We start from the raw sequence: 51,578 nt of genomic DNA, 5'->3' as shown, positions 1-51,578 counted from the left end.
ACCTCAGGATACACGCCGCTTTTCTCTTTTTCCACACTTTTTGAGGGTACCTCCGATCTGGAAGATCAGGAATACAGTGAGACAGTCCATGATTGCGAATGTGATTTTAAGGAGGCCGATCTTATCAGGATGACAAAAGGTCACCAAAGCGATATATGCCGGGAGGAGCGGGGCTCGAAAGAATGGGAGGTTTCCATGTTCCGGGTATGCATGATCCGTGCACAAGTGTGAGGCAGTATTGAGATAGTCCTGTGCATCTCCGAATGATATTTTGTCGTAGCCAAATAAAAAAATTGCCAGGATCCGCAGGATGAAAGCAAATAGAAGGATGGCCAACAGGTTTCTGTTTTTCGTCATAGGACACCTTTACTATAACACTCCGATACATGTGAAAGCCTGGTGAAGAAATCCATCGCAGGGAGACATGGAAAGTAGCCTGTCCATGCACGGCTTTCGTAAGAGGATAGACCCAACGAAACGGGCGCTACCATCCTGTAACCACACTTACTTTTACATGACGCAGGAGAAACCTGGCGCCATCGGCATCGGATCCGCTTTTATTAACTGTGACTTTTCGGTCTGCCTGACCTCCTTGTCTGGATACTTTTAATCCATCTGCCGGGCAACGTCATCCGAAAAGGGTAGAGAGCCTCCTTTACTCTTTGGTTTTCCAAGAAGGATTAGCGGGGACTGCTTCATGCCCTTCAGTTAGATCAGAAACGATTGCCATTATCATCGCTAATAACTGAACACAAAAATACCCGAGGGTGGTAATGGTACGAGAAATAATCCCGTGAAAGAAAAATATTATCATTACCGACATAAATAGATTAGGAACTTCCCTGAATGTATTCGACGAATAAGGAGTTCTATGTCACAGGATGGACAACGCAACCTGTTTTTCTTTTTCAACCGTTGATTATGCTTTGGGGTCACCGCTCCGCAGTTTCCGCAATTCAATTTTTACCTCCCGTTCAGGTTCCAGGTATGCAGCGTATGATACATACAGTGGGAGCATCATTCCGGGGACAGTATACTAAATTATTCACAGCGGCACGAGTAAATTTGAGATAAACAACCCTTCATTTCAGACATCTGGCGAGTGCATCTCCCTGAAGAGTCTCTTATTATCAGCTCGTTTTTCGGATTTCGATAGTGTGGGAATTTAAAAATATGGGTCCAGATAAAGAGTCTGCTGTCCTTCGGGTCCCTTTCGCCGGGAAGTACTATTCGCTCAGAAGCAGAAAGTGGTTTGTTCGCCTTAATTTGTCGCAGAGGTCGTGAAGAAGGTTATGGAGAAGCTTCAGGGAGAGCGTATCGGTCCGATTGATTAACTCCTGAAAACGTTCCCGATTGATGGTCAGGAGTTCCAGATCGCTTTCCGCTTCTACCGATGCGGATCGGCTTCCCCGGTCGATAAGGGAGACTTCTCCGAAGGAATCACCGGGCTGGAAGCGACCCAGGAGTTTTTTCTGGCCATCCTCTTTCACCAGAAACACGATAGCCGTGCCCGTTTTTAAAACGTAGAAAGCTCCTCCCGTTTCCCCCTGCCTGATTACCGTATCTCCAGCAGAAAACTTCTTGGTATGAACGGCCTTGGCAACCTCTACGAGTTCCATATTCTCAAGGTTGTGGAAAAGAGGGAGTTTTTTAAGGACTTTAATGTCTTCCATGCGTGAAGTATACCACACAAACAGGGTGAAAGAATGGAGAAACCGTAACGGTTTCTTGATTATTCAATGGATATCCCGGCGGTTTCGAGACGTCGTTTGAGTTCCGTTCGGGTCTGTAATTTTCTTTGCAACCAGAGAGGGCCAACCATGTCATCAGAGAACCGTTCCCCGGTAAAACGGTAGATTACAGTGTCCCGCGGAAGAGGGAGGAGGGCTTCGATTAGACAGGCGGCGTAGCTTTCCGGAGTCAGGATCTTGAATGCTGGAATCCCTTCCGCACAAAGAGACTCTCCTCCCATGAGCTTGTCGCCCCGCTTGAATCCCAGCATTCGTGCGAGGGGACTCGAAGCCATCAGGTGGAAAGCATGGTATTTCACACCATGAAGGGGCAGACCCGCCAGAAGGGCGCCCAGTTTTCCCGCCGCGCCTGTTTCTTCTCCCGGGAGACCGAGAATGGCATGAGCAATGACGGGAATGCCTCTTTGTCGAACCAGGTCTGCGGCCCGGGTAAAGTCAGAAACGGAGTGTCCCCGATTCAGGAACGAAAGGGTGGCATCGGAGGCACTTTCAAGTCCCAGTTCCAGCTCAACATAGGTTTGACGGCCCAGTTCTTCAAGAAAATCGAGCCACGTATTCGACAGGCAGTCGGGACGTGTGGCCAGGCTGACTCCACGGACCCGTTCGTCCTTCAACACCTTTCGCAGAAAGGTCTCGAGATTGTCACGATCTCCGTAGGTGGTTGAAAAGGGCTGAAAATAGAGGAGAATCGAGGATCCATTATATCGATTCTCTATCTCCCTGACACCCGATTCAAATTGCCGGGTCAGGGTTGCCGTGAAGTCCAGATGGTCAGCGGCCGAACCCCGGCTGTCGCAGTACAGGCATCCTCCTGTTCCTTTTGTGCCGTCGCGGTTCGGGCAGGTGGCGCCTCCATAGAGGGGAAGGCGCTGAACCCTTTGACCAAAACGCTCACGATACCAACGGTTTACGGATCGGAATCGTATCACTATGGTATTATAATCCGCTCAATGCACAGACCCAAGGAGGTTTGGAGATGATCGAAGCACGTGACCTGACCAAGGTCTATGTGGATTCGCCCGCCGTGGATCATGTGAGTTTTTCCGTGGGTGAAGGGGACATTGTCGGGTTTTTAGGACCCAACGGTGCGGGCAAAACAACCACATTACGAATGCTAACCGGGTTTTTGCCTCCCACAGGAGGGACTGCAATCATCGGGACCCATGATGTCTGGCGCAATGGAAAGGATGCACGGCGTATCCTGGGATATCTGCCAGAGAATGTGGCTCTCTACAACGAGATGCGGGTTCATGAGTATCTTCATTTCCGATCCGATCTCGAAGGGGTCTCCGGGAAATCCTATGCGAACAATCTTGAATACGTAGTGGAGAAATGCCTGATTCAGGACGTTGTGACCAGTCCCATCGGCAGTCTTTCCAAGGGGTTCCGGCAGAGAGTCGCCCTTGCGGGCACCCTGATCCATCGGCCACAGGTTCTGATTCTGGATGAACCCACGGTGGGTCTCGATCCGGTCCAGATCATCAAGATCCGCAGCCTTATCAAAGAGTTGGGAAAAGACCACACCATCCTGCTTTCCACCCATATCCTGCCTGAAGTGGAGCTGGTTTGTAACCGCGTCATGATCATCGATCGAGGCAGGATCCTGGCGCAGGATACCCCCGAGAAGCTGAAGCGTCACCTGATCGGGAACCCGGTCCTTGGGATCACTCTGAAGAAACCGGCAGAGAAGGCGGAAGCGGTCCTCAGAGATCTTCCCAACGTAACGAAGATGACCCCGGGAATAGAGGGGGAGGAAGAGATTTCCTTCACGATTGAAGCCGCTCCCGGTCATGATCTGAGAGAAATACTCTTCTCCACCGCAGTCGATCGGGGATGGACCCTTCTCGGGCTCCGCGAGGAGTCTGTAAGCATGGAAGACATCTTCCTCCGTCTGACCACGCAGGAACCGGTCGGGGAGGAAAGGGAGGTGGAACCATGAAGGCAATGCTGGCAGTCATGCGAAAGGAGCTGTTGACCTATTTTTCCTCTCCACTCGCATACGTGATTCTTACGGCGTTTCTCTTTGTGAACGGCTACTTTTTTTCCATCATTGTGGCCTATCTTTCTCAACCCGGTGTTCCGCCTGGGGCTCCCCTGAAGGCCTTTTTTGGAGGGTCCTTCTTTTACTGGCTCTTCATTCTGCTGGTTGTATCCGCCCTGACGATGCGACTGGTTTCCGAAGAGCGAAGATCGGGCACGATTGAGTTTCTGATGACCACACCCATTTCCGACATGGAAGTTATTCTGGGAAAATATTTTGCCTCACTGCTCTATTACATCTTTCTGTGGAGTTTCACCCTGATCTACGTCATCATTATCCATACGCACACCCCCGTCGAGCTGGGGCCTGTCTTCACCGGATATCTCGGGATCATTCTTCACGGAGCCCTCTTTCTCTCTGCAGGAATCTTCGCCTCTACCTTTTCAAAAAATCAGGTGGTATCGGCCATCTGGTCCTTCGTGATTCTGATCTTTCTATTCTCGGTGGGTCTTCTGGTCAACCTGGTTCCCACACAGGCATGGCGGGATGCTGTGGAATACGTGACCCTATGGCAGCAGATGGATGATTTCAGCAAGGGAATTGTGGATTCCCGAGCCCTGGTCTACAGCATCTCTCTCACGGTGCTCTTTCTCTTTCTGTCCGCCCAGACGCTGTCGGTGAGAAAGTGGAGGTGATCCAGTGAAATCCTCAATCAAAAAAACCGGCACTTTCACGCTCACCCTTCTCTTTTCCCTTCTCCTCGTCATGATGGTCAACTATCTCTCCATACGTCATTACAAACGGTGGGACCTGACACGGGAAAAGGTCTACAGCCTCACGGACCAGAGTACAACGATCCTGAAGGAACTTTCCAGCGATGTCACCATTTATGTCCTCTTCGATCCGTTGGACCCTCTTTACGATCAGTTGAATGAGTTAATGACACGATATCGTGCAGCCTCCGACCGCATCTCTGTGGACATGCTGGATCCGGAAAAGGATCTCATTAAGGTCAAAGATGTAGCTGAAAAATATGGCATCAATCAGCAGAACCTCCTGGTTATCACTTCAGGAGACCGGAAAAAATTTGTTTATAAAAACGACCTGGCTGAGATGGATTACAGCGGTATGCAATATGGGCAGCCACCGACCGTGAAGGCGTTTCAGGGTGAGGAAGCCGTCACATCCGCGATCCTGTCAGTAACCGATGTGAATCAAGTCACGGTTGCCTTCCTTGCTGGACATGGAGAGAAGGGTATTGAAGATTATACGGGTGCGGGACTCTCTTCCCTCAAGGACCAGTTGGAAAAGGAAAATTACCTCACAAAAACGATCGCCTTGCTGGGACAGGACAAAGTCGAGGACGACGTGGATGTCCTGGTCATCGCGGGCCCGCGAACACGAATGCTGGATCCCGAGATGGAATTGATCCGTTCTTTCCTCGCGAGGGGAGGACGTCTTCTTGTCCTTGCCGATCCCGTTTTTCCCCAGAGAGGGGACGATCTGGTTCCCCTGGGTCTCGAGCCCTTGCTTCTCGAGTACGGAGTAAAGCTTCTTTCCAGTGTTGTTCTCGATACCGGCCGCATGTTGCCCTTCGTCGGGCCGGAAGCGATTTATGTGGACTCGTACCGATCTCATCCGATAACGGATAAGATGCAGAAAATTCCTTGCATCTTTCCTGTCATGCGTGCCATTCAGACGGTCACGCCATCTCAGAACGTAGACGTTTCTGTTCTTATGACGACGACAGACCAGGGGTGGGGTGAAACCAATATCGGTGACCTGTTAAAGACTGGGCAGGCCGAACAGGATAAAAATGACGATCCAGGTCCCATCACCCTGGGGGTCGCCATATCGCCCACGAAGAATACGGAACAGACGCCAGGCATGGAAGAAGAATCGAAGGACGTGGCTGAAGCTCCGGAATCTCCGGATGTCCGTATTGTGGTGATCGGGGACTCTGACTTTATGTCGAACGATCAGGTTCCCAACCTTGGAAACATCAACTTTGCCGTCAACACGATTCACTGGTTGTCGGAGCGGGAATCCCTGATATCCATTCCTTCCAAACGACCGGAGCAGGCGCACATCCAGATCAGCCGGTCCCAGATCCGTACCATCGTACTGATCGTGGTACTGGCGCTTCCTCTTCTGGGGATCATTATCGGTGTCGTTGTCTGGCGATCCAGGAGGAAGTAAATGCGAATCCGAACCCTGTTGATTCTGGGATTCCTTACCGTCGCACTCTTTCTCTTTATCATGCTGTATGAGAGTAAAACACAGACTACGGATGAACGCAGGGAAGCGGAAAAGAAGGTTTTTACCCTGGATGTCGAATCGATCACGGGTCTGGAAGTGACCCGAGGCACAGGATCATACGCTCTGGAGAAGAAAGATGGCGAATGGAGGATTACGACACCGATCGAAGCTCCCGCAGATCCTTCTGCAGTGCAGGGCATTCTTTCGAGTCTTCAAAATCTTTCCAAAAAGCGGGATCTTCCGGATGCGGCTGACTCGGATTATGGTCTGGAGAATCCTGCGCTCAGCCTGAAAATCAGGATGGGGGATCGCTCCCTCGTTGTAGATGTTGGTGCTCGAATCCCCGCTTCCATCAACTACGCGATCAAGATCCAGGATCAAAAAGGCGTCACGATCGTTCCTAACAGCCTTTACCTGGCTCTGGAAAAATCCGTTAATGATTTTCGGAGAAGAACCGTCTTTGCCTTTGATGCTGCACGCGTTGCCGGTTTGAATGTCAAACGGAAAAATGACGTATTGAGATTTGAGAAGAAAAATTCCGCCTGGTATTTGAAGGCACCTTTTGAAGATCGTGCGGCACGGACAAAGGTCAATGATCTGATCTACGCGATTCTCGGCCTGAAAGCGGAAGAATTCATCGATGCTCCGGATGAATCCAGGCTCCATGAACTGGGGCTTGATTCTCCCCGGTATCAGATCGATATGGTCAATGAGGACGGGAGTCCGGTCGTCTCCTTTTCTGTTGATCGGGCCAGGGAAGACCTGAATCAGAGGTTCTGTATCCTGTACGGCAGAAACGCATATTACTGCAATGATAAGGTCTGGGAAACCTTTGCAGCAGACGCAAAGGACTTCGTCGATCCAAAACTCCTTGTTTTTGAACGCTGGTCCCTTACAGGCATGACATTCCACTCCCCGGAAGAGACCCTTGCGCTGAGTAAGGATCCTGAAACCTACACCTGGATGATAAAGGGGAAACCAATTGAACCCCAGAATTCCGTGGATTCCATTGTGGATGCACTTGCCGGCCTGGAGGACGGGGGCAGGGCAGGGGAGGACGCAGGGCGGGAGATGGCTTCGACACTGATTTTGGATTGGAATGGCGGTTCCACTTCAGTCAGCCGGGTGAAGGCAGACGGAAGGAGTGATGCCGTTCTTATGAAGGTGGATGATCGCCCGGGTCTCCGGAAAGTGAATCGATCAGATTGGAAGGGAATAGAGGATTCACTCCGCGGGTTGAAAATGTCGGAAGCGTCTTCCGAATCACCTCCGAAGTAAGGAGCTTATCGTGCCGTCCGTTAAAGATTACTTTATCGCCACACGACCATGGTCCTTTCCCATGTCAGTCATTTCCGTCACGGTGGGAACGCTTGTTGCTGCCTCTCACGGCCCCATGCACTGGGTGGCTTTCGGCCTCGTCGTTCTGGGGATTGTGGCTTTTCACGCGGCCACCAATGTCCTCAACGACTACTTTGATACATGCTACGCGGTAGATCAACCGGATTCACCGACCGCACGCTATCGACCCCATCCAATTCTTGCAAAACTGCTCACGCCCGGGCAACTGCTGACTGAGGCCATGGTCCTGTACGGTGTCACGATTGCGATCGGAGTATTCCTTGCGGTGACCTTTTCCATCCTGGTTCTGTGGGTGGGGCTTATCGGTTTTCTTGCCAGCGTTTTTTATACTGCGGGGCCCGTGAAGTACAAATACAAAGCCTTTGGCGAATTGTCCGTTGCCTTCATGTGGGGCCCCCTCATGGTGGAGGGCGCCTACGCTGTTCAGAGAAATGTATTTTCACTGGAGGCTTTCTACCTTTCGATTCCCTTCGGAGCCCTCGTCGCTCTGGTTCTCCTCGCCAACAATACGCGGGACATTGCCTATGATGCCCGCCAGGGAATTACGACAATCAGCATCCTTCTGGGAGAAAAGGGGAGCCTGGTTCTCTATACGGGACTCATTGCGGCCGCCTATCTTTCCATGGTTCTTATGGTTCTTCTAAACCTTGTTTCCCCCTGGAGCCTTCTTGTCCTCTTATCCCTTCCCAAAGCTGTAAGCCTTCTGAGATCATTTGCCAGGAAGGTTCCGGAGGCTGCCGATGCGATCACTGCACAACTTGATACTGCATTTGGAGTCCTGCTCATCGGAGGCTTAATCCTCCAGACAGTCGTTCCCATATGATAACGGGAGGAGTTATCCTGGCGGCTCTGGCCTGGTTCTTTTCCTTTGCATTGGAGTGGGGGAACTTCTGGTACAAAATCTGCGGTTCTGTTTGTCTGGTTGTTGCGTACTCCTTAATATTTCAGAGGCCACGTTTCAGATTTCGATGGAAATCTCTATGGCTGGGGCTTGGTTCAGCTGCACTCCTCTACGGAATCTTCTGGCTTGGCCATCAGATCGCTCCTCTTCTTATTCCGGGTGCAAAGGGGCATGTCGGGGGAATCTATGACATGGGAACGGGGACGCCACCCTACCTCATCTTTATGCTCCTTCTTCTGATTACCGGACCCGGGGAGGAAATTTTCTGGAGAAGCTTTCTCCAGGATCGCCTTATGGATCGATGGGGTAAGCCTGCCGGATTTATCGCCGCCACTCTTTTATACGGCAGTGTTCACATTGTCGCACTGAATCCCATGCTCTTTCTTGCAGCACTGGTGGCAGGAGCCTTCTGGGGGGCCATCTATGCCTGGAACCGTGATCTCATGCTTGTGACCGTATCCCACGCGATCTGGTCCGCCGTCATTTTTGGTATCTTTCCCATTCGATAACACTCTGAACCATCTCCCCTTGACAAGAAAGCGGGAGACCCCCATTGTAAAAGCAGAGGTTTCCTGTCATGATTTCCCTGCAATGGGGGTGGCTCTCCATGGATTATGATGCTGTCGTCAGCCGTGCTCGAATATCGGGAATCAGGGTTGAACCCGGAGTCTCCAAGGGTGATCTGATCCGGTATATTCAGCTGAAGGACGGGCACGAGCCGTGTTTCGGACATCCGGAAGGGCCTGAATGCAGCCGTGATTCGTGCGTATGGTACAGTGACTGCATGCATGAATCAGAAAGGACGATATGGGAAAAATCCTTCTTGTAGAAGACGAAATGTGGCAGGGAAAACTATGTTCCCAGGAACTTCGGGAATCCGGATACGAGGTGGACTGGGTAACATCCGGCGAGGACGCTCTGGCTACTTCCGCAGACAATACCTATGACCTTGTCATCCTTGATATCTATCTACCGGGAATGGATGGTCTGGAAACGATGGGACGAATTCTCTCCAAGGACCGCACGGTACCTGTGATTCTTTATACCGCTTATTCGACATATCAGGATAATTTTCTCAGCTGGGCCGCGGATGCTTATGTGGTGAAGTCCGCCGATCTCACGGAGCTTAAGGATACGATTCGTCGGGTTCTTGGAGACGGCCGAGATCGACCCCGCGCTTCAAAACCTTCACACCCTTCGCCGTAACGTAAAAGTGGGGTGGTCCAGAAGAAGGATCCGGACCGATCGATGTCCCATCGGGGACGCGGCTGTATTTGTCCGCTATCACGCCCATTACATGACAGTTGGATCCTATCTCGACACCATCAAAGAGAATGGAATTTTCAACGACGGTATTTTTCCCGATTGTAACGCCGGGACTCAGGATCGAACGGGAAAGAGTGCATCCGGTTAACGTGCATCCCGGTGAGACAAGGGAGCGATCAATCCGTGCGTCATTCATGTGAGCCGGTGCGGAGGGTTGAAAATAGGTGTGAGCGGGCCATTCGGAGTTATGCAGTCGAAAACCTGTACCATCCAGCATGTCCATGCTGACATCGTAGTAACTGTCCACCGTTCCCACATCCATCCAGAAGGGGGGATCATCGGGACATCCTTCCGGAAAGGGAAACGAATAGATGGCATGGTGCTTCACAGCGTTGGGAAAAATGTTTTTTCCAAAATCGTGAGAAGAATCTTTGTTTCTTGCATCTTCGGAAACGAGATGGGCTAATACCGACGTGTCCGCCAGGTACACCCCCATATTTACCATGGCTTTTGTCGGATCCCCCGGGATGGGAGGCGGATTGGAGGGTTTTTCATGAAAGGCTATGATTCTTCCATCGTCATCGATTTCCACACATCCAAATCGTTTGGCCTCCTCGATAGCAACGGGGAAGGTGACGATGGATATTTCTGCAACGCGAAGAAGGTGAAAGGTCATGAGCTTTCGGTAGTCCATGCGGTAGATATGATCCCCGGACAGGATCAACACCCGAGCGGGTTTGTCACGCTGGAGACCGTATAGATTTTGAAAGATCGCATCGGCTGTTCCCTGGTACCATTGCTCACCAAAACGCATCTGGGGAGGAAGAGGAAGGATGAACTCACCCATCTGTGTGTTGAAAAAATTCCATCCTGAACTCAAATGACGCTGGAGAGATTCGGACCGGTATTGCGTCAGAAGGTATATCCTTCTGAGATCCGAGCGTGTGCAGTTGGTCAAGGTGAAATCGATCAGGCGATAGATTCCGCCAAAGGGAACGGAGGGCTTGCTTCTCGACAGGGTCAGCGGGGAGAGCCGTTCCCCAACGCCACCGGAGAGGATATATGTGACCGTATCCATGCTCATTGTTCCCCCCTTGGTATTTCTAGAATAAAGGTCGTTCCTTCCTGTTCCACATCGTCAAGCCAGATCTGGCCTCCATGGTCCGTGACCACCCGGGCTGACAGGGCAAGACCAATTCCTGTCCCTGTCGTCTTGGTTGTGAAATAGGGTTGAAAAACCCGGTCCCTCACATGGGAAGGTATCCCTGACCCGGAATCACTAAATGTAATCCGGACCCGATCTCCTTCCACTGCATGGGTTGAAATGGTAATGGTTCCACCCTCAGGCATGGCTGCATAGGCATTCGCGAAGAGGTTCAAAAAGACCTCCTGGATCTGCACAGCGTCCCACATCACCGTAATGGGTTCAGAATCGGGATAAAAGGCTACCGACACCTTCCTGGATTCACTTTCCGGACTCATGAGACGGATAATGCTCGAAAGAAATTGTGTGAGATCCAGCTTTTCACGGCTAATCTCGGGCTTATAGGAAAGGAGAAGGTAATTTTTCAGCAACCTTTCCAGGCCCAGAAGGGTCTGCTGCATTGCATCGATATCGGAAGTGTCCTCCCTGCCGCATACCCGCTTATGGTTTTTCAGAATCAGGCCAAGCGTGACGATGGGGTTCCGGATTTCATGGGCGACGGCTGCCGTAACTTCACCCAGGGCTGACATGCGTTCGGCGGCGACAAGTTTTTGCTGACTGGTCTGAAGTTCCGTCAGGGCCCGTTCACGTTCCTGGTAGAGAGTACTGTTGGACATGGCTGCCCCGGCCTCAAGAGAGATTACCTCCAAAAATTCAAGGGTGTCCGCTGTGAAATTGGACCCGGTAAATCGATTGTCGGCAAAGAAGACCCCATGGGAAATGCCATGGAAGTGGAGGGCGCCCGCGACCGCCCTGGGGGATTCAAACAGACTCAGGACGGGATTGGGTGGCTGGATGATTTCCAGAGCCGATCCTTCACGGTAGATTCGTACAAGAGGATTCTCCATGTCGTTCAGATCGAATACTTGATTCCGTATCCATTGAATCAGAATGTCATTGTCTTCATGGGCACGAGGAAATCGTTCCAGGATAGCTTCAAGGGAAAGGTTCATGGCTGTAACTTCTCCCCAGATTCTTCCGGCTTCCTGCGCGTCGCGGGGGCCTACGGCCAGGTGCCCGCGGAGAAATTTTTCTTCGGGATCAGGCAAAAAGAGAAAGGCCCGGTTGAAACCGAGGCCTTCTCCAGCCGTGATTCCAAGGAGAACAATCGAGAGTATCTCGTCCAGGGTGAGAGTCGAATGAATATACCGGTTGATAGTCAGCAGGGTCTTAAAATATTCAATCCGCCTGAAAAGTTCCGTTTCTTCAGTCATGGTGTAGAGGTAATAGTCGCTGTTAATGGGGGATGCCTGGACCCTTGGTACGACCCCGGCCACACCGTGTCTCAGGTCATGAAAGGAGGTCCCGTGATGATGGATGGGACAGAGAAAATCAGGGCAGGGTGCTTCATGTTGAAGGAAAAATTCGTGACACCGTCGTCCAACCGGTTCGCCTCTCTCCAGAAAGAGTTCCCGTAGTCTTGACGAGACCCATATGATTTCACGGTCCGATTTTCGAATGATCGCCAGCCCGATGGGGATCGCCTCGAGGATTTCAAGGGCAAGTTCCCTGTTCACACTGGGATTATCCCATGGGATGAACAGTCGGTCAATGGAACCAGGGGTCAGACAGCAATGATGACGGGGGTTCCTTCGGACACGCGATCGAACAGATCGATGATGTCTTTATTTTTCATGCGAATACAGCCGTGGGAACAGGGTTGCCCTACGAGAATTTCCTGCGGCGTTCCGTGAATGTAAATATATCGCTTCATCGTGTCAATGTCGGGTCCGCGGTTGATTCCTGGCTCCAGACCTTCCAGCCATAGAATCCTTGAAGTTATGCGGTCTTCCTCAATATCCGCCTTATCCGGATCCGTTACCGGGGGTGCACATTCCCCCGTTGGAATCCTCCCCTTGAAAACGGTTCCTGAAGGGGCATCGTGGCCAATCTTTTTGCAAATCCGGTGGAGTCCCAGGGGAGTCTGAAATGAATCGACTTTGCTTCCGGTACCTTTTCGAGCGGTAGATACGGGATAGGAAACTTCCGCCTGCCTGGATGAATCAAGCAGCCAGAGTCTCTGCTCTGTCACACTTACGGCCACAAGGAGACCTTCGAGAAGATAAGGATGAAGGCGGCTCAGGCGATCCATTGAATCCAGAATCGATACCGCTAACGTGAAAGCCACAACGGTATGGTACTCTCGCACAGCACAGGGGTCAACCACATTTGGCTCCATGGCACCACAGGTTCGATTCTGATATGATGCCTCCATGGCCAGGAAGAAATATGAATTAAAACGTTCAGATCTTGCATGGAAATGCTCGAAAGACACCTTTCCGCACAAGACAACAGAAGAAATTGAATCTACCCTGAATATTGTCGGGCAGGAGCGGGCCGTGCGTGCGATCACGCTGGGGCTGGGAATCGACCATGATGGGTACAACATATTCGTTACGGGCCTGTCGGGCACCGGACGGATGACAACCATCCGTTCCATGGTATCCACCATCGCTTCCAAGGAACCCAATCCCGGGGACTGGGTGTATGTCTTCAACTTTGAAGATCAGGATCAGCCCCTGGCCCTCCATCTCGATCAGGGAAAGGGAAAACGTCTTCAGGATGAGATGTCTTCTCTGATTCGTTCCCTGAGAAGCGCGTTGCCGAGCCTGTTCACTTCTGAACCCTATCAACAGGCCAAAGCAAGGCTTGCAGAACGGTATCGCAAAATGGAAAAAGATGCCGTTACTGAGTACGAAAAACGAATATCCGAAAAGGGTTTTTCACTGGTTCAGATTCAGATGGGACCGGTTTCCAAACCCGACCTCCTTCCGGTAATCGATGGGAAGCCAGTCCCCGCGGGGGAATTGGATGACCTTCTCAAACAGGGAGCGATTACCAGAGAAAAGATGGAGGAATTGCAAAAGGAATATTCCGAGCTGATCGAAGAGATGGGAGGAGTGTACCAGCATATCAAAACAATCCAGGCGGAATTTCAGGATAAGCTTATCAAGCTGCAGCAGAATTTTGTTCTTCCCACAATCAAAGAACTTCTCTCAGAGATGAGAGCCGTTTTTGAGGGGGAGAGGGTCAGCAAATATCTGAATGATGTCCAGGAAGACATACTCTCGAATCTGGATCTTTTTGTTGAGGAAGAGAAAGAAAAAGAAAAGGAATTGATCAATTCGATTAAGGACCCCTTTCTTCGCTACCGGGTCAATGTGGTGGTGGACAATTCGAAGTCCAGGGGACGTCCGATCGTGATGGAGACTCACCCCTCTTACCAGAACCTCTTTGGTACGATTGAACGGGTTGCACTGGGGAAAAATCAGTACCATACCGATTTTACCCATATCAGTGCAGGTTCACTTCTCCAGGCCAATGGTGGATACCTGGTCCTCAATTTCATGGATTTGATTTCAGAGCCTGGAGGAGTCTGGACCACTCTCATGAGGATGCTCAGGCATGCCACCCTGACCATTTCTCCCGTGGACACCTTTTCCCTGATCAATCCCATTGCCATGAAGCCTGAACCGATTCCCCTCAAAGTGAAGGTGATCCTTATTGGTGAGAAATGGGCTTACACCATGGCTTACCAATGGGATGAAGATTTTAAAAAGATTTTCAAAATTCTTGCTGAATTTGACCGCGAAATGACGATGAATTCGGAAAATACCGCCGGCTTCATTCACCTGATGCGAAAAATTATTGACGAAGAGGAGCTTCTTCACTTTTCCCAGAGCGGCGTCTTTGCTCTGATGGAGTACGCCTCAAGGGAAGCGGGACGAAGAGACAGGCTTTCTACGAGATTCGATCATCTTGCCGATATCATGCGAGAAGCCAATTACTGGGCCAGGCAGAGTCGATCCAAGAATATTACGGATCGGCATGTTCGGCAGGCTGTATCTTCGCGTGATGACCGTCATCGTCACGTGGAAGATAAGATCCATGAGAATTTTATGGACGAGATCCTCATGGTGTCCGTCACGGGAAAAGCTACGGGCCAGATCAATGGTCTCACCGTCTATGATCTGGGCTACCACCGTTTCGGAGCGCCTGCCAAACTGACGGCACAGGTGTCGCTGGGACAGGAGGGGATTGTCAATATCGAGCGGGAATCCGATATGGCGGGAAATGTTTTTACCAAAGGCACCATGATTATTACCGGGTATCTCCGGGGTGTCTTTACCCGACATAAACCCCTGTCCATGCATGCATCCCTCTGTTTTGAGCAGTCTTATGGCGGTATTGATGGAGACAGTGCTTCCATGGCCGAAACCTGCGTTCTCCTCTCTGCCATTGCCGATATTCCCCTGCGCCAGGATCTTGCCATCACCGGCTCGATGAACCAGATGGGAGTTGCCCAGCCGATCGGCGGTGTGAACGAAAAGATCGAGGGCTTCTTTCGGGTCTGCAAGCAAAAGGGACTTTCCGGGACCCAGGGTGTGATCATTCCGGAGTCCAATGTCCGGGACCTTGTACTGTCCCAGGAGGTTCTGGAAAGCCTGGATGAGGGAACCTTTCACATCTATGCCGTAGATCACGTGACGCAGGCCGCGGAGATCCTTACCGGTATGCGGGTGGGTACTCCAGACCGGGACGGACGTTACCCCCGCTCCACTCTCTATGCCCGGGTGAACGATGCCCTTCAGAAGATGGCCCGGGAATACAAAGATTTCAAATAAGCTTGCACCATGACCTTTCTTAATGATCTTCGGACCCTTATTCTTCTGAAAACCCCCGTCATTGCGATTGAGACAACAGAAGAAGAGCGCTTTCTCTCCATACTGGAACAGATGCTTCGACAGTGGCCTCTTTTCACCTGGAGTGCCTCCCGGGGACTGGTCATCGAGGGTAAGGCTATCGATGGAACGGAAGATCCGCTGGCGGCCATGAATCACATCCGAGAGCAGAAAGCGCCCCTTGCCTTAGTGATGTATGACGTCGATCCCTACCTCTCGGACAGGAACCCGGCCTTTTTACGGGCTGTCAAGGAATTTTCAATGATGAGGCGCGGAAAGGATTCATTTCTTTTTCTGGTATCCAGTTACCTTTCCCTGCCTGAAGTCCTGAAGAGAGATGTTCAGTCTCTGATTCTTCCTCCACCTGACGCCTCCTTTCTCCGCAAAAAGCTGGAACCCTTCCTGAATGAGATTCAGCTGCCTTCCGACCCGGATTTGCTTGACCATGGCGCGGCGCTGCTACAGGGACTGACCGAACGTGAAGTTGATTTTGCCCTATCCCATGCTCGCCGAACTCTGACAAAGGTGACACCGGGAGACCTGCTCGATGTGTTGATGATGGAAAAGATCACACTGGTGCGTGCAGGCGGAGTCGTGGAACCGATCCCCGTAAAGGCCGGTGTTGCACAAATCGGAGGGCTGGATAACCTCAAGGAATGGCTCAGAATGAGGGAACGATTCATCCGTTCCTACCTGAGGGGCGAATCTACCATTATGCCCAGGGGTCTGCTTCTGATGGGAATTTCGGGATGCGGAAAGAGCCTCAGCGTGAAAGCCATTGCTGACATCTGGAAATTGCCTCTCTTTAAACTTGACATGAATCTTGTCTTTTCCGAAAGACACGGGAATGCCGAGCGAGTTTTCCATGAGGCGCTACGGTTCATGGAGTCCGTGGCCCCCGCCGTTCTCTGGCTGGACGAAATCGAAATGGGAATTTCCGCCCAGGCCGATACCTCTACCTCTGCACGGGTGTTCGCTCACTTTCTGACATGGATGCAGGAGAGAAAGGAACTGGTTTTTGTAGCAGCGACGGCAAATCGGATCGATCTGCTCCCCGCGGAACTTATCCGCCGCGGCCGTTTTGACCAGGTCTTTTTTGTGGATCTTCCTTCCGACGAAGAGCGCAAGGAAATCTTTCAGGTCCATCTCCTGAGACGCGGGCTCGATATTGCCAAATTTGATTTTATAACGTTGTCCCAGGCGACGAAAAACTTTTCCGGCGCCGAGGTTGAACAGTGCGTGGTTTCAGCCCTTGCCGCATCCATCGCGGAAGGAAGGGAAATGACTCAGGATGATCTGTACTGGGAAATCCATCACATCATCCCCCTGGCCACCACGATGGATGATCAGATTAAATCTATACGGTCCTGGGCCCGGAAACGAGCCGTCAACGCATCCAGGGGGAGCTGAGAGGAAAGGACCACACCTGGTCCTTTGCGTGTACAATATTACTGTGATGGAATTCCATTCAGGAGGCGGCCATGTTTAATAAGATCCGTTTTATCCTTTGCACAGGTTTCATGATCTCATTGTTGTCTGTCCCGGTTCAGGCTGAAACCCAGGATTGCTTTTCTTCCTGGACACGCCCGGTCGTATGCGGGGTGAAAATGGCCTATTCCGTTGAGGGAGGGGAATGGAAGTCCGTCTATCCGGGATCGAGAATCGAAGTCTCCATGGGGAAGGAAGTTGCCATAGAATTTCGAGCGATCGATCAGCGCGGATATGACTTTCCGGAAGATCGTTTTACTGTTCAGATCGAACGAGGATGGTCCTTTGATGATTACTTTCAGCTTGTGGAGATTGCCACGAACCGGGTGACCCTGCAATCCAAAGGACGAAAAGGAAAGGTGTCCGTTACCTTCTGGATGCCCGGCAACCTGAATTTTGAGTGGGACTTAGATTTTGACATCCGGGGTTTGCAGGAGTTTTCGGCCAAACAATCTGAATATATCGTCACATGCCTTTACCGGGCCATATTGGAGCGGGACCCCGATTCCTCCGGTTTTACACCGGCGGTAATGGAGGTCCAGCGAGGCAGGCTGGAGGAACAGGTGAAATCGATGTTTAAGAGTGGCGAATTCAATTCTCGAATCAGGGGAAAGAGTGCAACAAAGCTGCTTGATACCATTTATGTGGGGCTGTTGAACCGGAAGCCGGATTCGGCCGGCGTCCGTGATTACCTGTCGAAAATTGAAAAGAGAAAATATGCCGATGTCGTAATAAAGATCATCCAGTCGGAGGAATTCCAGACCCGGCTGCTAAAAATTCATTGACGGAATCCCCCGGGTCGTCTCAAGCGTGAATTTGAATCGGGAGCAAATTCCTGCAGAGGCAGGATCATCGGACTCGTTTTCACCGCCCTTGCTTCGAGACCCCAACCTGCACATCGTATTTGGAATTACCCTGATGGCCGTCCTGGGCGTGTCCAGCATTACTCCAGCATTCCCCAGAATGGCGGAAACGCTTGGTATTTCAACCGCCAGGATCGGCCTTCTGATCAGCTTCTTTTCGCTTCCCGGCATTATCCTTACGCCTATTTTCGGGATCCTGGCCGACCGGATTGGGAGAAAACCCATACTCGTACCTTCTCTCTTCCTCTTTTCCATCGCAGGCGGAGCCTGCTACTTTGCTCAAACCTTTCCCGGCCTGCTTGCCCTGCGGTTTTTTCAGGGGGTCGGAGCTGCGTCGCTGGGTTCGCTCAATGCCACATTGATAGGGGATCTCTTTGAGGGAAAGCGCAGAGCCATCGCCATGGGCTATAACGCAGGTGTGCTGAGTGCAGGTACGGCGAGCTATCCCGCCATTGGAGGAGCAATGGCCATGTTTGGATGGCATTATCCCTTTCTCCTTCCCCTGCTGGCTTTTCCGGTAGGAATTGCCGTGATCTTTCGATTGAAGAACCCGGAACCCGGGGGGGGGATGTCGATGGGGAATTACCTGAAAGGAGCCTTCGCGACGTTTCGTAGAAAGGAGGTCATCGGTCTCTTTTCTGCAGCTCTGGTTACCTTCATCATCCTCTTTGGTTCCTATCTTACCTATTTCCCGATTCTGATGTCAGAGCGTTTTTCTGCCACTCCTCTGCTTATAGGGATTCTCATGTCTTCCATGTCCGTGGTGACCATCTTTTCATCTACAAGAATCGGGTGGCTGATTCACCATTTTCGGGGTAGAACACTGATTATCACTGCCTACATCCACTATGCAGCCGCTCTTCTTTTGATCCCCCTCATGCCTTCACCCTCATGGCTCATTGTTCCCGTGATCATTGCAGGACTGGGACATGGAATTAACCTCCCCGTGATCATGACGCTGCTTACCGGGATGGCGCCCCTTGAATACAGGGGTGCCTTTATGTCTGTGAATGGAATGGTGATCCGGATCGGACAGACCATAGGCCCGGTACTCATGGGCATGGTTGCCATCGTAATGGGAACCGATGGAGTCTTCGTCACGGGCGCCATTCTTGCCCTTTCGGCCCTGGTGGTGATTTTTCTTACCATTCCGAAGTCGATGGAGTGAGTGACAAAATGTTCCGGATCGTGCGTCGTATAGGTTGTGAAGAGCATGACCCGAAACTCCGCCATTGCCCATGAAGAAGAACCTGATGTCATGAATTCCAGGAACGATCTGCATCTGCAGGAATTGTGCATCCGGGCTTCCGAAGGACGTATGGAGGCAATCGGGGAGATCTACGACCTGGCGGCCGGGGACATTTTCGGGTTGGCTCTGTGGAGAACAGGGAATGAACATGATGCTGAAGATGTCGTGCAGGAAACCTTCATTCGGATGACCATGGCATTCCGTAGAAAGGTTTTCCCTGCATCACCGCGTGCCTGGATCATGACCATTGCCCACAGGGTCGCCATCGATATCACGAGAAGGCGCCGGACGCGCCGGGAGACATCCCTGGACCATGCCCTGCTTCTCCCCGTTGCAGAACACAGGCTGGAAGCCGCAGGGGAGACGGCAGGACTTTCCCGTCTCCTTTCGGAACTTTCTCCAAAGGTGCGGGAGGCCTTTTTTCTCCGGTACCTGACAGGATTTACCTTTGCGGAAATTGGTCGCATCACGGGGATTCCGACTTTCTCTGCAGCGAGCCGCTGCCGGCTTGCGATGAAGCGTGTGCGACAACTCTTGGAGGTGACATCATGAATACCGATCGTGATCGTGAAAACCTTTTTCCAGGATTGAAATTACCGGAACCTCCGCCCGATCTGAAACAGAGGGTCATGAAATCGGTAATTCAAACCTGGGAAAACACAGCTGCGGAAACGGTCTGGGATCGCATTTTCTTCAGCCGTCCCCTTCGTGTTGCGTGGGTGTCGACGTTCCTTCTTCTCGTGGCCGGTCATCTCTTCATGACGTATGGACCATCCCAACGTACGGCGCGTACAGAGCCCTCCCAACGCGCCAGTTTTATCAACCAGGATCTCCTTGAGATCGCTTCCCTTCCGGCGATCGATCTCAGGCACCTTCCCTCTCTGAATGAATTTCAAAGCCCCGGGGAGGAGCGATCCATGACCGGCGGACCTACCATGACCGCCATTCCTAAAGAGGAGCCACGTTCATGAATACAGAATCGAGTCGAATCCATAAAATCATTGTTCTCTGTGCTATTTTTGTCGTCGTAGCCCTGGGGTCCCTTCTGGCAGCCCGTTTCATTGGGGGATCTGAGAAAACTTCGGAGCCGGATGTATATGCAGGCCTTATGCTGCCCGTTCCTTCCCCGGGTCAGCCCGCTATCCCGGAACCCCGGGTCGTTGATTCTCTCTCGTTGGAGATACCCTGCTGGTCCTGTCAGGAAAGTCAGGGATGGCCGGTACGGTTTCAAACTGATCTCGATGTTCTTGCGCCGCTGGGAACAGGTACGGTGAATGCAGCCCTGTGGCTGAAGGAATTCACCAAGGACGATGGGCGCAGGTATGGTGAAATGAAAGAAATGACCAAACGCTTGATTCTTCGCAAAGATCATTGGGGAAAAGTTCTGCCTCCCGATGATCCCCTTCTTAAGGAGGCTGAAGTATGGTGCGATCAGGCGGAAATGCGTTTCTATCCGGATATCTTCCCGATGGAGGGACTCGACTCACGCCTTCCCAATCTTCTTTTCCCCCTCACCCTGGCCCGCTCCTGGTGCGCACGGGGAGCAGATTCGTCCGATGATTCCTCGGCACTTGAGGATTTCCGCCGGGCGATTCGGATAGGCCGGCTCCTGCGCCAGGATGATCTTTTCATCATCAACGATCTTGTCGGCCTGGCCTGCATCCATCTGGGAGCACGGGGAATCTATGAGCGGGCGCAAAAGATGGGGGACAGTGACCTGGCTCTGTTGGCATCTGTCGTACTCGGGGAAGTCGCACCTCAGCGCCTGATGACCTCGGACCGCATCACCATCCTGGACCTCTCTCAATACCTCGACCCGGATTCGAATAAGAAGAAGATGGTAAGAATGACGGAAGGCAAGGTGGACGATATTATTCGTACTGCCAAAACCTCTCCCGATCGAAGGTTTCGGGGAGAAGCCATCCTGGCCCTGCACACCCTGGCGGAGAGAGGGTCCGGAGATGCGAGGACACGGGCACGGGATACCCTTAAGGAACTCACTTCAGTCAGCGATCCCCTTCTTGCTTCGTATGCAGCGCAGTGCCTCAAAACTCCGATTACGGATGATATGTTTGAGGATATGCTGTACGCCCGATAAACACAGCACTGGTTCTGATCCATAAAAGGGCGGGACAACTGTCCCGCCCGATTTATTAATAATCTGGTGAAAAAACACTTTATTCCAGCGTGAACTCCCATATACAGTATGCGTCATCAGGTGTGGGGTCGGGAGGGCAGGTGACGCACCGGACCTGGATGCGCGGATCGATTGTCTGAGCAAAGGTTGTGTATTCAACGATTCCCACCGGTTTACAGGGGAAGTCCGGGAGATTCTTTCGCCGGCGTGCTTCCTGAACCCGGCAGCGTTTCATTCGGTAAACCAGGGATTTGGAGGTGAGGGTCATATCATCTTCATTCAGCAGGCTGTACAGCCTGGCCCGAAGTGCACGGGCAAGGCCCTCCAACCCGCATCTTTCCTCAAGACCGAGCCGCTCACGGATCCTCCTGGCCTCGATGGGGGAGAACCTCCGCCAGGCCTCCGTGTCCGCAGTGATGGCTTCTTCCATGCTGCTTTGCTGCTCCACGGCCTGAAACCATAAACCATCATGGGCCAGCCACAGCCTGGCAGCATCAAGGAGCCACGCTGACAGTTCTTCCGGGGTGAGATCTTTCAATGCATCAGGTATGTGTTCCATGACCAAGAGTGTAGCGTACGGATCCCTCGTGTACAATAGGCCCGTGATTGTAGCATTTGACACCTGTACGAAAACGATCAGCGTCTCGTCCGCAGATCGCGTGTGGACCCGGGAAGGCCCGTTGAAGGGTAACCGATCCCTCTATGAGGGTCTGCTCGACGTGCTTGGCCAGGAATCGATCAAGGAAAAGGCCATCAGAGCAATGATTTTCACGGTAGGGCCAGGTTCCTTTACCGGGGTCCGCATCGGAATCGCCACCGCACTGGGATTCTACTATACCGCCGGTGTCTCACTCTATCCGGTACACACCCTTCTGGCTCTTGCCCATGCGGCCCAGGTCGAAGGCGATGTTCACGTCTCCATGCCGGCGTACGGAGGAGAGTACTACTATGCTGCGTACCAGATTTCTCATGAAAAGGATCACGTGATCACTCCCCCCTGTCTCGTAAAAGAACTACCGGGAAGCGTGACATTTCCATCTCCGGTCATGACAGTCGCAGAGGCTTTGATCCGAATGGGCCTCAGGGGTAATCCCTCTCTTCCTCCTATCCAGCCTGTCTATGTAGGTGTCTCCGATGCAGAACGCGGAAGATAACCCTATCCCCCTGATCCTTCCGGTAAAGCCGGAACATCTGGATGCCATTACGGAATTGGAAAGGATCTGTTTTCCCTGCCCCTGGAAAAGATCCTTCTTTGAGCAGGAACTATCAGCTCCCCGACGGTTTTTACGCGTGCTTTACCTTGGGGGCATGGTCATAGGATATCTCTTTTCCTACTTCATCGTTCCGGAAATCCATATTTCAAAAATCGCCACCCATCCAGATTTCCAGAGGAAGGGGTATGCCCACCTTCTGATGGAAGATCTTCGGCGATTCTGCCTGAAACAGGGAATCGACACAGTAACGCTTGAAGTCCGTACGACAAATGTTCCGGCTCTGAATTTTTATAAGACCTGGAATTTTGAAATCCTCCATATCCGAAAACGGTATTACGATGATGGATCCGATGCGTACGTAATGCTTGCCCGGTTTTCACAATCAGATCCGGAAAATGAAATCCCCTGAGTGCCAAATGGCTCCTTCCTCCTGTGGTACAATACAGCCCTGTTGAAGAAGATCGGTTTTGTTGTTTCCGAGGGCCTTCCCTTTATTCTCCCTCCTCTGGTGCTGACAATTGTGTGCGCCCTGCTGAACGTCTGGGTCGCCGCGATTCCCATTGGGATTCTTACCCTTTTTTTCGTATGGTTCTTCCGGTTTCCGGCTCCGCCTGTTCCTGAAAACTCCAGCCTGGTTCTTTCCCCTGCCGATGGGACGGTTCTGGGAATCCGGGATATCGACGACTCACCCTTTTCGAAGAGAATTGATATTTTCATGTCGGTTTTCAATGTTCATGTCAATGTGTCTCCCAGTACAGGCACGATCGCCAGAGTCCTTTATCGGAGGGGAAAAAAATTACGTGCGGGAACAGATCAAGCATCGGAAATCAATGAATCCAACTACGTTGAAATGACATCCGAAAAAGGAAGCATCGCCTTTAAGCAGATTGCGGGAATCCTGGCAAGAAGAATCGTCTTTTATCCCGTGGCGGGAGATGAATTGAAGCAGGGCAGTCCGGTTGGACTGATTAAATTCGGATCCAGGGTAGAGGTATTTCTCCCTCCGGATGTAACGATTCAGGTTAAAAAAGGAGACAGAGTCCGTGCGGGTCAGTCGGTACTCGCTTTCTGGCCGTAAACGCCGTCGGGGCGTATACGTTCTTCCCAGTTTTATTACGCTGGCGAACATGTTTGTCGGCTTTTTTGCCGTCATCAATGCAGTAGGGGAGAAGTATGTCTCCGCAGCCTATCTGGTTCTTGTTGCGGGTTTTCTGGACATGCTGGATGGAAGAATTGCACGGATGACCAAGACCCAGACCGATTTCGGCAAGGAGCTTGACTCTTTATCGGACGTCGTTTCCTTTGGCTTTGTCCCTGCCCTGATTGTCTATCTCTATGCCCTGCAGCCCCTGGGGCGTCTGGGATGGCTGCTGGCCTTCTTTTATACGGCATGCGGAGCCATCCGACTCGCTCGTTTCAATATTCTCTCCGGTCAGCAGAACCATTCTATCTTTGTCGGACTTCCCATCCCCATGGCAGCTGGACTGGTTGTTTTTCTTATTCTCCTGATGCCGGAAAACTCACCCATCTTCCCCTTTGCCGTGTTCGGAGCCGGCTGTCTTATGGTCTCGTCGATCCCGTACCCGAGTTTTAAACAGCTCGATGTCCGGACCATGCGGCCGACCTATACCATGCTCCTGATGCTGTTGATTCTTGTCATTATTGCCTATAAACCCATTCAGGCCATGTTCGTCCTGTTAATGATCTACATTGTGATAGGTCCCGTATTCTGGCTGAAGGGAAAGCTGTTTCCCGTGAGGAATTCCTTAAACGATGAATCAAAAGAAGAATCGTAATATCGCTCTGGTCGGTGCCGACTCACTCCTCGGAGAGGAGTTGAGGCGCCTTGAACCCTGGCCAATGACCTATTTTGCGGCGGAAGAAAGCGAAGAGACTCTCATGGTACCCGTGGGGGAGGGGGTAGGCATTGTCCACCCGCATTCACAGCTTGATACGGAGGATTATGATGTTCTTCTGGATGTCTCCGATCACCCGGCGATCCCTCCACAACCTCATCGGCACCTGTACATCTATGCGGGTGCGGGCTCTCCTCCGGAGGATGCGGCGCTATGGATGCCTCATGTGACACGGGAAACCGATGGAAGATACAGGTTGCCTCATCCGTCGATCCTGCTTCTTGAGCCGATTCTTCCCCTTGAAACGATGCGGACCTTTTCTGCCATCTCCCTTGTATCTCTGCAGGGTGCAAGCGTCAGGGGCCGCTCAGCCCGAGAGGCTCTCGTTTCCGAGACCGTTCAGCTCCTGGAATATGGTGCGGAGGGATCTAAGCATCATGCCTTTAACCTGATCCCCAGAGGGAAACGGGGACATCTGTCCCTGGACTTGAGGGAACTGGTTTCAGATCAGCCTATGCTTTCCGCACGGGAAATTGAATCCCCCACCTTTCACGGTATCGCCCTTGCTGTCAGCTTTACCGCCCGAAATGAGACGGCTGCTCGATCCCTCTTTTCCGGGATCAGGACGAGAATGAACAACCGCTCACGTGTCAACCTCTTTCTCAGCGTTAAGGAAGAACGTACGATGATTACCGACCTGGGTCGGGATCGGACGACCGTGTGGTTTACGCTTTTTGCCGATGAAATCCTCAATGGAGTGATTCCAGCTCTTCAAACGATCCTCTGATCGATTCCCCGTGTGGCCGATTCCATTCCTGTGAGGTTGATGTCTCGTAAGAGAACGAGTATGATATGGCCCATGAAGAAGCCTTTATTATTCCTGATATTTCTATTTCTGGTCAGTGCACTTGCCTCCGGTGACGCTCCCGACCATCCACGAATGATCATTCTTGGATTTGATGGTGTCGATCATGGTTACCTGACCCAGTATATGGAGCAGGGAAAGCTTCCCAATCTTTCAAAGCTCGCTCAGGACGGAAGCTTCCACAAGCTCCTGCCGCCCGTTCCCGCCCAGACCCCGGTTTCCTGGTCCACGTTCACTACCGGCCTTGAGCCCGGACAGCACCTGATTTTTGATTTTCTGAAACGGGATCCAGAAACCTATATGCCGACCTTTGCTATCGCTGATGAAATTAAAGTCCCTGTGATCTTTGGAGCAAAGAATAAGATTTATCTCCCGATTCTTGCGGGCATCGCTTTCTTTTTTCTGATCTTTCTCCTTTCCTGGCTCCTTCGGCGGTCGATGCCTGTCCGTCTGATTCTGGGGCTTGCCTTTGGTTTGATTGCCGCTTTCGGAGTTCGTTTCTATCTCATTCCCATGATCCCCGAAACAAGACCAGGTGTGGACATGCACCAGCAGGGAGAACCCTTCTGGCAGGTCATGTCACGCTCCGGTTATACATGCAAGATTTTCCGTATGCCGGTGACCTTTCCCGCTAAGAATTTCCCTCACGGTCATCTCCTGTCGGGGCTCGGCGTTCCAGATCTTTCCGGACGGATCGGGAAACCCTTTTTCTTTACATCGGACCTCTTTATCCCGACCGCGACGGAAAATGAGTTTTCCGTCGAAGTTGTTGAACTTCCCGATAACCGTGGAGAGATGGATACGATCATCGTCGGGCCGCCGAACAAGTTCTTCGACGAACCGGATTACATCAAACTGCCCATGCATCTGGCAGTGGCAGAAGATCGTTCCCATCTGACTGTCAAGGTATGTGATCAGACCGTGGTACTCAGGCCCGGGGAGTGGAGCGGATGGACCGATTTTGTTTTTACGTTCAACCCTATTATCAAGGTGCGGGGAGTGGGCCGTTTTTACCTTGACTCACTGGACCCGGAAATTAACCTTTACCTCTCTCCTATTAACTTTGATCCACGTCACCTGCCAACAAGCATCAACATTACGTACCCCTTTTCATGGGCAAAAGAGCTGGTGGATCGATTCGGCCTCTATAAGACGATTGGCTGGTCCGTCGATACCTGGAGCCCTTCCGAAGAGCTCACGGACGAAGAGTTCTTCATGGAGGAGTGGCAGTTTAATGCAGAGATGTATTCAAAGATGCTGGAAGGATTCATTGCGGATGGGGATGACCTTCTCTTTCAATACTTTGAATTTACCGATCGTGTAGGCCATATCTTCTTCCGCCTCCTGGACGAAGGACATCCTGCCTACGATCTCGCCAAGGCAAATGCCTTCGGGTCCGCCCTGGAACAATCTTACGAGTCCATGGACCGTATTGTCGGGATGACGATGGAGAACATGCCTCCCGATGCAAAGTTGATCGTTCTTTCCGACCATGGTTTTGCGTCCTTCCGATATGCGACGAACTACAATACCTGGCTTGTCCAGAATGGGTATATGACTCTGACGGGATCAGAAAACATTACACAGAATCTGGAAGCCCTCTTTGATCGAGGCCAATTCTGGCCGAACGTGGACTGGTCCAGAACCCGGGCCTACTGTATGGGTCTGGGAGGACTCTACGTCAACCTCAAGGGTCGCGAATCGAAGGGGATCGTTGAACCCGGTCCCGAGTATGAAGAATTGCGCCGAGAATTGATTTCCCGACTGGAAGGATGGGTGGATGAAACCACGGACCTTCATCCTGTTGCCAAGGTGTATACCCGTGAGGAAGCGTACGGAACGTTTAATGCCATCCTGATCCCCGATATGATTGTTACCAATAATCCACTCTTCCGCGTATCCTGGCAGACGTCCCTGGGCGGCATTCCCTCCCAGCTCATTGAGTCGAACGACCAGGTGTGGAGCGGTGACCACTGTTCTCTCTATCCACCTTCCGTTCCCGGGGTTCTTCTTACGAACTGGAAGATGGAGCTGGACGAGGATCCCTATATTGTGGATCTCTATCCTACGATTCTGAAGATGTACAACGTGTCTCCTCCCTATGAGGTTGCGGGTAAAAACCTTATTCCTTAGCTTCTTCCTGCCTGCACTTCTTCTCGGACAGTCGCTCGAGGACGATCGTGCTCAGGAACTTGATTCGCTGCGTCGAAATATTTCCTTCCTCGAACAGCAACTCAAGGAGAGCGAAGCGAAAAAGCGCTCTGTAGAAGAAGAGCTCCGATCGGTGCAATTACGCCGTGAACTTCTCGAACAGGAGCTTCGTTCCCTGGAATTACAGACCCAGTTGAAGGAGGATCAGCTTCAGGATCTCCAGGTAAGCCTGGAAAGCGTCCAGTCGGATCTTCAGGAAGAAAAAACTCTTCTCCTGTCCAAACTGAGATTCCTTCAGCACATGGGTTCACTGGGATACCTTCGCCTCATCTTCATGTCTGAGACAGGAGCAGACATGCTCGATGCCTTTCGATGGATTCTCCATCTGGCCCAGCAGGATAAAAACCTGATTGAACGATATCGTACCAATCTTGCGGAAATTCAGAAGAAAAAAGAACTGGAAGGCCAGCTGCATTCGGCACTTCAGGAATTTCAGAGGGACCGGCAGGCGAAGCGGAATCAACTGAATGCGGCAATCCGGGAACATCGGTATCTCCTGGCCAAGATTCAAAAAGAAGAAAAGCAGACTCTTGAGCAGGTGGCTCAGCTTGAAGAAAAAGCCCAGCGACTAGAGCGCCTGCTGACCATTCTTTCCTCCACGGACACTACGCGCCAGGCCAAGGAAGACATTCACGGGTATCGCGGCGTCCTCGACTGGCCCATCAGGGGAAAGGTCGTCGTTCCCTTTGGCACCCAGACGAATCCGGACTACGGCACCAAGGTGGATATGAAGGGAATCCAGATCGAAGTGGCGAAAAGTCAGGATGTTTCACCCATTTTCCCGGGCCGGGTAACCTACGCCTCCTGGTTCAAGGGATACAGAAATCTTGTGATCGTGGATCACGGATTCGGTGTGATTTCCATTTACGGATACCTGGACTCTCTGGCTGCCAAAAAAGATGATTGGGTATACCCCGGAAAAATTCTTGGAAAGGTGATCGCCGGGGGTACGACAGATCCCAAACTCTATCTTGAGATCCGTGATACGGGACGCTCAGTGGACCCGGCATCCTGGTTGAGGTAAAATAGTCCCATGAAATTAGGCCGAAATTTTCTTCTCGCCTGTTCTCTTCTTCTTGTGACCGGCTTGGTTCTTTCGGACCTGGTTTTTCATTCCACCAGGGAAAAAGAAGAAACCTACGATCTCTTGAAAATTTTTACCCAGGCATTCACCATCACCAGTTCACAATATGTGGAAGAGATGCAACCTTCTGATCTATTGCGTTCTTCCATGGAGGGACTGGTTTCCAGCCTGGATGGGATTTCGTACTATATTCCCTCCGACCGGATTGAAGATTTTCGAGCCTATCAGGCCATGGAAAAACGGGAGAGCGGGATCAGGCTGGCTAGATCCGGGAACTTTACCTATGTGCTGTCGGTCATCAAAGGCAGTCCCGCTGATACCTCCGGCATTCGAACCGGGGATATTCTCGAACAGGTGGGTCATAAAGACACCGGACCTCTGGGATTATGGGAAATCGAGTCTGTCCTCGCGGGCAGCGGGGGTGAAGAAATTGTTCTCGGTCTTGTCCGCAATGATGATGACGAACCGACACAGGTTACACTGAACCTTACCCCTTTCACACTGCCGGTATATGAAGATTCCGACCATGCAAAGCTTCCCGTTCTCACCCTCTATACTGTGAACGAAGAGAGTGTCAGCCGAGCTCTGGATCGTCTGCAATCTCTTAAGGGAACCCCCTTTATCCTGGATTTGCGTTCGGCAGTGAACGGATCTTATCAGAGTGCAGTGGATTTCGCAGGCTATCTTGGCGTCACGGATAAAAGCGTGACACTTCAGGGAAAAAAATATGAACCGGAAAAGATATCCACACGGGTGAAGCCGGTCGAACACGGACCCTTTGTCATCTTTGTCAACAACTCCCTGGCAGGCCCTGCTGAACTTCTTGCCGGGCTTCTCCAGGGAAGTGACGGCGTGACTCTTGTCGGAGAAACCACGGCAGGGCTGGTTGGAATGCAAAAGTTTATTCCTTTAAAAGAGGGCGGACTGTGGGTGACCATAGCCTCCTTCCATATTCAGGATACGATTATTCACGGGAAGGGTCTGACACCGGACAGTCCCGTTTCTTCAAGAATCCACCGTGGTCCGAATCAAGAAGACGCGTACTTCGAGAAAGCAGAAGAGATCCTCCAGGCGACCCGGGGTTAATTACCCCGCCCTGATCTTTTCCGTTTTAATCCTGACCGGAATCGTCCTTCTGGTTGCCCTCTATTCCGTCGAACAACAGCGGGACCATCCTGACCTTTTTGTTGACACCATTTCCCTCCTGCTTAAAGAAAGAGGACTTGTTCCGGAAAGAATCGGCGTGAACGGGAGCGGGCAGATCTGGAAGGTTCGGGTTGAGGAAAATGAAGCCGAAGTTGAATCCATTCGAAATCTTCTCCAAAAGCGCCTTCCTGAAAGTATCCGGGTCCAGGAACGCACCCTGGTCACGGAAAAGGGGGGATATGGTCTATCTTCGCTCGAAGTCATGGGAGATCACGGGAAAATCCTGCTTTACTTTGTCGCTTCCCCGGCCAGGGTTGCCGCTCCAGTTTCCATGAAACGAAATGTTCAGGTTTCCGCGCGCCCGGTGGCTGTAATCGTCATCGATGATGTCGGCTATCGGATGGACTTCCTGAAGTTCATTCGAGGCATACAGGTGCCTCTTACGATCGCCATTCTTCCCAGATTGCCCCACTCCGAGACCCTGGCGGAAGAGATTCATGCTCTGGGACAGGAAGTCATCTGCCATATGCCCATGGAGCCGGAGGGAGAACCGTACCATAATCCGGGTGAAGGGGCTCTCATGGTCTCCATGGACCGCGACACGGTAGAACAGGTGCTTGCGGAAAATCTGCGCTCGGTTCCCTGGGCGGCAGGATTCAATAACCATATGGGTTCCGCAGCTACCGCTGATGGAGAGCTCATGAAGTTTGTCATGGGCTTTGCGAAGCAGAAGGGTCTTCTCTTTCTGGATTCCCGCACGACAGCCGCTACCGTTGCTGAAGAGACCGCCCGGGAATACGGAGTGCCTGCAATCTCGAGAAATGTCTTCCTGGACGATCTGGCTGAACCTCATTACATTCGGCGACAATTAAAAGATTTCATGACGCTTTTGAAACGTCAGGGATACGGGGTAGCGATCGGCCACCCCCATCCCTCCACACTTACCGTTCTTCGTGAAGATTTACCCGAACTGTCAAAGAAAATCGATTTTACTACCCTGCAGGACCTCGTGAATCGCCTTCATTCAGGAATTCATGAACCTGAGGGTGATCACTGAATCCTGCAGACTTTCGTTCGCGATCAGTTGGGGATGGGGGTAGGGATCGTGTATACTAAGGAGCAGAACCCAAGTCGGGAGGATTTCATGGAACTTTCCTTCATGGACAAAATCAAATTAGCTCTTTACAGAAAAGGAATGAAAGGGTACGGTCCTTCCATTCTCGCAAAACTGGAAGTTGGTTCGACAGAATGGTTTCAGATTGCCAATGAAACGATACTGTCCACGGACCTCGAGCTCAGGAACATGATCCTCTTTCAGATACTCCATCCCGATGCTCTTGGGCCCAACCCGAAAAAGAGAACGTACTTCCGTCTGCTCTATACACTCCTGGAGAAAGGGACAATCGATGAGAAACGGGAAATCGTTACCTTTATCCGGGACAACCCGACACTTTTTGACACCAAAGATGAGTTTCTCATGGGGCGCCTTACCGTTGCTCAGAGAGAATCGGATCCCAGAATTGCCAATACAGCAGAAGAGGCGCTACGCATATTACGGGGAGAGACTGACTGAACCCCTCTCTGCCCATCGGAGCATGACACAATGAAAGTTCTCCTGAGCTTGTTGTTTTTTCTGCTCATTCTTCTTGTCCTGATGGTGGGCACTCTTCTTTCACGACTTCTTCTCGCTCCGATCCTGTTATGTATCAGAGAGATCGTACATCGGAACCCAGGGGGAAAAACGGACAAAACTGATCCCATTGTGGAAAATAATTTCACACCAGGATCTGAATCCTGATGTCCTGTCCCGAAAAGTATCGTGGATGAAATCGTCAACAGGACCGGGCTTTTCATTTTTACGTGTCGTTCTGAGCCCTGCCGACACAAGTATTCTACTGCCAGCAACTTCTGGAGTTATCCACAGAAATTTCCACAGTCTTATCCACAGGATGACGGACTTGCAAAGGAAAGGGGAATGATATACTGTTTCGGAGAAGCAGGGAAAAGGAGGTTCTTATGGCTAAAGTAGGCGTTGTCTTATCAGGATGCGGAGTCTATGACGGAGCGGAGATTCACGAATCGGTGCTGACCCTTCTCTCCCTGGATCGCAGGGGGGCCGAGGTCATTTTCATGGCACCCGATCAGCCTCAAATGCATGTGATCAATCATCTAACAGGAAATGTGGACGAAGGATCTTCACGAAATGTTCTTGTGGAGTCTGCCAGGATCGCTCGTGGCAAGATCCGTGACCTTGCGACGGTAAAGGCTGGGGATCTGGATGCTCTCATCTTTCCCGGGGGCTTCGGCGCAGCCAAAAACCTCTCATCCTTTGCGGTCAGGGGAGCGGATAGTGATGTACATCCGGAAGTCATGCGTTTGGTTCAGGAAATGTCCAGGGCGAAAAAGCCCATCGGGTTTGTATGTATCGCCCCTGCCATCGCAGCGAAAATATTCGGACCCTCGTCCGTCAAGGTCACGATTGGAACGGATGAAGGAACGGCCAGCGCTCTCCAGAAAATGGGAGCCCGCCATGTGGCCTGTCCGGTAGAGAAGTGTGTCATCGACGAAGAGCATCATATTGTTTCAACTCCGGCCTATATGCTTGCGGGCCATATTTCGGAAGCAGCAGACGGAATCGACGCTCTTGTCGAAGCCGTTCTGAAGATGGTATGAACCTACTCATCGAGGAAGGAGATCAACATGACTCAATGCCCACGCTGTAATGGAGAAGTGCCGGAAGGTTCGTTAGTCTGCGGTACCTGCGGTTTTAATCTTTCTTCCCCTCCGCCGCCTCCGGTAGGGGACAACCCCTGGGAAAGACGGGAAGAACTCGGATTGGGCAAAGCACTGATCGAGACTGTCAAAATGGTCATTACCAACCCAGTCGGTCTCTTCTCGTCCATACGAAAAACGGCGACTGGGGAAGTCCAATACTATATGCCGTCATCGTTGGATGGATCGGGGCGATTTTCAACTTCATCTGGAGTATGGCCTTACAGAGCATGATTACACTCCCCATGGCGGGACGCCAGGCCTTTGGCGGGATGATGCTTTCCGGGGGCGTCCAGTTTGTCTTTGTCATCCTCGCTCCTATCCTGATTCTGATCGGACTTTTCGTCGTCTCAGGCCTTCTCTTCCTGGCCGGGAAGATACTGGGTGATGCAGAGGAAGGCTTCGAGGCAACCTTTAAAGTCGTGGCCTATTCCAGTACATCAAACCTGGCGCAGATCATTCCCTTCTGTGGTGGAATGATTGGTGGAATCTGGGCCCTTATCCTCTATATCGTCGGATTAAAACAGGCTCACCGCACGGAAACCTGGAAAGCTGTTCTCACGCCTTTTCTGGTGTTAGCCCTCTGCTGCCTCTGCGTGGCAGTCATCACCATGGTCTTCGGCGTGGGTCTGGCCAGCCTGGCCGGGGCTGCTCGTTCCATGCAATAAGGAAATATTCGGCTCATCGTCGCGGTTTTTCTTTTAGAGAATCTATTCAATACAAGGAGTTTCTCCATGAAACGTTTATTCTTCCTGTCTCTGATCATCCTGCTTGCCGCATCCCTTTCTGCTGACATTTCCTACACCTTTACAAGTTCCACAAAAGCTGAGACACAGTCCGGCTCCATGTCGATGAATGGTACGGTCTACCTGAAGGAGCCCGCACTCTTCCGAGTCGAGTTCACCGAATCGGATAACCCGATGATGGGAACAGGCACCTTCATGGTTTCCAATGACGGGAAAGCCATCTATCTTGTCAATCCGCAGGAGAAAACATACACGAGATTTGATGCGGAAAGTCTTTCCCAGTCTCTCGGTTCCCTGATGCAGTCTCTGGGAGAAATGGTGGAAATTTCCATTGAGGATGTGAAGGTCAATCACACGCGGGGTTCCAATGATCAGACTCTGCTCGGTTACCCCTGTGAACATCATCTCGTCAACTCTTCCTACAGAATGAAGGTCAAGGTACTCTTTATGAAGCAGGTATCCGACCAGAAATCGAAAAAGGAAGTCTGGACAACACAGGCCATCGAACTTCCGATTCGCGATCTCTTTCAGGAATCCCGAATGAAAACGGGGTTCGCCGATCTGGATAAACTCATCGAAGCAGAATCCCGGACCGCGGTTCCCGGGTTCATGCTGAAATCGATCATCACGACCGTATCTGAGGATAAGAAAGGGAAAACTACGACTACGATCCAGAACTACGACGTGACGTCCATCAAAACGGAATCCCTTGCCGATGATCTTTTTCTCCTTCCCGAAGGCTACCGCGAAGTTCCACTGATCCCCACCATGCAGTCCGATGAAGGAAATGACAAGGAAGAAGGCGGGAAGAAAAAGTCCATTTTTGACATGTTTAAATCGTGAAGTAAAGAAGGGGAAAGCCTGCGAGCCTTCCGTCGTGGACATTTCAAATAAGATTTGAGACAATGTCGAGGAATTTACAATGAAAGAGGAGGTGTCATGAAACGGAAGCAGGTTGTCATCATGGGAGCTGCAGGGAGGGACTTCCACAACTTTAATGTGATTTTTCGGGACAACAGGGACTACAACGTTGTCGCATTTACGGCCACCCAGATTCCCAACATCGAGGGACGAGTCTACCCTCCTGAGCTGGCGGGAAGTCTTTATCCCAAGGGAATTCCGATCTTCCCCGAATCGGAGCTCGTCGACATTATCAAGAAGAAGAAAATTGACCAGGTCGTTTTTGCCTATAGTGACGTTCCGCATACCTATGTAATGCACAAAGCCTCTCTCTGTATTGCCAATGGTGCTGATTTTGTCCTTCTGAACGGAGAGGACACGATGATCAAATCCAAGGTTCCGGTTATTGCCATTACCGCGGTTCGAACAGGAGTCGGCAAGAGCCAGACCAGTCGTTATATTTCCAATCTTCTTAAGGAAATGGGGAAAAAGGTGGTCGCGATCCGCCATCCCATGCCCTACGGAAACCTTGTCAAGCAGGCAGTTCAGCGCTTTGCTTCGCTGGAAGATCTCGACCTTCATCAATGCACGATTGAGGAGAGGGAAGAGTACGAACCCCATATTGAAAACGGCTTTATCGTCTACGCCGGAGTCGATTACGGGGCAATTATGAAGAAGGCCCAGAAAGAAGCGGATGTCATCCTCTGGGATGGTGGGAATAACGACCTTCCCTTTTACAAGTCCGATCTTCACATCACCCTCGTAGATCCCCATCGCCCCGGCCATGAAATCCTCTACCATCCGGGAGAGGCCAATCTTCTCATGTCCGATGTCCTGTTGATTAACAAGGTAGGCACTGCGGATCCCGAGAAGGTGAAAGAAGTGGAAGCCAACTGCAAACGTTTGAACCCGGGCGCGAAAATCCTGAAAGCAAACTCTCCCTTTACCGTCTCCGATGTCAAAGCCATCAAGGGTAAGCGTGTGGTTGTCGTAGAGGACGGTCCGACATTAACCCACGGAGGGATGACCTATGGAGCGGGTTACCTGGCAGCCAAGGCGGCGGGGGTGAAATCAATCGTTTCCCCGGTTCCCTTTGCCGTGAAAAGCATTGCTCAGACCTATAAGAAATATCCCCATTGCTCGGAAATTCTTCCTGCCATGGGGTATGGAGATGATCAGATCCGTGATCTCGAGCGCACCCTGAATAAAGTCGACGCGGATGCCGTCGTCATCGGTACTCCCATCGATCTCTCCCGGATGCTGAAGATCAACAAACCGGCCGTTCGGGTTCGCTATGACCTGGAAGAAATAAAGAAGGGCCAGCTGAAAGCCCTGATTAAGGACGTTCTCAAGAAGGGATAATGCACTACAGGCTGGGGCGTACCCTGCTCGAAATTCTTGAAGGGGATATCATTGCCCGGGATGAAGATGCTATTGTCAATCCCGCCAACGAACACCTGAAGCATGGAGGAGGGGTCGCCGGCCAGATTGTGCGTCGTGGTGGTTCGACGATTCAGGAAGAGTCGGATCAGATCGGATTCTGCCCCGTCGGCAGTGCTGTTATAACGTCCGCGGGTACGCTGAAGGCTCGAAGGGTTATCCATGTTGTGGGCCCCAGGTGGGGAGAAGGGGAGGAAGATGCGAAACTGGCCCGGGCTGTAGAATCCGTCCTGAATGCTGCAGAACAGGAGAATCTGAAAACCGTCGCAATGCCAGCCATTTCCACGGGGATTTTCGGTTTTCCCATGGAGCGTGCAGCGAGAATCATTCTGACGGTACTCGCACAGAGACTCCGTGCTGGTTCGATTCTGGATCGTGTTGTATTATGTTTGTATGGGCAGGAGGCATTTGACACTTTTGCCCGGATGGCCCAGGAGATGCTGAATGGACGATAGACATTCAATCAAACCGGGTGACGTCATTGGAGACCGATACAGAATCGATAAGGTTCTGGGATTCGGTGGAATGGGCGTTGTCTACAAGGCGACCGATCTGAAGCTGAATGTTCCCGTTGCTCTTAAAATGCTTCGATCCAAAGCAGAATCCATGGATCTGGAACGTCTTCGTCAGGAAATTCTCCTGGCACGGAAAGTGACCCATGAAAATGTCTGCAGAGTTTACGATCTTGAAGAGATCGATGGAGAAGAATATATTTCCATGGAGCTCCTCAAAGGAGAGAGCATCAAGGAAATTCAAATTCGTAAAGGTCTTTACAGCGTTGGTCAGACATTGAACCTCCTGAGGCAGATCCTCCGTGGACTGGCTGCCGCCCACAAGATGGGAGTCATCCACTGTGATCTCAAGCCTGAAAACATCATGGTGGATGAAACCGGCCATTTGGCTATCATGGATTTCGGAATATCCCGGGCTGTGGATCAACCGATTGAAAAGGGTGCTCCCATCATGGGGACGCCTGAGTTTCTTTCACCGGAACAGATCCGTGGAAAGCAAGTCGACGGGCGAACTGACCTCTACTCCGTCGGTGTGATCGTTTACGAGATGCTTACCGGAGAGGTTCCTTTCGAGGATACAGATGTCTATAGGCTTTTAGACAAGGTACTGGAAGACACTCCGCAGCCTCCATCCCTGTACCGTTCAGATATTCCCGAGGGTCTGGAAAATATTATTCTTCGCGCCATGGAGAAGGATCCCAGGAACCGTTACCAGACTGCGGAAGATTTCCTTCACGCCATAGAGCAATATGAAGGAACTCTGGTGGACGAGATTCTGCTTGAGCTGAATACGACCCAGAGAAGAATGGTAAAGACGATGGCTGTTCTGGAAACCCATCGGGCTCTCTCATCCTCAACGAGTATCGACGAGCTTCTGGACATTATGCTGGAGACCGCGATTCGAGAAATCGCTGCAGAAAGAGGAACGATCTTTGTTCTGGACAAGAAACGTAACATTCTCTGGAGTAAAATTCTCGCAGGAGACAAGGATGTAAGAATTGAAGTACCCCTTGGAAAGGGAATCGCCGGTCATGTCGCCCTGACCGGAGAAGTTCTGAATATCCGTGATGCATATTCGGATCCAAGGTTTAATCCCGAAGTGGACAAGGAAACCGGATATACGACCCGGACGATTCTTACCGTACCTCTCTTTTCGTACCGCGGAGAGATTGCCGGTGTTCTTCAGCTGCTGAATAAAATTGAGGGTGGTGAATTCAACGACGAAGATGCCGATTTCGTTAAGGAAATTGGAGCCCACGCCGCAACACTTCTGGAAAATGCCATGATGCATGAGCAGACCTTTGACCGCCTGCGTGTGGAAAAAGAACTGCAGATCGCCCAGGAAGTTCAGCGGAAGCTCCTGCCCGGGGAAGCTGTGCGTTTTCCCGGACTGAAGATTGCCTTCAAACACTTTGGAGACAATATTATCGGCGGAAATTACTTTGATTTCATTAAATTGAGTGAATCCCGTCTCTGGCTTCTTCTCGGGGACACTTCCGGCGCCGGGTTGCCGGCAGCATTACTTGCGAGCAACTTTCAGGGTGCGTTCCGCCTCCTCGCGGAAGATTCAGAAACTCTGCTCCCCATGGTTATGCGTCTCAATCGTCATCTATGCTGTTGCACAGATCATACTCTCAGTATATCGGCCTGTTTCCTTGACTACTCTGAGCCCACCCACCATTTGACTTACCTTAACGCGGGCCATCCGCCACCTCTGATTATCCACCCCGAAGGAGAGGTCTCCTTTCTGAAAGAGACGGGAATCGCCCTGGGAGTGGAACATGACCATCCCTTCACGGATGATGGAATTGTGCTGACACGCTCCACACTGATCGCTCTTTACACGCCCGGAATCGTCGAAGCTGACAATGGGGAAGGAGCCTTCTATGGAAATCATCGTCTCCGAATGGTCCTTGAATTAAACAAGGATCGTCCTCTGGAGGAAATTCTGGAAGTATTCACGGAAGACTGGGCTTCTTTCCGCGGTACATCGGACCTGATCAAAGACGCGACCCTGATTCTTGCAAAATGCGTAACCTGAGCCTGCTTGTTCTTCTCGCCCTGTTTCTCTCCGTTACCGGATGCAAGACGGGGAAAGAATCGGCTCTCTACCAGAAGGGAACCGCATCCTGGTATGGCAAATCCTTTCATGGCCTCCCGACCGCCTCGGGAGAGATCTTTGACATGCATCGCCTGACGGCTGCCCACAGGAATCTTCCCTTTGGAACCTGGCTCGATGTGTACTGCCCGGAAACGGGAAAGCGTGTAACGGTGAAGGTGAATGACAGGGGTCCCTTTATCCGGGGTCGCATAATCGATCTCTCGTATGCGGCAGCAAAGGAACTGGGGATGGACGCTCTGGGAATTGCAGAGGTCTACCTCTACATCCGTTCCGGTGCAATGCCTTCCCCCCCGCCGCCGACAGAGGCGGAGGTCTCTCTTCCCGATCCCGGACTCTCCTTTGTCGTTCAGGCGGGTGCATTTAAGGATCTTGAAAATGCCTCACGCCTGAGAGATAAAATATCAGCTTTTCTGCCGGGAGCCCATCTCGCAACCTTCGGGGAATACACAAGGGTCCTTGTGGGATCATTCGATACCCTCGATCGGGCTCGCGAAGCCGCGTCCGTCCTTCAGGAACACAATATCCAGGTCATCATCCGGGAGGAGTAACCACTCCAATAAATCAAACGCCCTTCTGGTAAAATAGGGCGACTTTATTCTTATACAGGAGGTATGCATGTTTGAAGATCTGCTACGGAGGCTAGGGATCCAGGAAGTGAACAGTGGGGCCTGTTACGGAAAATGGATCGAAAAGCCGGGGGGTGGAGAACTTGTATCGTACAACCCGGCCAACGGAAAGCCTCTTGCCAGGGTAATGATGGCCTCAACGGAAGATTATGAAGTCGTTCGGAATGAGGCGGCAAAGGCCTTTAAGACGTGGCGAATGGTGCCGGCTCCCAAGCGGGGCGAAATCATTCGTCAGCTGGGTAACGCCCTTCGCGAACACAAAGAAGACCTGGGCATGCTGGTGACCCTGGAAATGGGAAAAATCAAGACCGAAGGTCTTGGTGAAGTCCAGGAAATGATTGACATGTGTGATTTTGCTGTTGGATTAAGCCGCCAGCTGTACGGGCTGACCATCCAGTCGGAACGTCCGGAACACCGCATGTTTGAGCAGTGGCATCCCCTGGGTGTCATCGGTATCATATCCGCCTTCAACTTTCCCGTGGCGGTCTGGTCCTGGAACGCGGCAATTGCAGCTGTCTGTGGCGATACGATGATCTGGAAGCCATCCTCTGAGACTCCTCTGACGGCGATCGCGGTTCAGCATATTTGCAACCGGATCATGGAAGCCAACGGCCTGAGCGGGATCTTTACTCTGACGATTGGCAGAGGTTCTTCTGTGGGGGAGGCCATGATTCACGATCGCAACATCCCGCTGATCTCTGCCACCGGATCCTGCCAGATGGGATACAGAATTGGGGAAGTCATGGGAAAGCGCCTGGCCCGGACGATTCTGGAGCTTGGTGGAAACAATGCCATCATCCTCAACCGGGATGCCGATCTCGACATGGCTCTTCGCGCGGTTCTCTTTGCTGCCGTGGGAACGGCCGGGCAGAGATGCACATCCCTTCGGCGCCTGATCATCCACAAGGATGTGGAAAAGGGATTTCTGGATCGCCTGATGCGCGCCTATGGAAGCATCTCCATCGGAGATCCCTGGGATGAAAAGAATCTCATGGGACCGCTTGTGAATGAAGGAGCTATCAAGGAAATGGAACGGGCTCTTCAGCTCGTTCGTGAACAGGGTGGAGAGATTCTCTGTGGCGGCAAACGTCTTGATCGTGAAGGCCATTACATCACGCCGGCCATTGTGAAGGCGCGCCCGGATATGAAGATCGTCCAGGACGAGACCTTTGCCCCGATCCTCTATGTTCTGCCCTTTGAAGACATCGAGGAAGCTCTGGAAATCCATAACGGCGTCGTGCAGGGATTGTCCTCAGCCATCTTCACAAACAATTTCCAGCATGCCGAGACCTTTCTTTCTCCGCGCGGAAGTGATTGCGGGATTGCCAATGTCAACATTGGAACTTCAGGTGCGGAAATCGGCGGAGCTTTCGGGGGTGAAAAGGAAACCGGCGGTGGCCGAGAAGCGGGTTCCGATTCATGGAAGGTCTACATGCGCAGACAGACCTGCACCCTGAACTGGGGAGCCTCTCTTCCCCTTGCCCAGGGTGTCAAGTTTGATGTTGAAGGCTGATCCGGCTGATTGAGTGAGACTTGCCGACCAACCCCCGGAAACCAGAAACCTTTTCAAGCGACAGGATGTCTTTCGCTGCCGCCACATGAGCCATGCCCGATTCTCTTACACGGTTTCGGTGCACCATGTGATGGAAGAAAAGGGCTGTCATCCGGAAGGATGCATCTATCTCCGCTGGTCCTGTAAGAAGATCCAGAAACAGGAAAAGTGTCCGAGAGGATATCGCCATGCGGGAAGAAAATGCGGGGGATGCCAGCATTTTTACGATATCAAGGAAGCGTATCGTCCCGAGTTGGTCCTGAAGGGGTCCGCTCGGGACGATTTTTTCACTCACTATCGTCATTTTAAATGGTGGGTGGACGAGATCGAAGGAACACGGGTGTCGTTCTTTGGACGCGTGGCTCTTTTAAAACCCTGTTATGTCAAAATTGTGCGAAAACGGGGTGAATTCTTCCGCTCCCGGGGTCTTCTTGCCGTTTTCCACAAGGGATACATTGGACGCACCCATTTCCAGGATCGCCTCTATCTCAATCTGACGCGCTCGGAATCGGAACGCCTCCAGATCTTCGAAGGTCAGGAGCTGGAAGGAGAAGCCCAGCTTTCCATAGACCGTGGAAGGTTTATCCTCTCGCGTCCCCGTCGTATGGCCATGGCTCAACAGAAACAATCTTCGGATCATCATTACCTCGATCTGATGCTGCGAATTGGAAGTAAAACCTTCCGGGATCAACCGGAACGGTGTGTCGCTTGCTCCCGTGGAATCCTGGTCGATGTCCTCGATGGGGAAGATAATCAACGGTTTCTCGGACGTGAACTTCTATGCCTGGAAGGGGTTGCCTCGCCAAAGGATTGCCTTATAGGAACAGATGTTAAAGACCGGCTGGAGCGCTGCGCCAGAGAACGTCACTCCGCATGAGTGTCTATCTTCGAAGCGGGATTGTTTCTCCCTTTGTCACCTCCTTCTCAACTCCGGAATGGTTGCTGCGCTCGCTTCTGGATGAGATTCTGGATCGTTCCGAACTTCCCCTGGGTGAGGTGGATACCGTATTTGTCGCAACGAATACGGTCCTGAATGAGAGAATCACCGAACACTTTCATGAGGATCAGGTTCCCTTTGTCACGGTGAACAGCCCGCGATGTCCCGTGGGACGTGCTCTTTACCTGGCTCATCGTCTCATGGTGAGTGCCGAAGTGTCCACGGTTGCCATCATCACCGTATCCATTCCGGATCGCTCGCTGCTGAGAACCCTCCAGAGAGAAGGGGACAACCTGGCTCAACAGTTCAGCCTGGATCGTAATACCCTGGATGACTGGTCTTTCCAGTCGGCTGAACGCTACGTCCGACACACCAAGGCCGCTGTGTCCTTTCCCTGGAGTTACCTTCTGGTGGAACCCACTACAGGTATTACCCATATTCAGGACACGCTCCTGGGGCATGTTCTGACCCGTGAAACTCTCACAGAAATGAATCTGATCTTTCCCGAACCCTATACGGTGGTGACGGAGGGAAATACGGCTCGCCCCGCCGTGGGCGGTGGAGCAATCCTCCTCAGCAAGGAAAGAGATGGCGCCTTACTTGAATTGGAGGCGATTGAGCACGGCCATGCGGGACAGAAGCTTGCCTCCCTCTCATCCCTGATGGCTCTTCCCCATTTACTGAGCGGTCTGGAAAAGCTGGCGGGCTACGGAATCCCCGAATGGACCGCTTCCCATGTTCTCTCCATGCTCCGATTGATGCGAAACGATACCTTCTGTGAGTCCTATCTGGGATTGAAGAATTGCCTGATGGAAAGTTCAGATCATGTGAATCCCCCCGGAGGAGATCTCGCTTATGGCTGGGCGCCGGGTCCGGCGGAAATGAGGCACCTTCTAACCTTCCCGGTCTCATCCGGAGAGCGTTTTATTCTCCTTCTCAACGATGTTCCAGGTCAGGGTTTCGCCTTGAGGGCAAAGAGTCTTTCATGAACCTGGAAATCACGAACGACGGTATTGCCGTATTAAATCTGGAACGGAGTGTTGCCTCCCTGGAAGTCCTGCGAGATCTGGGGCAGCGCCTGGACCAGATCGATAAGCGAGGCGATGTCAAGGCTCTTCAGATTCACATCATTTCTCTTCAAAATCTATCAGCCGCCGATTTTCTCCAGATCCTCCGACAGCCCGATGAACTGACGGTCTGGCAGGATGCCGCCCGTTCTGCGATTGAAACGATCGAAAGAATTACCCTTCCACTATATCTTTCCATTCGGGAAACCATCGATGGTATTGGATTGATTCTGGCACTGAAGGCCGTATCTATTTATTCCACAGAGAAACAATTCCTGACCGTGCGGCGTCCCCATCGTGATCTTCCGCCTGCTGAGGCTTCCCTGGATGTTCTTTGGAACAGGGCGGGGTGGTCCGCAACGGAGTCGATTCTCCTGGGCGAAGATCCGAGTTTACTATTGCGTAAACTTCCTGTATCGATCGTACCGGAACTTGTCCTGAAACGTCATACTCTGGACCAGATCCGTAAAGACCTGAAACGAAATGGAATGCGAAGAAGGTATGCAATCCGCACACCCAGGGTTTTAAACCGTTTCCTTCAGCGCCTGGCTCGATGGAAATCTTCCACGGTTCACAAACGGGATCCGCTGTTCGCAGAACTTGTAAAATTTCATCAGGACTGCCTGAGGAATGAATTTTCTCCTGCCATGTATCATGCCTGGGCACGCGATCTCTGGATGTCTCCAGACACATCGAACTGTCTTCTTCACATCCTGAACGCGGAACAGGTTATGCACAGCGTTCCTCTGCCTGAAACCCTGCACAGAGTCCTGGCGATAAACAGCCTTCCTCTTTCCAATGACATTCTTCAACGATGTTCTCATAAGAGAATTCGCATTAAAATCGTGGAAAACAGACTGGAATCTCTCCAGCGGTTTTTCAAGGAATCTTCCATGGACAGGGAGATGATATCCGCCTCCGACCGCGTAGCGGGAATCACCCGGGCCGATTGGATTCTTCTGGGAGAAAGAGAAGATCACCTTCTGGGAGATGTTTCTGCCAGCCTCCCTAATCCTGTTCCCATTACGGTACTGAATATCGCGCAATCGATGTCGCAGGTCCACAAGACAAGCCAGCAACCAGGGTTTACCATCGGTCTGAGAATCACGCAACCGGTGGCGGAGATCGTATCTGGCTCCAGGACCAGGAAATCTGTTCGGGATTGGCTTTCCCAGATCATGCAGGCACTCGGATGGATTCCTCTTCCCGTCAGTGACGGACCCGGTGGTGTAATGAAACGGTTGCTGGCGCAGCTGGTGAATGAAGCACTCTCCCTGATGGAGGAGGGGCTTACCATTGGGAAAATTGACGCGGCTCTGGCGCAAATCGGAGGCGGTGAAATTCTGAAAATCGCAGATTCGATCGGGAATGATGCTCTTCTGGTCGCAGCACAGGAAACGATTCGCGTTCGACCCCATGTGTTTACACTTTCCGACACCTTCCACATTCTTGTGGAGCGGGGTCATCTGGGACAGCGGACGGAAGATGGCTTTTATCTCTACCAGGATGGAAAGGCCGTCAGGGAAAACCGGAAGCTCTATCGTTATTTCGGGAAAACAGGTAGAAAACTGCCTGAAATGGATCTGGAAGAAATTCATGAACGATTGCTCTTTATTCTTTCCCAGGACGCTCTCCGTATTCTGGATGAAGGAACCGTTCAGGATCCCCGTATCCTGGATGTAGCTCTTGCATCCGTGATACAATTCCCCCGCCGTTACGGTGGCCCTCTGCGCTATTGTGAAGGATTGGGTTGGCCCCATATCGCGGCCAGGTTACAGGAGTGGAGTCGGGATCACAGCCCGCGTTATCTTCCCTCCAACACCCTGATGCATCTTATCGAGTCAAGTAAATCCATATTTGAGGGAGAATCATGAACGAAAATTTCATCCGAAACCTGTTTGCCGGCATCGTGGATCCTGATGGAATCCACCCGTATCCTTCGATGAATCCGGATGAACGGGAAACCGTGGACATGTTCCTGGATCAGGTGAAGAAGTTCGCAGAGGAGTCCATTGATGGGGAAGCCATCGATAAAGCGGGTGTGATTCCGGAAGAAGTCCTGGACGGTCTGAAGGAGATGGGAATTTTCGGCATGATCATTCCTGAAGCGTATGGAGGGTATGGGTTTTCCCTGACAGCGTACAGCCGCGTCATGGAGGAAATATCCAGACATTGTGCTTCGACTTCCATCACGATCGGTGCTCATGAATCTATCGGAATGAAAGGCATTATCCTGTTCGGAAATGAAGAACAAAAACAGAAATTTCTTCCTGATCTTGCGACAGGGGAAAAGCTTGCGGCCTATGCTCTGACCGAGCCGGATGCAGGATCCGATGCTTCCAATCTGAAAACCGTAGCAAAGTACGACGAAAATGAGAACCTATTTGTCCTGAACGGCACAAAACAGTGGATTACCAACGGCGGGATGGCAGACATCTACACCCTTTTTGCCTCCACCGGACGTCAGGGTATTGTTACTGCCTTTATTGTGACATCGGACATGCCCGGATTTTCAGTTGGAAAATACGAGGATAAGCTTGGTCTGCGGGCTTCAAAAACTGCCCAGCTGATTCTTGAGAATGTGAAGGTACCTCCGGAAAATATCCTTTACAAGCAGGGCAGAGGGTTCAAGGTAGCCATGGAAATCCTCAACACAGGACGCGCATCCCTTTCGGCTTCCTGTATCGGAGCGGCCAAAGAAGTCATGCGCTTCGCCACGGACCACGCTCTTCAGCGCAGGCAGTTTGGTGCTCCCATTGCGGAACTCGAGATGATCAGGAGCAAGTTCTACGCGATGGCCTCCACGATTTACGCCATGGAATCCATGGTCTATCATACGACCTCCCTGGTTGATGGAAATATCGGAGATTATTCAACGGAAACCGCCGTTAGCAAATTTTTCTGCACTGATGCGCTGTGGTGGATTATCAATGAGTGTCTGCAGGTCTCCGGCGGAAACGGATATATGAATGAATATCCGTACCAGCGATTCCTGCGGGATGCCAGGATTAACATGATTTTCGAGGGAACCAACGAAGTCAATCGCATGTATGCCGGATACACCGGACTGAAACATGCGGCCCGGATTCTCGGGTCAGAGACGAAACCTTCCGGCGGGTCCTTTGCCGGGTTCTCACCCGATTCGCTGAAACCCTATGCCGAAGAACTCGATCGCCTTGCTTCACGTTTTGGAGCACGATGCATGAAACTGGTCGAACTGCACGGACCCGAGGCCTACAAGATGGAATATCACCTTGAACGGATTGCAGACGCAGTCGCCGGTCTCTACAGCGGTGCCGCAGTCCTGGCTCGAACAGCCGCAGCAGGAGACAATTCGAAGGCCCTGGCTCTGGCCAGGGGATACCTGGAGCTTGTTCTCCCAAAGATTCGATACGCGATGGATGCGGAGGAACACGCCGCCGACGAAATTAAAGATGAGATCTCTTCCCTGATCTATGAGGGAGGGGGATTCCCTCATGAACGTTGGGCCCTCTAAGAATAGGATCAGAGAACTTTCCGCGGTCTTTCCCGCCTATAACGAAAGTACCTCAATTGAGGTCAGTATCCACGAGGCTCTCTCGGCGCTGGTAGATATCTGCGTGCAGTGGGAACTTATCGTAGTCGATGATGGATCAACAGACAACACGCTGGAGATTCTTAAACGGCTGGAAGGTGAACATCGCAACCTCAGAGTGATATCCTACACCCCGAACCGGGGCTATGCCTGGGCGTTGCGAACGGGATTTGATGCATGCAGATATGACCTGATTTTTTATTCTGATGCCGATGCCCAGTTTGATTTGCATGAAATTATGAAGCTTTACGAAGAAATCGACAGAGCCGATATGGTGGTGGGATATCGCAAGGATCGAAAAGACCCCTTTATCCGGATAATCTATTCCAGAACGTACAATCTCCTTCAGCGAGCAATCCTGGGTATCCGGGCAAGGGATATCAACTGCGCCTTTAAGCTCTATCGCAAAGAATTCCTGAGCATGATACCGCTCACAGCCGACCATTTTGTGATTGACGCCGAGTTTTTTGCCAGAGCTGGAATTATCGGTGCCCGCGTAATCGAAGTCCCCGTAACCCATCATCCTCGCAAGCTGGGTTCCTCCACGGTGAGTGTAAAGACAATCTGTCGAACTTTAAAAGGAATGCGCGCTCTTCGAAAAGATCTCGCTTCCTGGAAGCCCGAAAATTGAAAGGAACTTGAGTCCGGTGTGGTTCCGAATCCTCCCTGACCCATGTATAATGGAACTGTGAGTGATAAAAATGAGAAGGCCCTCAAGCTGGAGCTGAACGGCAAGTATGAAGAAGCGGCTTCCCTCTATTATCAGATCGGAAAAGCTGAAAAAGCGGCTTATCTCTATCAAAAGGCAGGCCTGACGGAACAGTCATTAAAAATATATCAGCAGGAGAAACTCTGGCGTCGTGCGGCAGATCTCTGTTACAAGCTGGAACGGTTTACTGAAGCGGCAGAGTATTACGAACGGATCCCGGAACTGCTCAAGGCCGCGGATGCCTATGTGAAAGGTCAGTCCTACCATCGAGCCGGCGAAGTATTTGTCAAACTCGAGGATCTCGTGAAGGCTGCAAAGATGTTTCTGAAGGCGGGGGACTATCTCCGCGCCGGAGCCATTTTTGAAGAATTAAAGGACCACACATCCGCCGTAAAGGCCTATCGCAGATTTCTCCTGGAACGGTCCGAAGATTCTGCTCTACTATCCCTCAATGACGCCAAGCGGATTGCTTCCATATTTGAAAAGGCCGGGGAGCCGGGTAAGGCGGCAGAGCTTATGGTCCGGGCGGGACAATTTGAGCGGGCATTCCATCTTGCACTGGTTTCCGATAACATGCCGCTGGCAAAGGATATCTACCTGAAACGCCTCCATGGTCAGGGTTACCATCTTCTCTCCCTTGTCCATAATGATCGGGAAGTTGTGACCCGGTACGGAGACTTTTTCATTGAAGCCGGGGAGGCTGAAATCGCCTCCATGGCCTACGAAAAGTCCGAAAACTGGCCAAAAGCGGCCATGGCGTACGAAAAAGCGGGAAACATTGAAGCATCGGCAGAACTTTACTTCAAGATCGGTGAGTATGAAAAGGCGGCCGTTCTTTACGAAAAGGCCAGACACTATGGAACGGCGGCGGATACCTATTACAAATTGAAAAACTTTGCCAAAGCCGGAGAAAATTACGAAAAGGACGGCGACTATTACAAGGCGGGTCGTCTTTACCAGTTTCTGGGAGACCATGAAAAGGCCGTGTCTCTGTTGCAGAGGATTCCAACCGAAGCATCTGAGTATATGAAAGCTACAGGAATTATTGCTCAGGCATTTATCAAGATTGGACTTCTCGACCTTGCACGGAAGCGAATGGATGAGGTTATTGCCAGCTATGACCTGCACCATGAAAATATTACCTTTTTTTACGAAATTGCCGCTGCATTGCATGAAATGGGGGATCTGGAGCGGGCGAAGAACCTTCTTGAAAAGATCATTTCGATCGACTTCTCCATGGAAGACGCGCGCAACCTTCTGGTTACAGTGCAGAAGGAATTGGACTCCAGAAGTACGGCAGCCCCGACACTCCCGCACCCTGTCCCGGATGTGCCCGTATCCCGGCAACCATCGGAAGCCCCTCATCCCGGAAAGCAGTCGTCGGTACGACCTGCACCGGCTCCTTCGAAACCGAAGGAACCGGTGTCTCCCAGAATGACCAAGGGCATGCAGGTTCTCAAAAAGTTGTCTTTCTTTAAATTTTTAAGGGATGAGGATATCCCCAATCTCTGGGAGACCATCGAACGGGACCAGGTTGAGGGGGGAATCGAATTGGTGACCTCGGGAAACTTTACGGAGTCTTTCTATGTCCTTGCAAAGGGGTCGCTGGAAATCCGATCCGCCATGGGGATGACTCTCGGAAAGATTAACGTTATGGGATCCGCTGCCGGGTTGATTGCGGCTCTCTGCGGGGAGGCTTCCGCAGTAACCATCGTAACAGCGGAACCCTGCGCTCTTCTCCGGGTGGATCGAAACGGATTCCTTTCTTATCTCCAGGGGATTCATCGTTCCCAGGGGGCGACGATCACGGATCACCTGACGGCCTCAATGCAGAGTGAACTGGGGTTTTTTGAAAAAACCTCTGTTTACCACCAGCAGTTCAACCAGGCGGTGACCAATCTGAAGCAGGTGCTCAGTTCCTGATCGATAGAAGATGAAACAGGTCTTCATTGCCCGGCATCCTGCAGAAGCACATATTGTGCGGGGAATACTGGAATCCCGCGGCATTTCCGCCGAAGTCCGTGGAGAAGACCTCTGGGGGGCCCGGGGAGAACTTCCGGTGACGTTTGACACCCTTCCGTCCGTATGGATCCATGATGACGAGAGGGAGGGTGAAGCGGCAGAGATTCTCAAAGAATTTGGAAAACCGGACAGGGATGAATCAGGGGTTCGAGACGACTGGGTCTGCCCGAACTGTCACGAATCCCTGGAAGGCCAATTTACCGACTGCTGGAAGTGCGGAACCTCAAGACCGGGTCAGGTCTACACGACCTGAACCTGTAAAACCTGAAGAACTTACTCTTTAAGATGCTCCGATTTCTCGGACCGTACCGGGCCTCGTGCGGAAAGGAGGGCGGGAGAGAAGATACCGGGCAACGCACAGGAGGCGGCCAGGAGAGACATGCCCAGGAAGACCCGGGGGATCGGAATCCATTCGGAAAGGATCCCCGTCAGTGCAGACGAGATGGCACTGCCTCCAATCACACACATGAGGATGATTGAAAAGACCCTGCCCCGCAGCCGGTCCGGGACATATACCTGGATCAGGGTCGTCCGCGTCACGGTCACCAGAGGAATGAAGATGGAATGGAAAAAGATCGCAATCATAGTCCATGTAAAGCTGCGGATAAAGAAAAGAGGCAAATAGGTAATTCCATCCAGAAAGACACCCCAGAGGAGCGCTCGTCCCAGATGAAGCCTTTTCCCAAAGTAGGCCATCAGGGGGGCTCCGATGATCACGCCACCCGCCAGAGCCGCTTCGGTCCATGCGTAGTGAATGGCGTCAAGCTTCAGAACATCCCGGACAAAAATGGGAATTCCAACAATGGCGGGCCCCATCAGGATCAGATTGTTCAGGGCAGTGATCAGAATTACGACCCTGATCCGCGGATCCCGGAGAACATAAGAAATTCCCTCGGTCATATCCTTCATTGTCCCGCTGGAGCCTGTGCGGTCTGCCTGAAAGGGCCGTAAAGGTTTCAGAAGGAGGATTGCGGTGAAGGAAAGGAGGTAGGTGAGAGAGTCTGCTGTGAATAGATGGATCACTCCCGTGTGGGGGAGAAGGATCGCTGCGAGTGCGGGACCCAGAAGAACGGCGAGCTGCCAGGAGGTCTGGATCAAAGCATTGACGTGGGAAAGATCTTCCTCCGAGGCAAGTTCTGTGATGTAGGCATCCCGTCCCGGGTAAAAGAGCGACGCAAATCCAGCAACAAAGAAGGTAATAACAGCGAGAATCGGAATGGTGAGGAATCCGAGGCTGTAGAGAATCGGAATGGTCAGTACAAGGAAAAAACGAACAAGATCTGCGGTCAGCATGATACCTTTTCGAGACCTCCGGTCCGCAAGGGCCCCGGCCGGAAGGGCGAAGAGGAGAAAAGGCAGGTAGGAACAGCTCGCGAGCACCCCGGTGATGGTCCGGGAACCCGTCAGTTCAAGTACCAGCCAGATCAGGCCGATCTGGTACATGGAATCGCCGGCCTGAGATATTACCTGCCCCCAGAAAAGCAAGGCAATATTTGAGTTAACGAAAATCCTGCGAAACATTCAGAGGGATTGAGGTCTGAACTTTTTCAGAAGGAGATCACGGACGATTCCCGGTACCAGGTCTCCGACATCTCCCCCGAGACGTGCAACTTCCTTTACGACACGGCTGGAGAGAAAGGTGTATTTCTCGGCAGGGACCATGAATACAGTCTCCACGCTATGTTCCAGATGGCGATTCATCATCGCCATCTGGAATTCGTACTCAAAATCCGACACTGCTCGAAGGCCGCGGACAATAATGTGAGATTTATGACGCTTCATGAAGTCAACCAGGAGTCCCTGGAAGGAAACAACACGGCAATTGGGGAGGGGTTCTAACAGGCGCCGGGTTATGTCCAACCTTTCCGCTACCGACAGGAGAGTCTGTTTTTCTTCGTTCTGAAGAATGGCGACGATGACCTCGGGAAAGATCTGATGACATCGTTGAATAATGTCCAGATGTCCGTTATGGATGGGATCAAAGGTGCCGGGATAGACGACGAGATTATTCATGGTTTGCCCCGGGGAAGCGCGGCGGTTTCCGTGTTATAGAAGGTATCGGTCGCCCGTATGACCAGTGTCTGCATTCCGCCGGACACGTGAAAGGTTTCGCTTTTTGAATCCAGAATGGAGTCGGAAGGCTGAAGCATTTCCCATGGTTTTCCGTCCCGGCTTGCCTCTATTTTCGCCAGAGGACTCAACAGATCTGTCACATGAATAATCCAACCCTCCTTTGTCGATTCAAAGGTTATAGAGGGTGGATGGTTGTCCACGATGACCAGAGGGGAAACCTCTTCGATGGTAAGAGCTTCTTCCTTAGGATTGGACGGTTGGTCTGAAATCGTCAGCTTGAATCGGTACGGCCCGTCGGGAAGGACCATGGTGTCCCATGAAAAGAAAGTATCTCGACTATCTTTAAATATTTCGACCCAGTCTGTCGAACCCTCCCGGTGATAATGGAGCGAAGCGGAGACTTCATCCCCATTGGGATCCTTGACCTGCCATGCGAAAGTTCTGTACCCCTTCATGAAGGCCTTTTTTCCCTTGACGGATGGAGAAGCTTCAGCGGGGACGCTGTCCAGAGTCGTGAAGATCCCGTACTGATCAGGGTTGGTTGCCTGGATCACAATGTTTTGGGGCTGATAACCCGATTTCAGATAGATCTCTCCGGGACTCAGGACATCGAAAGATTCAATCCTCGGAGCCAGGTTGAGCGGATTATACGTCCAAGCCACAGATTCCACCACGGTTCCGGATTCAAGAGAAACTCGTAACTGTCCATACCTACCGGAGAGACGGGGGGAACAGGGGGACGATTTCCACTCCCGGGTCCAATCACTCCAGGTCGGGCCGGGATCTCGGGTCTGTCCGGATCGAAAGGCAATGGAGTAGGTACCTGAAGCCCGGACAACCACTTCACCCAGGCGAGCCTGTCCCTCCGCATCAAGGGAATCGCTTTCATAGGTATGTTCCATATCCATCGTTCGCCTGTAAATGGCAACACTTTCCTGCGTGATGACAGCGTCCTGCGTGATTCCGGCGATCGATTCATCCTCCAGATCTGCTACGAGAACGGAGCGATC

At 51.8% G+C, this 51,578-nt stretch carries 48 protein-coding genes (1 of these 48 only partly in view); 39 read left to right on the top strand and 9 right to left on the bottom strand.

Going from position 1 to position 51,578, the window contains the following annotated elements; translation table 11 throughout:
- Positions 1–1,226: 1,226 nt before the first annotated feature.
- Together PLD04_07880 and PLD04_07875 are read right to left on the bottom strand one after the other, a co-directional pair.
- On the bottom strand, positions 1,227–1,673 hold the full coding sequence (locus PLD04_07880) for a cyclic nucleotide-binding domain-containing protein (GenBank protein ID HXK68253.1): 447 nt from the start codon (positions 1,671–1,673) through the stop codon (positions 1,227–1,229).
- A gap of 59 nt (positions 1,674–1,732) precedes the next feature.
- Positions 1,733–2,680 carry a TIGR01212 family radical SAM protein gene (locus PLD04_07875; protein HXK68252.1) on the bottom strand — a complete coding sequence of 316 codons (948 nt, stop codon included), beginning with the start codon at positions 2,678–2,680 and terminating at the stop codon, positions 1,733–1,735.
- A 47-nt stretch (positions 2,681–2,727) separates the two neighbouring features.
- Here PLD04_07875 and PLD04_07870 point away from each other — a divergent pair, with 47 nt between their 5' ends.
- From PLD04_07870 to PLD04_07840, 7 genes are all read left to right on the top strand, one after another.
- The gene (locus tag PLD04_07870; GenBank protein ID HXK68251.1) at positions 2,728–3,690 is read left to right on the top strand and encodes an ATP-binding cassette domain-containing protein; all 963 of its coding nucleotides are present in this window, start codon (positions 2,728–2,730) and stop codon (positions 3,688–3,690) included.
- Positions 3,687–4,427, top strand: a complete 741-nt coding sequence (locus PLD04_07865; protein HXK68250.1) for an ABC transporter permease subunit — start codon at positions 3,687–3,689, stop codon at positions 4,425–4,427. Before PLD04_07870 ends, PLD04_07865 begins: the two co-directional genes overlap by 4 nt.
- Before the next feature lie 4 nt (positions 4,428–4,431).
- Positions 4,432–5,931 (top strand): Gldg family protein, encoded by a 1,500-nt coding sequence (locus tag PLD04_07860; protein ID HXK68249.1) that lies wholly within the window; start codon positions 4,432–4,434, stop codon positions 5,929–5,931.
- Positions 5,932–7,269, top strand: coding sequence for a DUF4340 domain-containing protein (locus PLD04_07855; GenBank protein ID HXK68248.1), 1,338 nt, complete (start codon positions 5,932–5,934; stop codon positions 7,267–7,269). It abuts the gene before it with no gap.
- Between the two features lie 10 nt (positions 7,270–7,279).
- Entirely contained in the window at positions 7,280–8,173 is an 894-nt protein-coding gene (locus tag PLD04_07850; protein ID HXK68247.1) for a prenyltransferase, read from the top strand.
- Positions 8,170–8,760: a type II CAAX endopeptidase family protein gene (locus PLD04_07845; protein HXK68246.1), complete on the top strand. Its 591-nt coding sequence runs from the start codon at positions 8,170–8,172 to the stop codon at positions 8,758–8,760. Before PLD04_07850 ends, PLD04_07845 begins: the two co-directional genes overlap by 4 nt.
- Positions 8,761–9,058: 298 nt before the next feature.
- Positions 9,059–9,457 carry a response regulator gene (locus tag PLD04_07840; protein HXK68245.1) on the top strand — a complete coding sequence of 133 codons (399 nt, stop codon included), beginning with the start codon at positions 9,059–9,061 and terminating at the stop codon, positions 9,455–9,457.
- Here PLD04_07840 and PLD04_07835 read toward each other — a convergent pair.
- Genes PLD04_07835 through PLD04_07825 form a run of 3 tightly spaced genes read right to left on the bottom strand, consistent with a single transcriptional unit; the run spans position 9,378 to position 12,849 of the window.
- Positions 9,378–10,595, bottom strand: coding sequence for a sugar phosphate nucleotidyltransferase (locus tag PLD04_07835; protein HXK68244.1), 1,218 nt, complete (start codon positions 10,593–10,595; stop codon positions 9,378–9,380). The two genes, PLD04_07840 and PLD04_07835, sit on opposite strands and share 80 nt — an antisense overlap.
- Before the next feature lie 2 nt (positions 10,596–10,597).
- On the bottom strand, positions 10,598–12,238 hold the full coding sequence (locus tag PLD04_07830; protein ID HXK68243.1) for an ATP-binding protein: 1,641 nt from the start codon (positions 12,236–12,238) through the stop codon (positions 10,598–10,600).
- Between the two features lie 47 nt (positions 12,239–12,285).
- Complete coding sequence (locus PLD04_07825) at positions 12,286–12,849, bottom strand: L,D-transpeptidase (GenBank protein ID HXK68242.1); 564 nt, start codon at positions 12,847–12,849, stop codon at positions 12,286–12,288.
- Positions 12,850–12,934: 85 nt separating this feature from the next.
- Between PLD04_07825 and PLD04_07820 the strand changes: the two genes are divergently transcribed.
- The 7 genes from PLD04_07820 (at position 12,935) to PLD04_07790 (ending at position 21,101) form a co-directional block, all read left to right on the top strand.
- Positions 12,935–15,346, top strand: a complete 2,412-nt coding sequence (locus PLD04_07820) for an ATP-binding protein (protein ID HXK68241.1) — start codon at positions 12,935–12,937, stop codon at positions 15,344–15,346.
- 9 nt (positions 15,347–15,355) lie between these two features.
- On the top strand, positions 15,356–16,813 hold the full coding sequence (locus PLD04_07815; GenBank protein ID HXK68240.1) for an AAA family ATPase: 1,458 nt from the start codon (positions 15,356–15,358) through the stop codon (positions 16,811–16,813).
- A gap of 71 nt (positions 16,814–16,884) precedes the next feature.
- Positions 16,885–17,676 (top strand): DUF4214 domain-containing protein, encoded by a 792-nt coding sequence (locus PLD04_07810; protein HXK68239.1) that lies wholly within the window; start codon positions 16,885–16,887, stop codon positions 17,674–17,676.
- An 88-nt stretch (positions 17,677–17,764) separates the two neighbouring features.
- Complete coding sequence (locus tag PLD04_07805; GenBank protein ID HXK68238.1) at positions 17,765–18,922, top strand: MFS transporter; 1,158 nt, start codon at positions 17,765–17,767, stop codon at positions 18,920–18,922.
- Between the two features lie 45 nt (positions 18,923–18,967).
- The gene (locus PLD04_07800; GenBank protein HXK68237.1) at positions 18,968–19,555 is read left to right on the top strand and encodes an RNA polymerase sigma factor; all 588 of its coding nucleotides are present in this window, start codon (positions 18,968–18,970) and stop codon (positions 19,553–19,555) included.
- On the top strand, positions 19,552–19,974 hold the full coding sequence (locus tag PLD04_07795; GenBank protein HXK68236.1) for a hypothetical protein: 423 nt from the start codon (positions 19,552–19,554) through the stop codon (positions 19,972–19,974). Before PLD04_07800 ends, PLD04_07795 begins: the two co-directional genes overlap by 4 nt.
- Positions 19,971–21,101, top strand: a complete 1,131-nt coding sequence (locus tag PLD04_07790) for a hypothetical protein (protein HXK68235.1) — start codon at positions 19,971–19,973, stop codon at positions 21,099–21,101. The genes PLD04_07795 and PLD04_07790 overlap by 4 nt, the downstream gene beginning before the upstream one ends.
- A 79-nt stretch (positions 21,102–21,180) precedes the next feature.
- Here the strand turns inward: PLD04_07790 and PLD04_07785 are convergent, their stop codons facing one another.
- Positions 21,181–21,699 carry a DUF6125 family protein gene (locus PLD04_07785; protein ID HXK68234.1) on the bottom strand — a complete coding sequence of 173 codons (519 nt, stop codon included), beginning with the start codon at positions 21,697–21,699 and terminating at the stop codon, positions 21,181–21,183.
- A gap of 43 nt (positions 21,700–21,742) precedes the next feature.
- Between PLD04_07785 and tsaB the strand changes: the two genes are divergently transcribed.
- The 25 genes from tsaB to PLD04_07660 all read left to right on the top strand — a co-directional run bounded on the left by tsaB (position 21,743) and on the right by PLD04_07660 (position 48,748).
- A complete protein-coding gene (gene tsaB, locus PLD04_07780) occupies positions 21,743–22,294 on the top strand; it encodes a tRNA (adenosine(37)-N6)-threonylcarbamoyltransferase complex dimerization subunit type 1 TsaB (GenBank protein HXK68233.1) in 552 nt (183 codons plus the stop codon).
- Positions 22,275–22,763 (top strand): ribosomal protein S18-alanine N-acetyltransferase, encoded by a 489-nt coding sequence (gene rimI, locus PLD04_07775; GenBank protein ID HXK68232.1) that lies wholly within the window; start codon positions 22,275–22,277, stop codon positions 22,761–22,763. The genes tsaB and rimI overlap by 20 nt, the downstream gene beginning before the upstream one ends.
- 42 nt (positions 22,764–22,805) lie before the next feature.
- The gene (locus tag PLD04_07770; GenBank protein ID HXK68231.1) at positions 22,806–23,432 is read left to right on the top strand and encodes a phosphatidylserine decarboxylase; all 627 of its coding nucleotides are present in this window, start codon (positions 22,806–22,808) and stop codon (positions 23,430–23,432) included.
- On the top strand, positions 23,398–24,150 hold the full coding sequence (gene pssA / locus PLD04_07765) for a CDP-diacylglycerol--serine O-phosphatidyltransferase (protein ID HXK68230.1): 753 nt from the start codon (positions 23,398–23,400) through the stop codon (positions 24,148–24,150). The genes PLD04_07770 and pssA overlap by 35 nt, the downstream gene beginning before the upstream one ends.
- Complete coding sequence (locus tag PLD04_07760) at positions 24,128–24,997, top strand: hypothetical protein (GenBank protein HXK68229.1); 870 nt, start codon at positions 24,128–24,130, stop codon at positions 24,995–24,997. Before pssA ends, PLD04_07760 begins: the two co-directional genes overlap by 23 nt.
- A 72-nt stretch (positions 24,998–25,069) precedes the next feature.
- Positions 25,070–27,208, top strand: coding sequence for an alkaline phosphatase family protein (locus PLD04_07755; GenBank protein HXK68228.1), 2,139 nt, complete (start codon positions 25,070–25,072; stop codon positions 27,206–27,208).
- Complete coding sequence (locus PLD04_07750) at positions 27,177–28,310, top strand: peptidoglycan DD-metalloendopeptidase family protein (GenBank protein ID HXK68227.1); 1,134 nt, start codon at positions 27,177–27,179, stop codon at positions 28,308–28,310. Before PLD04_07755 ends, PLD04_07750 begins: the two co-directional genes overlap by 32 nt.
- Positions 28,311–28,319: 9 nt before the next feature.
- Positions 28,320–29,456 (top strand): S41 family peptidase, encoded by a 1,137-nt coding sequence (locus PLD04_07745; protein ID HXK68226.1) that lies wholly within the window; start codon positions 28,320–28,322, stop codon positions 29,454–29,456.
- Positions 29,389–30,573 (top strand): divergent polysaccharide deacetylase family protein, encoded by a 1,185-nt coding sequence (locus PLD04_07740; GenBank protein ID HXK68225.1) that lies wholly within the window; start codon positions 29,389–29,391, stop codon positions 30,571–30,573. Before PLD04_07745 ends, PLD04_07740 begins: the two co-directional genes overlap by 68 nt.
- Positions 30,574–30,660: 87 nt before the next feature.
- Positions 30,661–31,089, top strand: a complete 429-nt coding sequence (locus PLD04_07735) for a hypothetical protein (protein ID HXK68224.1) — start codon at positions 30,661–30,663, stop codon at positions 31,087–31,089.
- A gap of 443 nt (positions 31,090–31,532) precedes the next feature.
- Entirely contained in the window at positions 31,533–32,189 is a 657-nt protein-coding gene (gene elbB, locus PLD04_07730) for an isoprenoid biosynthesis glyoxalase ElbB (GenBank protein HXK68223.1), read from the top strand.
- Between the two features lie 161 nt (positions 32,190–32,350).
- Complete coding sequence (locus PLD04_07725) at positions 32,351–32,956, top strand: YIP1 family protein (GenBank protein ID HXK68222.1); 606 nt, start codon at positions 32,351–32,353, stop codon at positions 32,954–32,956.
- A gap of 66 nt (positions 32,957–33,022) precedes the next feature.
- Positions 33,023–33,877 (top strand): DUF4412 domain-containing protein, encoded by an 855-nt coding sequence (locus tag PLD04_07720; GenBank protein HXK68221.1) that lies wholly within the window; start codon positions 33,023–33,025, stop codon positions 33,875–33,877.
- A 96-nt stretch (positions 33,878–33,973) separates the two neighbouring features.
- Positions 33,974–35,296 carry a cyclic 2,3-diphosphoglycerate synthase gene (locus PLD04_07715; protein HXK68220.1) on the top strand — a complete coding sequence of 441 codons (1,323 nt, stop codon included), beginning with the start codon at positions 33,974–33,976 and terminating at the stop codon, positions 35,294–35,296.
- Positions 35,296–35,829, top strand: coding sequence for a macro domain-containing protein (locus PLD04_07710; GenBank protein ID HXK68219.1), 534 nt, complete (start codon positions 35,296–35,298; stop codon positions 35,827–35,829). Before PLD04_07715 ends, PLD04_07710 begins: the two co-directional genes overlap by 1 nt.
- On the top strand, positions 35,819–37,927 hold the full coding sequence (locus PLD04_07705) for a SpoIIE family protein phosphatase (protein HXK68218.1): 2,109 nt from the start codon (positions 35,819–35,821) through the stop codon (positions 37,925–37,927). Before PLD04_07710 ends, PLD04_07705 begins: the two co-directional genes overlap by 11 nt.
- Positions 37,915–38,556: a septal ring lytic transglycosylase RlpA family protein gene (locus PLD04_07700; protein HXK68217.1), complete on the top strand. Its 642-nt coding sequence runs from the start codon at positions 37,915–37,917 to the stop codon at positions 38,554–38,556. The genes PLD04_07705 and PLD04_07700 overlap by 13 nt, the downstream gene beginning before the upstream one ends.
- A 67-nt stretch (positions 38,557–38,623) precedes the next feature.
- A complete protein-coding gene (locus PLD04_07695; GenBank protein ID HXK68216.1) occupies positions 38,624–40,147 on the top strand; it encodes an aldehyde dehydrogenase family protein in 1,524 nt (507 codons plus the stop codon).
- Positions 40,148–40,160: 13 nt separating this feature from the next.
- Positions 40,161–41,063, top strand: coding sequence for a hypothetical protein (locus PLD04_07690; GenBank protein ID HXK68215.1), 903 nt, complete (start codon positions 40,161–40,163; stop codon positions 41,061–41,063).
- Complete coding sequence (locus PLD04_07685) at positions 41,060–42,112, top strand: hypothetical protein (protein HXK68214.1); 1,053 nt, start codon at positions 41,060–41,062, stop codon at positions 42,110–42,112. Before PLD04_07690 ends, PLD04_07685 begins: the two co-directional genes overlap by 4 nt.
- Positions 42,109–44,064 (top strand): 3-hydroxyacyl-CoA dehydrogenase family protein, encoded by a 1,956-nt coding sequence (locus PLD04_07680; protein ID HXK68213.1) that lies wholly within the window; start codon positions 42,109–42,111, stop codon positions 44,062–44,064. The genes PLD04_07685 and PLD04_07680 overlap by 4 nt, the downstream gene beginning before the upstream one ends.
- Positions 44,061–45,686, top strand: coding sequence for an acyl-CoA dehydrogenase family protein (locus tag PLD04_07675; GenBank protein HXK68212.1), 1,626 nt, complete (start codon positions 44,061–44,063; stop codon positions 45,684–45,686). Before PLD04_07680 ends, PLD04_07675 begins: the two co-directional genes overlap by 4 nt.
- On the top strand, positions 45,667–46,395 hold the full coding sequence (locus PLD04_07670; GenBank protein ID HXK68211.1) for a glycosyltransferase family 2 protein: 729 nt from the start codon (positions 45,667–45,669) through the stop codon (positions 46,393–46,395). The genes PLD04_07675 and PLD04_07670 overlap by 20 nt, the downstream gene beginning before the upstream one ends.
- A 57-nt stretch (positions 46,396–46,452) precedes the next feature.
- A complete protein-coding gene (locus PLD04_07665) occupies positions 46,453–48,396 on the top strand; it encodes a tetratricopeptide repeat protein (protein ID HXK68210.1) in 1,944 nt (647 codons plus the stop codon).
- Positions 48,397–48,406: 10 nt separating this feature from the next.
- The gene (locus PLD04_07660) at positions 48,407–48,748 is read left to right on the top strand and encodes a DUF2007 domain-containing protein (protein HXK68209.1); all 342 of its coding nucleotides are present in this window, start codon (positions 48,407–48,409) and stop codon (positions 48,746–48,748) included.
- Between the two features lie 20 nt (positions 48,749–48,768).
- On the opposite strand, the gene PLD04_07655 is transcribed toward PLD04_07660, so the two are convergent.
- The 3 genes in view from PLD04_07655 to PLD04_07645 are tightly spaced (each overlapping or abutting the next) and all read right to left on the bottom strand, a layout consistent with a single transcriptional unit that may run on beyond the window.
- Positions 48,769–50,016 carry an MFS transporter gene (locus PLD04_07655; GenBank protein ID HXK68208.1) on the bottom strand — a complete coding sequence of 416 codons (1,248 nt, stop codon included), beginning with the start codon at positions 50,014–50,016 and terminating at the stop codon, positions 48,769–48,771.
- Positions 50,017–50,508 (bottom strand): pantetheine-phosphate adenylyltransferase, encoded by a 492-nt coding sequence (gene coaD / locus PLD04_07650; GenBank protein ID HXK68207.1) that lies wholly within the window; start codon positions 50,506–50,508, stop codon positions 50,017–50,019. It abuts the gene before it with no gap.
- Positions 50,505–51,578: the 3' portion of a hypothetical protein gene (locus tag PLD04_07645; protein HXK68206.1), read on the bottom strand. Its footprint extends 927 nt past the window's final position; the window shows 1,074 of its 2,001 coding nt (coding positions 928–2,001); the start codon falls outside the window, past its right edge — the gene reads right to left on this strand; its stop codon occupies positions 50,505–50,507. Before PLD04_07645 ends, coaD begins: the two co-directional genes overlap by 4 nt.

Source organism: Thermoanaerobaculia bacterium (assembly GCA_035593605.1).
In the GTDB taxonomy this organism is placed as follows: domain Bacteria; phylum Acidobacteriota; class Thermoanaerobaculia; order UBA2201; family DAOSWS01; genus DAOSWS01.
This window is presented reverse-complemented; position numbering and strand designations above follow the sequence as displayed.

What these genes read in the sequence shown, in the direction of transcription:
- elbB (HXK68223.1), top strand. Translation starts at nt 31,533, where the DNA reads ATGGCTAAAGTAGGCGTTGTCTTATCAGGATGCGGAGTCTATGACGGA.
- PLD04_07715 (HXK68220.1), top strand. Translation starts at nt 33,974, where the DNA reads ATGAAACGGAAGCAGGTTGTCATCATGGGAGCTGCAGGGAGGGACTTC.
- PLD04_07815 (HXK68240.1), top strand. Translation starts at nt 15,356, where the DNA reads ATGACCTTTCTTAATGATCTTCGGACCCTTATTCTTCTGAAAACCCCC.
- PLD04_07755 (HXK68228.1), top strand. Translation starts at nt 25,070, where the DNA reads ATGAAGAAGCCTTTATTATTCCTGATATTTCTATTTCTGGTCAGTGCA.
- PLD04_07800 (HXK68237.1), top strand. Translation starts at nt 18,968, where the DNA reads ATGACCCGAAACTCCGCCATTGCCCATGAAGAAGAACCTGATGTCATG.
- PLD04_07835 (HXK68244.1), bottom strand. Translation starts at nt 10,595, where the DNA reads ATGGATACGGTCACATATATCCTCTCCGGTGGCGTTGGGGAACGGCTC.
- PLD04_07680 (HXK68213.1), top strand. Translation starts at nt 42,109, where the DNA reads ATGAACCTGGAAATCACGAACGACGGTATTGCCGTATTAAATCTGGAA.
- PLD04_07840 (HXK68245.1), top strand. Translation starts at nt 9,059, where the DNA reads ATGGGAAAAATCCTTCTTGTAGAAGACGAAATGTGGCAGGGAAAACTA.
- PLD04_07870 (HXK68251.1), top strand. Translation starts at nt 2,728, where the DNA reads ATGATCGAAGCACGTGACCTGACCAAGGTCTATGTGGATTCGCCCGCC.
- PLD04_07660 (HXK68209.1), top strand. Translation starts at nt 48,407, where the DNA reads ATGAAACAGGTCTTCATTGCCCGGCATCCTGCAGAAGCACATATTGTG.
- PLD04_07700 (HXK68217.1), top strand. Translation starts at nt 37,915, where the DNA reads ATGCGTAACCTGAGCCTGCTTGTTCTTCTCGCCCTGTTTCTCTCCGTT.
- rimI (HXK68232.1), top strand. Translation starts at nt 22,275, where the DNA reads ATGCAGAACGCGGAAGATAACCCTATCCCCCTGATCCTTCCGGTAAAG.
- PLD04_07655 (HXK68208.1), bottom strand. Translation starts at nt 50,016, where the DNA reads ATGTTTCGCAGGATTTTCGTTAACTCAAATATTGCCTTGCTTTTCTGG.
- PLD04_07855 (HXK68248.1), top strand. Translation starts at nt 5,932, where the DNA reads ATGCGAATCCGAACCCTGTTGATTCTGGGATTCCTTACCGTCGCACTC.
- coaD (HXK68207.1), bottom strand. Translation starts at nt 50,508, where the DNA reads ATGAATAATCTCGTCGTCTATCCCGGCACCTTTGATCCCATCCATAAC.
- PLD04_07785 (HXK68234.1), bottom strand. Translation starts at nt 21,699, where the DNA reads ATGGAACACATACCTGATGCATTGAAAGATCTCACCCCGGAAGAACTG.
- PLD04_07710 (HXK68219.1), top strand. Translation starts at nt 35,296, where the DNA reads ATGCACTACAGGCTGGGGCGTACCCTGCTCGAAATTCTTGAAGGGGAT.
- PLD04_07745 (HXK68226.1), top strand. Translation starts at nt 28,320, where the DNA reads ATGAAATTAGGCCGAAATTTTCTTCTCGCCTGTTCTCTTCTTCTTGTG.
- PLD04_07675 (HXK68212.1), top strand. Translation starts at nt 44,061, where the DNA reads ATGAACGAAAATTTCATCCGAAACCTGTTTGCCGGCATCGTGGATCCT.
- PLD04_07720 (HXK68221.1), top strand. Translation starts at nt 33,023, where the DNA reads ATGAAACGTTTATTCTTCCTGTCTCTGATCATCCTGCTTGCCGCATCC.
- PLD04_07820 (HXK68241.1), top strand. Translation starts at nt 12,935, where the DNA reads ATGGCCAGGAAGAAATATGAATTAAAACGTTCAGATCTTGCATGGAAA.
- PLD04_07845 (HXK68246.1), top strand. Translation starts at nt 8,170, where the DNA reads ATGATAACGGGAGGAGTTATCCTGGCGGCTCTGGCCTGGTTCTTTTCC.
- PLD04_07750 (HXK68227.1), top strand. Translation starts at nt 27,177, where the DNA reads ATGAGGTTGCGGGTAAAAACCTTATTCCTTAGCTTCTTCCTGCCTGCA.
- PLD04_07685 (HXK68214.1), top strand. Translation starts at nt 41,060, where the DNA reads ATGAGTGTCTATCTTCGAAGCGGGATTGTTTCTCCCTTTGTCACCTCC.
- PLD04_07705 (HXK68218.1), top strand. Translation starts at nt 35,819, where the DNA reads ATGGACGATAGACATTCAATCAAACCGGGTGACGTCATTGGAGACCGA.
- PLD04_07735 (HXK68224.1), top strand. Translation starts at nt 30,661, where the DNA reads ATGGAACTTTCCTTCATGGACAAAATCAAATTAGCTCTTTACAGAAAA.
- PLD04_07810 (HXK68239.1), top strand. Translation starts at nt 16,885, where the DNA reads ATGTTTAATAAGATCCGTTTTATCCTTTGCACAGGTTTCATGATCTCA.
- PLD04_07695 (HXK68216.1), top strand. Translation starts at nt 38,624, where the DNA reads ATGTTTGAAGATCTGCTACGGAGGCTAGGGATCCAGGAAGTGAACAGT.
- PLD04_07880 (HXK68253.1), bottom strand. Translation starts at nt 1,673, where the DNA reads ATGGAAGACATTAAAGTCCTTAAAAAACTCCCTCTTTTCCACAACCTT.
- PLD04_07865 (HXK68250.1), top strand. Translation starts at nt 3,687, where the DNA reads ATGAAGGCAATGCTGGCAGTCATGCGAAAGGAGCTGTTGACCTATTTT.
- PLD04_07795 (HXK68236.1), top strand. Translation starts at nt 19,552, where the DNA reads ATGAATACCGATCGTGATCGTGAAAACCTTTTTCCAGGATTGAAATTA.
- PLD04_07790 (HXK68235.1), top strand. Translation starts at nt 19,971, where the DNA reads ATGAATACAGAATCGAGTCGAATCCATAAAATCATTGTTCTCTGTGCT.
- PLD04_07670 (HXK68211.1), top strand. Translation starts at nt 45,667, where the DNA reads ATGAACGTTGGGCCCTCTAAGAATAGGATCAGAGAACTTTCCGCGGTC.
- PLD04_07760 (HXK68229.1), top strand. Translation starts at nt 24,128, where the DNA reads ATGAATCAAAAGAAGAATCGTAATATCGCTCTGGTCGGTGCCGACTCA.